The 54,896-nt window shown below is 66.3% G+C and carries 51 protein-coding genes, 2 tRNA genes and 4 pseudogenes (1 of these 57 cut by a window edge); 23 read left to right on the forward strand and 34 right to left on the reverse strand.

Annotated features, from left to right (window positions below):
• Both OKW52_RS00285 and ybaK read left to right on the forward strand, forming a co-directional pair.
• Positions 1 to 81 carry the 3' end of an acyl-CoA dehydrogenase gene (locus OKW52_RS00285; protein ID WP_264503927.1) on the forward strand. 2,178 nt of this gene lie to the left of the window's left edge, so the window shows 81 of its 2,259 coding nt (coding positions 2,179-2,259); its start codon lies beyond the left edge, outside the window; the stop codon is at positions 79 to 81.
• A gap of 61 nt (positions 82 to 142) precedes the next feature.
• Complete coding sequence (gene ybaK / locus OKW52_RS00290) at positions 143 to 616, forward strand: Cys-tRNA(Pro) deacylase (RefSeq protein WP_264503928.1); 474 nt, start codon at positions 143 to 145, stop codon at positions 614 to 616.
• Here the strand turns inward: ybaK and OKW52_RS00295 are convergent.
• From OKW52_RS00295 to OKW52_RS00310, 4 genes are read right to left on the reverse strand one after another with little or no spacing between them, the layout of a single operon-like run.
• Positions 613 to 1,980: an FAD-binding oxidoreductase gene (locus OKW52_RS00295; protein ID WP_264503929.1), complete on the reverse strand. Its 1,368-nt coding sequence runs from the start codon at positions 1,978 to 1,980 to the stop codon at positions 613 to 615. The two genes, ybaK and OKW52_RS00295, sit on opposite strands and share 4 nt — an antisense overlap.
• The gene (locus OKW52_RS00300; protein WP_264503930.1) at positions 1,977 to 3,161 is read right to left on the reverse strand and encodes an alpha-hydroxy acid oxidase; all 1,185 of its coding nucleotides are present in this window, start codon (positions 3,159 to 3,161) and stop codon (positions 1,977 to 1,979) included. The genes OKW52_RS00295 and OKW52_RS00300 overlap by 4 nt, the downstream gene beginning before the upstream one ends.
• On the reverse strand, positions 3,161 to 4,861 hold the full coding sequence (locus OKW52_RS00305) for a thiamine pyrophosphate-requiring protein (RefSeq protein WP_264503931.1): 1,701 nt from the start codon (positions 4,859 to 4,861) through the stop codon (positions 3,161 to 3,163). Before OKW52_RS00305 ends, OKW52_RS00300 begins: the two co-directional genes overlap by 1 nt.
• 9 nt (positions 4,862 to 4,870) lie before the next feature.
• Positions 4,871 to 6,340, reverse strand: coding sequence for an NAD-dependent succinate-semialdehyde dehydrogenase (locus tag OKW52_RS00310; RefSeq protein WP_264503932.1), 1,470 nt, complete (start codon positions 6,338 to 6,340; stop codon positions 4,871 to 4,873).
• 171 nt (positions 6,341 to 6,511) lie between these two features.
• On the opposite strand from OKW52_RS00310, the gene OKW52_RS00315 reads away from it, so the two are divergent.
• Together OKW52_RS00315 and OKW52_RS00320 are read left to right on the forward strand one after the other, a co-directional pair.
• Positions 6,512 to 8,863, forward strand: coding sequence for a xanthine dehydrogenase family protein molybdopterin-binding subunit (locus OKW52_RS00315; protein WP_264503933.1), 2,352 nt, complete (start codon positions 6,512 to 6,514; stop codon positions 8,861 to 8,863).
• Positions 8,856 to 9,572, forward strand: coding sequence for an enoyl-CoA hydratase/isomerase family protein (locus OKW52_RS00320; protein ID WP_264503934.1), 717 nt, complete (start codon positions 8,856 to 8,858; stop codon positions 9,570 to 9,572). The genes OKW52_RS00315 and OKW52_RS00320 overlap by 8 nt, the downstream gene beginning before the upstream one ends.
• Here OKW52_RS00320 and OKW52_RS00325 read toward each other — a convergent pair.
• The gene (locus tag OKW52_RS00325) at positions 9,569 to 10,498 is read right to left on the reverse strand and encodes a thioesterase family protein (RefSeq protein WP_264503935.1); all 930 of its coding nucleotides are present in this window, start codon (positions 10,496 to 10,498) and stop codon (positions 9,569 to 9,571) included. The two genes, OKW52_RS00320 and OKW52_RS00325, sit on opposite strands and share 4 nt — an antisense overlap.
• Before the next feature lie 172 nt (positions 10,499 to 10,670).
• Between OKW52_RS00325 and OKW52_RS00330 the strand changes: the two genes are divergently transcribed.
• From OKW52_RS00330 to OKW52_RS00345, 4 genes are all read left to right on the forward strand, one after another.
• A complete protein-coding gene (locus OKW52_RS00330; protein WP_264503936.1) occupies positions 10,671 to 11,036 on the forward strand; it encodes a Rieske (2Fe-2S) protein in 366 nt (121 codons plus the stop codon).
• Positions 11,023 to 11,355, forward strand: a complete 333-nt coding sequence (locus tag OKW52_RS00335) for a hypothetical protein (protein WP_264503937.1) — start codon at positions 11,023 to 11,025, stop codon at positions 11,353 to 11,355. Before OKW52_RS00330 ends, OKW52_RS00335 begins: the two co-directional genes overlap by 14 nt.
• Complete coding sequence (locus OKW52_RS00340) at positions 11,352 to 12,572, forward strand: amidohydrolase family protein (protein ID WP_264503938.1); 1,221 nt, start codon at positions 11,352 to 11,354, stop codon at positions 12,570 to 12,572. The genes OKW52_RS00335 and OKW52_RS00340 overlap by 4 nt, the downstream gene beginning before the upstream one ends.
• A gap of 63 nt (positions 12,573 to 12,635) precedes the next feature.
• On the forward strand, positions 12,636 to 13,466 hold the full coding sequence (locus tag OKW52_RS00345) for an IclR family transcriptional regulator (protein ID WP_264503939.1): 831 nt from the start codon (positions 12,636 to 12,638) through the stop codon (positions 13,464 to 13,466).
• On the opposite strand, the gene OKW52_RS00350 is transcribed toward OKW52_RS00345, so the two are convergent.
• The 4 genes from OKW52_RS00350 to OKW52_RS00365 form a co-directional block, all read right to left on the reverse strand.
• On the reverse strand, positions 13,463 to 14,479 hold the full coding sequence (locus tag OKW52_RS00350) for an amidohydrolase family protein (protein ID WP_127107016.1): 1,017 nt from the start codon (positions 14,477 to 14,479) through the stop codon (positions 13,463 to 13,465). The two genes, OKW52_RS00345 and OKW52_RS00350, sit on opposite strands and share 4 nt — an antisense overlap.
• Positions 14,480 to 14,602: 123 nt before the next feature.
• Positions 14,603 to 15,847, reverse strand: a complete 1,245-nt coding sequence (locus tag OKW52_RS00355) for a hypothetical protein (protein ID WP_264503940.1) — start codon at positions 15,845 to 15,847, stop codon at positions 14,603 to 14,605.
• A gap of 300 nt (positions 15,848 to 16,147) precedes the next feature.
• Positions 16,148 to 16,223: transfer RNA gene (locus OKW52_RS00360), tRNA-Ala, on the reverse strand.
• 189 nt (positions 16,224 to 16,412) lie between these two features.
• Positions 16,413 to 16,745, reverse strand: coding sequence for a TIGR02300 family protein (locus OKW52_RS00365; protein WP_264503941.1), 333 nt, complete (start codon positions 16,743 to 16,745; stop codon positions 16,413 to 16,415).
• A 116-nt stretch (positions 16,746 to 16,861) separates the two neighbouring features.
• Here OKW52_RS00365 and OKW52_RS00370 point away from each other — a divergent pair, with 116 nt between their 5' ends.
• A complete protein-coding gene (locus OKW52_RS00370) occupies positions 16,862 to 17,563 on the forward strand; it encodes a M48 family metallopeptidase (RefSeq protein WP_264503942.1) in 702 nt (233 codons plus the stop codon).
• Positions 17,564 to 17,594: 31 nt separating this feature from the next.
• A pseudogene (locus tag OKW52_RS00375) lies at positions 17,595 to 18,251 on the forward strand (GntR family transcriptional regulator).
• 256 nt (positions 18,252 to 18,507) lie between these two features.
• Here OKW52_RS00375 and OKW52_RS00380 read toward each other — a convergent pair.
• Positions 18,508 to 19,440 (reverse strand): BKACE family enzyme, encoded by a 933-nt coding sequence (locus OKW52_RS00380; protein ID WP_264503943.1) that lies wholly within the window; start codon positions 19,438 to 19,440, stop codon positions 18,508 to 18,510.
• A 37-nt stretch (positions 19,441 to 19,477) separates the two neighbouring features.
• Positions 19,478 to 20,813 (reverse strand): annotated as a pseudogene (locus OKW52_RS00385) (amidase).
• A gap of 83 nt (positions 20,814 to 20,896) precedes the next feature.
• Between OKW52_RS00385 and OKW52_RS00390 the strand changes: the two are divergent.
• Positions 20,897 to 22,123, forward strand: coding sequence for an FAD-dependent monooxygenase (locus tag OKW52_RS00390; RefSeq protein WP_264503944.1), 1,227 nt, complete (start codon positions 20,897 to 20,899; stop codon positions 22,121 to 22,123).
• Positions 22,124 to 22,353: 230 nt separating this feature from the next.
• Here OKW52_RS00390 and hrpB read toward each other — a convergent pair whose 3' ends face one another.
• The gene (hrpB, locus tag OKW52_RS00395) at positions 22,354 to 24,804 is read right to left on the reverse strand and encodes an ATP-dependent helicase HrpB (protein ID WP_264503945.1); all 2,451 of its coding nucleotides are present in this window, start codon (positions 24,802 to 24,804) and stop codon (positions 22,354 to 22,356) included.
• A gap of 385 nt (positions 24,805 to 25,189) precedes the next feature.
• Between hrpB and aroC the strand changes: the two genes are divergently transcribed.
• Complete coding sequence (gene aroC / locus OKW52_RS00400) at positions 25,190 to 26,293, forward strand: chorismate synthase (RefSeq protein WP_264503946.1); 1,104 nt, start codon at positions 25,190 to 25,192, stop codon at positions 26,291 to 26,293.
• A complete protein-coding gene (locus OKW52_RS00405; protein WP_264503947.1) occupies positions 26,290 to 27,093 on the forward strand; it encodes an FAS1-like dehydratase domain-containing protein in 804 nt (267 codons plus the stop codon). Before aroC ends, OKW52_RS00405 begins: the two co-directional genes overlap by 4 nt.
• On the opposite strand, the gene OKW52_RS00410 is transcribed toward OKW52_RS00405, so the two are convergent.
• The 5 genes from OKW52_RS00410 to OKW52_RS00430 all read right to left on the reverse strand — a co-directional run bounded on the left by OKW52_RS00410 (position 27,090) and on the right by OKW52_RS00430 (position 29,932).
• Positions 27,090 to 27,467, reverse strand: a complete 378-nt coding sequence (locus OKW52_RS00410) for a GNAT family N-acetyltransferase (RefSeq protein ID WP_264503948.1) — start codon at positions 27,465 to 27,467, stop codon at positions 27,090 to 27,092. The two genes, OKW52_RS00405 and OKW52_RS00410, sit on opposite strands and share 4 nt — an antisense overlap.
• 140 nt (positions 27,468 to 27,607) lie before the next feature.
• On the reverse strand, positions 27,608 to 27,889 hold the full coding sequence (gene rpmB / locus OKW52_RS00415) for a 50S ribosomal protein L28 (RefSeq protein WP_127106994.1): 282 nt from the start codon (positions 27,887 to 27,889) through the stop codon (positions 27,608 to 27,610).
• A gap of 104 nt (positions 27,890 to 27,993) precedes the next feature.
• Complete coding sequence (gene meaB, locus OKW52_RS00420) at positions 27,994 to 28,998, reverse strand: methylmalonyl Co-A mutase-associated GTPase MeaB (RefSeq protein WP_406622179.1); 1,005 nt, start codon at positions 28,996 to 28,998, stop codon at positions 27,994 to 27,996.
• A 285-nt stretch (positions 28,999 to 29,283) separates the two neighbouring features.
• The gene (locus OKW52_RS00425) at positions 29,284 to 29,505 is read right to left on the reverse strand and encodes a DUF1150 family protein (protein ID WP_127106990.1); all 222 of its coding nucleotides are present in this window, start codon (positions 29,503 to 29,505) and stop codon (positions 29,284 to 29,286) included.
• 13 nt (positions 29,506 to 29,518) lie between these two features.
• Positions 29,519 to 29,932 carry an Hsp20 family protein gene (locus OKW52_RS00430; protein WP_264503949.1) on the reverse strand — a complete coding sequence of 138 codons (414 nt, stop codon included), beginning with the start codon at positions 29,930 to 29,932 and terminating at the stop codon, positions 29,519 to 29,521.
• Positions 29,933 to 30,103: 171 nt separating this feature from the next.
• Between OKW52_RS00430 and OKW52_RS00435 the strand changes: the two are divergent.
• Together OKW52_RS00435 and OKW52_RS00440 are read left to right on the forward strand one after the other, a co-directional pair.
• A pseudogene (locus OKW52_RS00435) lies at positions 30,104 to 30,323 on the forward strand (YdcH family protein).
• A 138-nt stretch (positions 30,324 to 30,461) separates the two neighbouring features.
• Positions 30,462 to 30,998 carry a hypothetical protein gene (locus OKW52_RS00440; protein WP_264503950.1) on the forward strand — a complete coding sequence of 179 codons (537 nt, stop codon included), beginning with the start codon at positions 30,462 to 30,464 and terminating at the stop codon, positions 30,996 to 30,998.
• Positions 30,999 to 31,004: 6 nt separating this feature from the next.
• Here the strand turns inward: OKW52_RS00440 and OKW52_RS00445 are convergent, their stop codons facing one another.
• A complete protein-coding gene (locus tag OKW52_RS00445) occupies positions 31,005 to 32,120 on the reverse strand; it encodes a THUMP domain-containing class I SAM-dependent RNA methyltransferase (protein WP_264503951.1) in 1,116 nt (371 codons plus the stop codon).
• Positions 32,121 to 32,217: 97 nt separating this feature from the next.
• Between OKW52_RS00445 and purE the strand changes: the two genes are divergently transcribed.
• Complete coding sequence (gene purE / locus OKW52_RS00450) at positions 32,218 to 32,697, forward strand: 5-(carboxyamino)imidazole ribonucleotide mutase (RefSeq protein ID WP_264503952.1); 480 nt, start codon at positions 32,218 to 32,220, stop codon at positions 32,695 to 32,697.
• Positions 32,690 to 33,760 (forward strand): 5-(carboxyamino)imidazole ribonucleotide synthase, encoded by a 1,071-nt coding sequence (locus tag OKW52_RS00455; protein WP_264503953.1) that lies wholly within the window; start codon positions 32,690 to 32,692, stop codon positions 33,758 to 33,760. The genes purE and OKW52_RS00455 overlap by 8 nt, the downstream gene beginning before the upstream one ends.
• A 160-nt stretch (positions 33,761 to 33,920) precedes the next feature.
• Here the strand turns inward: OKW52_RS00455 and OKW52_RS00460 are convergent, their stop codons facing one another.
• Positions 33,921 to 35,399: an NAD-dependent succinate-semialdehyde dehydrogenase gene (locus OKW52_RS00460; protein WP_264503954.1), complete on the reverse strand. Its 1,479-nt coding sequence runs from the start codon at positions 35,397 to 35,399 to the stop codon at positions 33,921 to 33,923.
• A gap of 86 nt (positions 35,400 to 35,485) precedes the next feature.
• On the opposite strand from OKW52_RS00460, the gene OKW52_RS00465 reads away from it, so the two are divergent.
• The gene (locus OKW52_RS00465) at positions 35,486 to 36,274 is read left to right on the forward strand and encodes an alpha/beta hydrolase (protein WP_264503955.1); all 789 of its coding nucleotides are present in this window, start codon (positions 35,486 to 35,488) and stop codon (positions 36,272 to 36,274) included.
• A gap of 3 nt (positions 36,275 to 36,277) precedes the next feature.
• Here the strand turns inward: OKW52_RS00465 and OKW52_RS00470 are convergent, their stop codons facing one another.
• On the reverse strand, positions 36,278 to 36,706 hold the full coding sequence (locus OKW52_RS00470; protein WP_264503956.1) for an organic hydroperoxide resistance protein: 429 nt from the start codon (positions 36,704 to 36,706) through the stop codon (positions 36,278 to 36,280).
• Positions 36,707 to 36,813: 107 nt separating this feature from the next.
• On the opposite strand from OKW52_RS00470, the gene OKW52_RS00475 reads away from it, so the two are divergent.
• Positions 36,814 to 37,251 carry a MarR family winged helix-turn-helix transcriptional regulator gene (locus OKW52_RS00475; RefSeq protein ID WP_264503957.1) on the forward strand — a complete coding sequence of 146 codons (438 nt, stop codon included), beginning with the start codon at positions 36,814 to 36,816 and terminating at the stop codon, positions 37,249 to 37,251.
• On the opposite strand, the gene OKW52_RS00480 is transcribed toward OKW52_RS00475, so the two are convergent.
• Both OKW52_RS00480 and rlmB read right to left on the reverse strand, forming a co-directional pair.
• Positions 37,240 to 37,755: a CoA-binding protein gene (locus OKW52_RS00480; protein ID WP_264503958.1), complete on the reverse strand. Its 516-nt coding sequence runs from the start codon at positions 37,753 to 37,755 to the stop codon at positions 37,240 to 37,242. The genes OKW52_RS00475 and OKW52_RS00480 overlap by 12 nt on opposite strands.
• A 212-nt stretch (positions 37,756 to 37,967) precedes the next feature.
• Positions 37,968 to 38,747, reverse strand: coding sequence for a 23S rRNA (guanosine(2251)-2'-O)-methyltransferase RlmB (rlmB, locus tag OKW52_RS00485; RefSeq protein WP_264503959.1), 780 nt, complete (start codon positions 38,745 to 38,747; stop codon positions 37,968 to 37,970).
• A 248-nt stretch (positions 38,748 to 38,995) separates the two neighbouring features.
• Here rlmB and OKW52_RS00490 point away from each other — a divergent pair.
• Together OKW52_RS00490 and OKW52_RS00495 are read left to right on the forward strand one after the other, a co-directional pair.
• A tRNA-Tyr gene (locus OKW52_RS00490) sits at positions 38,996 to 39,079 on the forward strand.
• Between the two features lie 336 nt (positions 39,080 to 39,415).
• Entirely contained in the window at positions 39,416 to 40,642 is a 1,227-nt protein-coding gene (locus OKW52_RS00495) for a hypothetical protein (RefSeq protein WP_264503960.1), read from the forward strand.
• 454 nt (positions 40,643 to 41,096) lie between these two features.
• On the opposite strand, the gene OKW52_RS00500 is transcribed toward OKW52_RS00495, so the two are convergent.
• Together OKW52_RS00500 and OKW52_RS00505 are read right to left on the reverse strand one after the other, a co-directional pair.
• Positions 41,097 to 41,777, reverse strand: coding sequence for a DUF1190 domain-containing protein (locus OKW52_RS00500; protein WP_319800439.1), 681 nt, complete (start codon positions 41,775 to 41,777; stop codon positions 41,097 to 41,099).
• A 31-nt stretch (positions 41,778 to 41,808) separates the two neighbouring features.
• Positions 41,809 to 43,001, reverse strand: a pseudogene (locus OKW52_RS00505) (glutathionylspermidine synthase family protein).
• Positions 43,002 to 43,498: 497 nt separating this feature from the next.
• Between OKW52_RS00505 and OKW52_RS00510 the strand changes: the two are divergent.
• Positions 43,499 to 44,485, forward strand: a complete 987-nt coding sequence (locus tag OKW52_RS00510; RefSeq protein WP_264503961.1) for a DegT/DnrJ/EryC1/StrS family aminotransferase — start codon at positions 43,499 to 43,501, stop codon at positions 44,483 to 44,485.
• On the opposite strand, the gene OKW52_RS00515 is transcribed toward OKW52_RS00510, so the two are convergent.
• Together OKW52_RS00515 and OKW52_RS00520 are read right to left on the reverse strand one after the other, a co-directional pair.
• Positions 44,480 to 45,130, reverse strand: coding sequence for an acetyltransferase (locus OKW52_RS00515; protein WP_264503962.1), 651 nt, complete (start codon positions 45,128 to 45,130; stop codon positions 44,480 to 44,482). The two genes, OKW52_RS00510 and OKW52_RS00515, sit on opposite strands and share 6 nt — an antisense overlap.
• 31 nt (positions 45,131 to 45,161) lie before the next feature.
• Positions 45,162 to 45,542: a hypothetical protein gene (locus tag OKW52_RS00520; protein ID WP_264503963.1), complete on the reverse strand. Its 381-nt coding sequence runs from the start codon at positions 45,540 to 45,542 to the stop codon at positions 45,162 to 45,164.
• Positions 45,543 to 45,575: 33 nt separating this feature from the next.
• Between OKW52_RS00520 and OKW52_RS00525 the strand changes: the two genes are divergently transcribed.
• A complete protein-coding gene (locus tag OKW52_RS00525; protein WP_264503964.1) occupies positions 45,576 to 46,127 on the forward strand; it encodes a hypothetical protein in 552 nt (183 codons plus the stop codon).
• 133 nt (positions 46,128 to 46,260) lie between these two features.
• On the opposite strand, the gene OKW52_RS00530 is transcribed toward OKW52_RS00525, so the two are convergent.
• The 8 genes from OKW52_RS00530 to OKW52_RS00565 all read right to left on the reverse strand — a co-directional run bounded on the left by OKW52_RS00530 (position 46,261) and on the right by OKW52_RS00565 (position 54,865).
• A complete protein-coding gene (locus tag OKW52_RS00530; protein ID WP_264503965.1) occupies positions 46,261 to 47,433 on the reverse strand; it encodes an ABC transporter substrate-binding protein in 1,173 nt (390 codons plus the stop codon).
• Positions 47,434 to 47,502: 69 nt separating this feature from the next.
• Positions 47,503 to 49,338, reverse strand: a complete 1,836-nt coding sequence (locus OKW52_RS00535; protein ID WP_264503966.1) for an AMP-dependent synthetase/ligase — start codon at positions 49,336 to 49,338, stop codon at positions 47,503 to 47,505.
• Entirely contained in the window at positions 49,335 to 50,105 is a 771-nt protein-coding gene (locus tag OKW52_RS00540) for an ABC transporter ATP-binding protein (protein WP_319800440.1), read from the reverse strand. Before OKW52_RS00540 ends, OKW52_RS00535 begins: the two co-directional genes overlap by 4 nt.
• A gap of 2 nt (positions 50,106 to 50,107) precedes the next feature.
• Complete coding sequence (locus tag OKW52_RS00545) at positions 50,108 to 50,872, reverse strand: ABC transporter ATP-binding protein (RefSeq protein WP_264503968.1); 765 nt, start codon at positions 50,870 to 50,872, stop codon at positions 50,108 to 50,110.
• Positions 50,869 to 51,945 (reverse strand): branched-chain amino acid ABC transporter permease, encoded by a 1,077-nt coding sequence (locus tag OKW52_RS00550; protein ID WP_264503969.1) that lies wholly within the window; start codon positions 51,943 to 51,945, stop codon positions 50,869 to 50,871. The genes OKW52_RS00545 and OKW52_RS00550 overlap by 4 nt, the downstream gene beginning before the upstream one ends.
• A 3-nt stretch (positions 51,946 to 51,948) precedes the next feature.
• Positions 51,949 to 52,833 carry a branched-chain amino acid ABC transporter permease gene (locus OKW52_RS00555; RefSeq protein WP_264503970.1) on the reverse strand — a complete coding sequence of 295 codons (885 nt, stop codon included), beginning with the start codon at positions 52,831 to 52,833 and terminating at the stop codon, positions 51,949 to 51,951.
• A complete protein-coding gene (locus tag OKW52_RS00560; RefSeq protein ID WP_264503971.1) occupies positions 52,830 to 53,765 on the reverse strand; it encodes a winged helix-turn-helix transcriptional regulator in 936 nt (311 codons plus the stop codon). Before OKW52_RS00560 ends, OKW52_RS00555 begins: the two co-directional genes overlap by 4 nt.
• Complete coding sequence (locus OKW52_RS00565) at positions 53,762 to 54,865, reverse strand: acetyl-CoA C-acyltransferase (RefSeq protein ID WP_264503972.1); 1,104 nt, start codon at positions 54,863 to 54,865, stop codon at positions 53,762 to 53,764. The genes OKW52_RS00560 and OKW52_RS00565 overlap by 4 nt, the downstream gene beginning before the upstream one ends.
• Positions 54,866 to 54,896: the final 31 nt, after the last annotated feature.

The raw sequence follows: 54,896 nt of genomic DNA on the forward strand, positions 1-54,896 counted from the left end.
ATCAATGCGCGCTCGCAGAGCATCTTTGGCGGTTCGAACGAGATCCAGCTGGAGATCATCGCGCGGGTGCTGTTGGGCTGAGGGGCTTGTCCCCCGCGCGCCCTCGCGGCACAACGGAGCACCCACAACGCAGCCCGGACCCATGGCCAAGACCACCCCCGCCACCCAAGCCTTGCTGCGCGCGAAACTGGCGTTCGAGCTGGTGCCCTATGACTATGACCCCGGTGCCGAACGCGTCGGTCTGCAGGCCGCCGCAGCGATGGGCGCGGACCCGGCGCAGGTGTTCAAGACGCTGATGGTCGATCTGGACGGCAACGCAGTCTGCGCGGTGCTGCCGTCCGATGCCGAGCTGAACATGAAGAAGCTGGCGGCAGCGCTGGGGGGCAAATCGGCGAAGATGATGCAGCCAGCGGATGCCGAGCGGCGCACGGGCTACAAGGTCGGCGGGGTCAGTCCGCTGGGACAGAAGCGCGCGGTGCCGACTGTGCTGGACGCCAGCGCCCATGATTGGCCGCAGATCTACGTGAACGGCGGGCAGCGCGGGTTGCAGATCCGCCTCGCGCCCGGTGATCTGGTAGCCGCCCTTCGCTGCACCGTCATCGACCTGCTGCGCTAACCTTCCTGCCCCAGCTTGCCGGGGTTCATGATGCCCTGCGGGTCCAGCGCGGCCTTGAGCGCCTTCATCAGATCGACCCCCGCCCCATGCTCGCGCCGCAGGTATTTCAGCTTGGAAATCCCCACGCCATGCTCGCCTGAAAACGTGCCTTCCATGTCCATCGTGCGCTGATAAAGGCGTTCGGCCAGACGCTCGGCCTCGGCCAGTTCCTCGGGGATTTCGGGCTTGATCAGATAACCGACGTGGAAATTCCCGTCGCCCACATGGCCGATGATCTTGACCGGAAAGGGGGCCGTATCGGCATCGGCGCGGGCGGCCAGAACCGCCTCGGCCAGCCGCGAGATCGGGACGCAGACATCGGTGGTATAGGTCTTGCAACCGGGGCGCAGGGACTGGTTGGAATAGATCGTTTCGTGCCGCGCCTTCCACAGCCGCGCGCGGTCTTCGGTCCGCGTGGACCAGTCGAAATCGGACCCGCCATTGCCCCGCGCCAGGTCGCGGACGGTTTCGGATTGCTCCTGCACCCAGCGCTCAGACCCGTGGAACTCCAGAAACAGCGTCGGCGCGCGTTTCAATCCCAGACCGGCATGAGCGTTGGCGGCATCGACCGCGACCTCGTCCAGAAACTCGATCCGCGCGACGGGCAGCGCGGATTGCATCGTCTCGACCACGGTCTGCACGGCCCCGGCCATGGTAGCGAAGCTGCAGATGGCCGAGGCGATGACTTCAGGGATCGGGTGCAACTTGACGGTAACTTCGGTGATCACGCCCAGCGTACCCTCGGCCCCGACAAAGAGCTTGGTCAGGTCATACCCGGTCGAGGATTTCTTGACCCGCCGCCCGGTGCTAACCACCTCGCCACTGGCGGTGACGACTTTCAGCGCGATGACCGTCTCGCGCATGGTGCCATAGCGCACGGCGGTGGTGCCCGACGCGCGGGTCGAGGCCATGCCGCCCAGCGACGCATCGGCACCGGGATCGACGGTGAACATCAGCCCGCTGTCGCGCAGATGCTCGTTCAGCTGTTTGCGGGTGACACCGGCCTGCACGACCGCGTCGAAATCTTCGGCATGGACGGCGAGGATCTTGTTCATCCGCGTCATGTCCAGACTGACGCCGCCGCGCAGCGGGATGGTGTGGCCCTCCATCGACGAGCCGGCACCGAAGGGCACGACGGGCGTGCCATGCGCCGCGCAGATTTTCACCGCCGTGACCACATCCGCCTCGGACTCGACAAATACCACGCCGTCGGGGCGGTGCAGGGGCTGGCGGCTCATGTCGTGGCCGTGGTGGTCGCGGACGGCGGGGTTGGTCGAGACCTTCTCGCCCAGCGCGGCGATCAGGTCGGTGACGGCAGCGCTCATGCGTCAAACCTCCAAGCGCCGGGATGATGCGTGGCGAGGGTGGCGATCTGATCGGTCGTGGTGACGCCCGATTGCGCCATCGCCAGCGTCAGCTCTTCGATCAGCGCGCCCGCCATATGCTGCGCACCCAGATCGCCGATGCCGCCCAGACCCAGCATGAACGCCCGTCCGGCAAAGACGCCCTTTGCCCCAAGCGCCAGCGCGCGCAGCACGTCAACGCCTGCGGTCACACCGCTGTCCAGCATCACCGTGGCGCGGCTGCCAACCGCCGCAGCAATGGCGGGCAGCATGTCGACGCTGGCGGGGGACGCGTCAAACTGGCGACCGCCGTGGTTCGACACCACGATCCCGTCGATGCCCAGCGAGACCGCCTTTTCGGCGTCCTTGGGATGCAGGATCCCCTTGACCATCATCGGCCCTTTCCAGCGGTCGCGCAGGCGGGCCAGCACCTCCCAATCAAAGCCGCCGCCGACGTGCTGGCCGACATAGCGGGCTGAAACGTCGCGACCGGGGCCTGAATACCGCTCGATATTGGCAAAGGTCGGGATGCCGCGCTTGGCGATGGCCAGCGCCCAGGGCCAGGCGATCCCGGCTTGCCAGAGCATCCCCGCCGTCAGCTTGAATGGCATGCCGAACCCGTTGCGCATGTCGCGCGGGCGCTTGGTGCGGGCAGGCACGTCCAGCGTCGCGGCCAGCACCTTGGCCCCGGCTGCATCGGCGCGCGCGGCCAGATCGAAGGTCACGCGGTGGTCATCGGCCGCCAGCGGATAAAGCTGGAACCACGTCACATCAGGGGCCAGCGCGCAAACGGTTTCAATCGTTTCGGTCGCCAGTGTGCCGACCATATAGGGGATGTTGCGCGCCTGCGCGGCCTGCGCGAAAAGGCGGGTCGCGCCGGGCCACATGATACCGTCAAAGCCGATCGGTGCGATGCCGATGGGGGCGGCGTAGCGGTGGCCGAACAGCTCGGTCTCGGGACTGGCAGCGCCGACGCTCACGCCATAGCGCGGCACCACCTGCACCGATTGCAGTGCCGCACGGTTGCGCGGCATGCCGGTTTCGTCCCCCGCCCCGCCTTGCAGGAACTCAAACGCAAAGCGCGGCATGCGCCAGCGCGCGCGGCGCTCCAGATCCGAGACCATCGGGTATTGGCGGCGCAGCTGGGCGAGGGTCGGGTCCATCAGTAACTCACAATAACCTCAAGCAGCGCCTGCTGCCCGGCTTTGGTGGCGGCCAGCGCGCGCTGGATCGCGGCGGGCAGATCGGCGCCATCTTCGACCCGCTCGGCATGCGCGCCATGCGCGCGGGCAATGGCGGCGTGGTCGGGCATCGCGTTCAGCGCGGTGATCGGCATGGTGTTGGCCTGCGCCGCCTTGCCTTCGGGGTACATGTACAGGGTCGAGCGGCGCACGGCGTTCCAGATGCCGTTGTTGAACACCACGGTCAGCAGCGGCAGACCCAGCGACGCGGCGGTCTGATGGCAGGCCACGGGGTTGGCAAACAGGTACGAGCCATCGCCGACACAGGCGATCACCTGCCGGTCCGGCGCGCCCAGTTGCACGCCCAGCGCCGCGGCCATGCCCCAGCCGAGGCCACCCGACAGGGGCGAGCCGAACAGCGTGTTGGGCGCGCGGAACTCCATGACCGAGGGATCGACGCCCAGCTCATTGACGAAGGTGGTCTTGTCGTCGGCGGCATCCGACAGGCATTTCGACACATAGGCCGGGTTCATCGGCCTGCCCTGACCCGCCGCGACGCGCTTGGCGACGCCTTCGGCGGCAGCCTGCCGAAAGGAGGCGACGCGGGCGCGGCGCTCGGTATGGGCGGTGTCGGTGGCGACCTCATCCAGCGCGGCGCTGAGTGCGTGCAGCGTGGGGGTGATCCCCCCGGCCAGCGAGATGTCGATGGGGAAGCCGCGCGCGGGCACCGCCTGATGCAGCGGGTCCGGCCCCAGCGCGATGATCACGCAATCCTCGGGCGGCTGCACGGCTTCGGGGATCCACGGCACCATGGCATTCAGCGCGACGATGACATCGGCGTCCTTGATCCAAGGCGTCGGCTCACGGCCTGCGTGCATCGGATGCGTCGTCGGCAGGGCCTGCCGGATCGACCAGTATTCCACCACCGGGATCGCGTGTTTCTCGGCCAGCGCCGCCAGCGGCTCGAACCCTGCCAGATGGTCGGGGCTTTGCGAGATGATCACCGGGCGCTTGGCCCCGGCCAGTGCCTTGGCGGCGGCGCGGACGGCGTCAGGATGCGCGGCGCCATACGAGGTCGGCGCGACATTCGAACCGGGGCGGTGCGGCGGCAGCGGCTTGGCTTCGGCCAGAACCTCACGCGGCAGGCTCAGGTATACCGGCCCACGCGGCTCGCTCATGGCGATGGACACAGCGCGGTCGACGATCGCCCCGCCCTGCTCGGGATAGCGCAGCTCATAGTCCCACTTGACCACCTCGCGGATCATCGCCGCCTGATCGCGCATCTCCTGCCCCCAGTGGATCGGCGACGAGCGCGACCCAAAGCGGTTGCCCTCGGTCAAGGGCGTGCGGCCCGAGCACATCACCACCGGGATATTCTCGGACTTGGCGTTGATCAGGCCCATGACCGCATTCGCCAGCCCGACGTTCACATGCACCATCACCCCCGCCGGTTTCCCGGTGGCAAGGTAATAGCCATGCGCCATGCCCAGCGCGACGTTTTCATGGGTGATCGTGTGCACCACCGGCAGGTCCAGCCCGCTTTCGGCGGTGTTGGCATAGGCCTCGATGATCGACGGGAAATCGGTGCCGCCATTGGCCAGCAGCACGTCAACCCCGGCGGATTTCAACCGGCTGAGAACGTCTTCGGCAGCGGTGGTGCCGGTGGGGGGCGTATAGGTCATGCGGGCCTCTTACGTGACGCTGATGGTGCGCGAGACGAGATAGGCATCAAGCCCCTCGGTCCCGACTTCGGAGCCAAGCCCGCTTTCCTTGATCCCGCCGAACGGGGTCTCGGGCATCGAGATGTTGAACGAGTTGATCGCGAACATGCCCGCCTCGATCTCATCCGACAAGCGGTGGATGTTGGAAAGCGACTGGGTGAAGGCATAGGCGGCCAGACCGAAGGGCAGGCTGTTGGCCTTGGCGATGCCGTCATCAAGGCCGCTGAAACGGTTCAGCACGGCGACCGGGCCAAAGGGTTCCTCGGTCATGATGCGCGCGTCGCCGGGGACATCGGCCAGCACGGTGGGGGCATAGAAGAACCCGTCGTTGCCGATCCGCTCACCGCCTGCCAGCAGCTTTGCGCCCTTGGCGACGGCGTCCTGCACCAGCGCCTCGATCCCGTCGCGGCGCCGCGCATGGACCATCGGCCCCATGACGGTGGCCGGGTCCATCCCGTCGCCAACCGTGAGCGCCTTGGCCCGCGCGGCGAAACCGGCGCAGAAGGCGTCATAGCTGGCGTCCTGAATATAAAAGCGCGTGGGCGAGACGCAGACCTGCCCGGCATTGCGGTATTTGCGCTGCACCGACTGGTCGAGCACCGCCTCTTGCGGCGCATCGTCAAACACCAGTACGGGCGCATGGCCGCCCAGCTCCATCGTCGTGCGCTTGACGGTATCGGCGGCCAGCTTGATCAGGTGTTTGCCCACCGGGATCGAGCCGGTGAAACTGATCTTGCGGATGATGGGCGAGGCGATCAGGTGGCGCGAAATGGTATCGGGCACGCCGAACACCACGGCGATCACCCCGGCAGGCACACCCGCATCGACCAGACAGCGCGCCACGGCGAGGGCCGAGGCGGGCGCTTCCTCACCCGGTTTGTAGATCATCGGACAGCCAGCGGCGAGGGCGGTGCCCAGCTTGCGCGTGGCGTTGCCGATGGGGAAGTTCCACGCCGAGAACCCGGCGGCGGGACCGACCGGCTGCTTGATCACGCTGAAGCGGGTATCACCGAACCGGCCCGGCGGGATACGGCCCCAGCTGCGCCGGGCTTCTTCGGCGAACCATTCGAGTTCCTCGCAGGCGACATGCACCTCGATCTTGCTCTCGAACAGCGGCTTGCCCATTTCCAGCGTCGCCAGCTGCGCGATGGCATCGCCGCGCTCGTGCAACAGATCGGCGGCGCGCTTCAGGATGCGCCCGCGCTCGCGCGGGTTCACTTTGCGCCACTTCGGGAACTCACGCTCGGCGGCGGCCAATGCGCGGTCCAGATCCTGCGCGGTGGCGTGAGGCACGCGGCCAATCGCGCGGCCGGTCGCCGGATTGACGATGGGTTCAGCGTGGCGGGCATCGGCCCCGATCCAGTCGCCGTCGATCAGCAGCTGCGGCTCGACATAGCCCGCAGGCGTGACACTCTCGGCCCCGTCTTGGAACGTGGTCATGAAAACTTCCCTCCCCGAACCGTAGAATTTTCGGCCCTTGCGTGCCGCCTCCGGTTTCGCTTTGATATAAGAAAGCCTGATATTGTCAACAACTCAGCCCTCGGTTAGCGTGGCGAAGTTTTGCTGATAGTGAATGGCATTCAAAATAGACAATCGACCGGGAAGCCCGACATGAGCACCGAATCATCCGCAACGCGTCAAGGACTGATCGGCGCGCCCCTGCCCCGGCGCGAGGATGTCGCGCTGCTGCAAGGACGCGGCCAATACGCCGACGATCTGCCCTTTGACGGCGCAGTTTTCGCCGTCTTCGCCCGCTCGCCCTATGGTCATGCGCGGCTGGACGCGGTGCAGGTCGAGGACGCGCGCGCCATGCCCGGCGTGCTGGCGGTGCTGACCGGCGCGGATCTGGCCGCGGCGGGGATCGGGCCCATTCCGCACGCCATCGGCTCGTCAAAGCGCGGCTCGGACAGGCCGCTCAGCCAGCGCGACGGCAGCGAGCGGCTGCGCACCCTGCACCACCCGTTGCCGCTGGACCGCGTGCGCTTTGCCGGTGAGGCCTATGCCGCCGTGATCGCCGAGACGATGGAGCAAGCCAAGGACGCCGCCGAGCTGATCGAGGCCGAGTTCGACGAACTCCCCGCCGTCACCAACGCGCTGGCCGCGCTGGCCGACGACGCGCCGCAGCTGTGGGACACCGTCCCCGGCAACCTGACGCTGGAGGCCGAACTGGGCGATGCGGCGGCGGTCGAGGCCGCCTTTGCTACAGCCACCCACCGCGTCCGCTTCACCAGCCAGATAAACCGCGTCACCGGCGTGCATATGGAACCGCGCACGGCGGCGGCGGCCTATGTCGACGGGCGCTATGTGATGCATTGCTCGGCCGGGATCGGCGTGGTGCAGGTGCGCGAGCAGATGGCGGCATCGCTGGGTGTGGGGCTTGAAGCGGTGCGCATCGTCGCCCCCGGCGATGTCGGCGGCAATTTCGGCACGCGCAACGCCACCTATCCAGAATGGGTGGTCATCGCCCATGCCGCCAAGCTGCTGGGTCGTCCGGTCAAGCACCGGGTCGAGCGGCTGGAGGCGTTTGTGTCTGACTATCAGGCGCGCGATCTGCATGTGGATGTGGAACTGGCGCTGGATGATGTCGGCACTTTCCTTGCCCTTCGCTGCGTGAACACCTCGAACCAGGGCGCGCACACGGTCAGCTACACACCGCTGAACAAGGGCGTGCAGCTGATGACCGGCGTGTACCGCGTGCCGGTCGCGCATGCGGTGGCGCGGGCGGTGGTGACGAACACGCCCTCGACCATCCCCTACCGCAGCGCCGGACGACCCGAGGCGATGTATGCCATCGAGCGCCTGGTCGATCTGGCCGCGCAGCAATGCGGCTTTGACCGGATCGCGCTGCGCCAGCGCAACATGATCCCCGTCGATGCCTTCCCCTACACCAACCCTTTCGGCGTCACCTATGACAGCGGCGACCATCTGGCGACGCTGGCCACGGCGATGCAGATCGGCGATGTTGCGGGGTTCGAGGCGCGGCGGGCCGAGGCGCGGACGCGCGGGATGTATCGCGGCATCGGTATTTCGAATTACATCGAAGGAGCGGGCGGCTATCCGCAAGAGCGCGCGGTGGTGAGCGTGCTTGAGGACCGGATTGAGGTCACGCTGGGCACGCAGGACACCGGACAGGGCCACCGCACCGCCTTTACCCAGTTGGTCGCGGAATGGTTCGGCCTGCCGTATGAGCAGGTCGTGCTGCGCACCGGCGACAGTGATTTCGTCACGCAAGGCGGCGGCTCGCATTCGGGGCGGTCCTTGCGCTTTGGCAGCATCGTCATGGACAAGGCGACCCGTGCGGTGATCGCCCGTGCCAAGGCGGTTTACGCCGCGTTGACCGGCGCGGCAGAAGTGGACTACGCCGAGGGATTGCTACGGGTGCCGGGCACCAATGAGGCGATGAGCCTGTTCGAGCTGAGCGCGCACACGCTGGACCCGCGCGTGCCGCTGGACCTGCAAGGCCCGCTGGCGGCGGAGTGTAACGAGGTCATCCCCGGCCTCGCCTTCCCCTATGGTGCGGCGGTGTGCGAGGTGGAAATCGACCCCGAAACCGGCGCGCTGACCATCCCGCGCTATGCCTCGGTCGATGATGTGGGCCGCGCGCTGAACCCGTTGATCCTGCACGGCCAGACCCATGGCGGCATCGTGCAGGGTGTGGGGCAAGCCTGGCATGAGGCGATCCGCTGGGACGGCGACGGGCAGGCGCTGACGGCCAGCCTGATGGACTATCAGATGCCGCGCGCGACCGACTTCCCGTCCTTTGACACCGCGCTCAGCGAGGTTCCGGCGACCAGCCACCCGATGGGCTTCCGCCCCGGCGGCGAGGGCGGCACGACCCCGGCACTGGGGGTTTTCATCAACGCGATTGCCAATGCGCTGGGCGATCTGGGCGTGCATCATGTCGAGATGCCGGCCACGCCCTTGCGGATCTGGGAAGCGATCAGGAGAGCACAGAATGACTGAGTTGAAGATCGAGCAAACCGGCGCGGTGCTGGAAATCACCCTGACCCGCGGCGACGCGGGCAACGCGCTGACCCCGGCGATGGCCGACGGCATCGCGGCGGCGGTGAGCGACCCCGCGCCCGAGGTCAGCGTGATATTGCTGCGCGCCGAAGGGCCGGATTTCTGCACCGGCCGCGCGCCGGTGATGCCGCCCAAGGGCGCGCGGATGACCGCGAACGACCTGCGCGCGCTGATCTCGGACCCGGTGCTGGCGTTTTACGACGCGCTGCGCTCGGCCCCGGTGCCGGTGGTCGCACGGGTGCAGGGGCGCGCGGCGGGGGTGGGTTGCGCTTTGGCGGCGCTGGCCGATGTGGCGATTGCGGCGGAGGACGCGGTGTTTTCGGTGCCCGAGATGAACCACGACATCGCCCCGACGCTGGTGATGGATGCGCTGGTCGACCGGCTGCCGCGCGCGGTGCTGGCGCGGCTGGTGCTGACGCGGCAGCCGGTCAGCGCGGCTGAGGCGCAGACGCTGGGGCTGATCGGCGTGGTGAGCGATGATCTGGACGGGGTGGTCGCGCAGGTGGTCGAGGCGCTGGCGAAAAACTCCCCGGCCGTGACGCGCGCGGTCAAGGCGTTCCTGCTGCGCGCGCCGGAATCGTCGGGGGCGACCCGCCGCGAACTGGCCGCGCTGCTCAACGCCAGCGCGACCGCCGAGCGGTTTCGTTAAAGGTCCAGCCCCGGGGTGGTCAGCGGTTCCAGCAGCGCGCGGGCGCGGTCGGAAACGCGGATCACCTTGCGCTTGTCGAGGTCAAAGTTGACCGCGATGGAATGCATCGTGCCATAGACCCGCCCGGTGATCGGATCGAGCATCCAGAACACCAGCTTCTGCACCTGCCCCTCAATCCCGGCCAGCCCGCCGCGCACCTCATAAGCGTCGCCAAGGCGCGGCCAGTCCAGATGCAGGATGCGGAACTCCACCACCGCGCCGCCAACGCGCTGCGGCACCTCGTCGGCGTTCTGGCTGATGATGTCGCGGAACGGACCGGTGAGCGAGCGGATGCCATCGGACACCGCACCGATAAAGCCCCACGCACCCATCAGCCCGAAGGCATCGGCACGATCCGGCCCGACAACGCCCATCGCCATCCGCTTGAGCCCCTGCGCGCGCTCAAGCGTAGCGGTCGTCTCCACCGGCCCGGTGCCGGTCGAGCGCGGCTGCGCAAGGTCGGGCAGATCAACCTTGCGGGCACTCGCCCGCTGCGCAAACTCCGCAGGCCATGCAACCGGCGTCTGAGAGCCGGGGACGACATGGCGCAGGCGGGTGCGGAAGGTCGCCTTGCATTCCAGCGTGTTCAGATCCTCAAGGATCAGCAGCGCCTCAAGCCCCGTCGCGTCCTGTGACAGCACCCCGCCGGTCATGCGCAGGGACGCCGAAGCGTGGGCTTCACGGTGAAAGCGGATGTGCATCTCTTCGACGCTGAACGTGCTGGCAGCGCGGGGGCTGGTCATGCCGGGCAGGCCAAGCTGCGCCAGCAGTGCCGCCAGCCCCTCGACCGCGCGGGCCACGTAGAACCGCGTGTTCATGTGCCCCATTTCGTCACATTCCCAAGTGTTTACGCCACCGCGCCACACTTCGGTTGTCAGATCGTCCATTCCCGTCTCCCGGCTTCCTGCCCGCAAGGTCTGAGGCAAGGTACGGGTCAGGGCAATGTAAGGCAAGTTGATACATGCCGCGCGCGCTGCTCAGGTTTTCCTTTACGAATACGGCGGCCTGACATTACGATATCATAACCGATTCAACATTATTGAACGCCAAGAGGCCGACATGACTGAATACCGCATCGGCCCCGCCGACCAGATCCCCGAGGGCGGCAGGCTTGTTGTCGACTGCGACGGCCAGGAGATCGGCGTGTTTTGCCTGCACGGCACGCTGCACGCCTGGCACAACCTCTGCCCGCATCGTCAGGGCCCGGTGTGTCAGGGCCGGATTTACGCGCGGGTGATCGAGCCGGTGGCGGCAGACGGCACCACCCGGCTGCTGGCCTATGACGAGGACGCGCAGCAGATCGTCTGCCCGTGGCATGGCTACGAATTCGATCTGCAGACCGGTCGGTGTCAGGGCCGCCCCACCCAGCGCCTGCGCCCGGCGCAGCTGCGTGTCGAGGCGGGGATCGTCTATGTCCGCCCCTGATCCCCTGCGCAATGACCACTACGGCTGGATCGACGAGGCCGCGCGCCAGCTCGACGCCGACGCCAGCGCCATGGTCGCCGAGGGGCTGGCGGCCCGCGTCTCGGATGAGGCCGTCGCGCAGCTGATGACCGCCGCGATCCGCCTCTATGCCGCCAAGACCGATGGCGAGGAACGCAGCTTTTGCCCACTGACCGGGGGCGGCGACGGCATCGCGCCGACCGAGCTGCTCACCGCCGTGTCCGAGTTGCTGCGCGCCCAACATCTCAGCCCGATGGAACTGGCTCTCTGGTTCCGCCACCGCCCGGAGTCCTTTGAATGACCCATGACGCCCGCCCCCTGAACGTGCAGGAAATCGACGTCTTCACCGACACGCGCGAGGTGCTGGCCCATGCCAACAAGGGCGCCAAGCAGCGCGGGTTTCAGGACTGGCTGATCTGCGATGTCGATGCGCATCACGTCGAAACCGTCAGCTGGCACGAGCTGGTGGAATACATCGAAGACCCGGTAATCCGGCATCAGGCGGTGATGTACCAGAAAGAAAAGATCGGCGGCGCACCCTATGGCCTGAACGGCGACAGCGGGTTGAAGTATCAGGACGTCGGCGGCCGCATCCCGCATCAGGCCGGGGTGCGCGAGCCGGTCGATGACACCTCGGTCCACCGCGACGTGACGCTGACCCGGCGCGCGATGCAGTCGCTGGGCGTGGACTATATGGTCCTGTTCCCCACGCCGATGCTGACCCTCGGCCTGCACCCGCAGCCGGAGATGGAGGTGCATCTGAGCCGCGCCTATAACCGCTGGCTGGTGGACAAGGTGCTGAAAGCCGACAACCGGATCAAGACGCTGGCCTATCTGCCCTTCAACACGCCCAAGGAAGCCGAGGCGATGATCGAGGAATTCGCCGATGAGCCCGGCGTCATCGGGTTCTGCGTGCCCTCAGTCCGGCACAAGGCCTTGCACCACAACGACTATATGCGCTGCTACGCGCGGCTGCAGGAGCTGGGCAAACCGATTGCGTTTCATGCCGCCTATCACTGGCAAGACCCCTCGCTGGCGACGGTGAACCGCTTTCTGGGCATGCACGCGCTGGGGTTCGCGTGGTGCAATATGGTCCACATGACCAACTGGATCCTGAACGGCATTCCGGAGCGCTTTCCGGGGCTAAGGAGCATCTGGGTGGAGAGTGGCCTGGCGTGGATACCCTTCCTGATGCAGCGGCTGGATGATCAGTACCTGATGCGCCCTTCGGAAGCGCCGCAGCTGAAGAAACTGCCCAGCGAATACATGCGCGAAAACTGCTGGTACACGACGCAACCGATGGAAACGACCAACATGAAGGCGCTGCAGGTCACGCTGGAGATGATCAACGCCGAGACGCAGCTGCTGTTCGCCTCGGACTGGCCGCATTTCGACTTTGACCTGCCGCAGGAAATCTACGACCTGCCCTTCCTGTCCGAACAGGCCAAGCGCAACATTCTGGGTCTGAACGCCGCCAAGCTGTTCGGGCTGGACCCAACCCCCGTCAAGACGCTGTGAGGCCGCGATGGACCGGGCCGGTAAACCCGTCTAGAACGTTTAAAAGCAGGCACGGGATCCCGCATGAAGCGCAGTGAGAAAGACGAAGACTGGTCGCAACGGCGCATCCAGTCGATCGAGGTGGGGTTCAAGGTGATCCGCGCAATGGAAAGCGCCGATGGCCCGTTGCCCCTGCGCGACATTGCTGCCGCTGCAGGCATGCCGCCGTCCAAGGCGCATCTCTATCTGGTCAGCTTCATCCGCGAGGGGCTGGTGCGTCAGGACCCGCACAGCGGTCACTACGGCTTGGGCAGCTTCGCCATCCAGCTGGGACATTCGGCGATCCGGCAGGTCGATATCGTCGATCTGGCGCGCGAAGAGCTGAGCGCCTTGCAGCAGGAAACCGGCTTTGCCGCCTACCTGTCACTGTGGGGCAATCGCGGGCCGGGGATCGTGTCCAAGGTCGACGGCTACAAGCAGGGCTCGCTGGCGGTGCGGCTGGGCTATGTACTACCTCTGTCGGCCTCGGCCACGGGGCAGGTGTTTCTGGCCTATCTCGACCGCAGCGAGACGAAACCGATCCTTGAGGACGAAATCCAGATCGCCCGCCACAGCGAGGAAAACTGGACCATCGCGCCCGAGCTGGCCAAAGACCCCGCCCGGCTGGACGCGCTGACCGACGAGATCCGCACGCGCGGCTACGCCACGTCCAAGAACAACATCAACGCCAATTTCGCCGCGATGGCGGCGCCGGTGTTTGATCATTCGGGGCGGATCACCGCGACGGTGACGGTGCTGGGGTCGGACAAGTCGATGACCGGCACCCGGGCAAAAGGGGTGACCAGCGCGTTGCTGGACACCACCGAAAGGTTGTCGCGCAGGCTGGGATACAGCCCGCGCGCACCCAAGGCTTAAAGCTTCAGGCCCATCAGCTTGACGGCGTTGTCCTGGAAGATCTTGCGGCGCAGCTCGTCCGACAGGTCCATCCGCTCGATCAGGTTGATCGTCTCACGGATGTAAAGCGGGCCGCCTTCGGGATCGAAGGGCGCGTCAGAGGCGAACATCACGCGGTCTTCGCCAAAGAACTCAATCGCATGCTCGATCGCCTTGCGCGAGCCGAACGACGCGGTATCGGCGTAGAATTCCTTGAAATACTCAAGGTGCGGACGCTTCAGCGACGTGCGCACCGTGGACAGGTCACGGTCCGAGGTCCGCTTGCCCATCTGGTCCCAACCCGGCCCAACCCGGCCCTCAAAGAACGGGATCATGCCGCCCGCGTGGTGGGTGATGACCTTGAGGTTCGGCCATTTGTCGAAGAACTGCGAGAACACCATGCGGGCCATCGCCGCCGAGGTCTCGTAGGGCCAGCCGAAGGTCCAGAAGATCTCGTATTCCGAGCGCGACTCGCTCTTGTAGTCCGAGAAATCCTGCCCGCGCGCCGGGTGCAGCCAGATCGGCTTGCCGACGCTGTCCATGTATTCAAAGAACGGCGCATAGGCTGGCAGATCCAGCGGCGTGCCGTTCACGTTGGTGAAGATCTGCATGCCCAGCGCACCCAGCTCTTCAATCGCGCGCTTGGATTCGGTCACCATCCCTTCGGGATGCGAGATCGGCACGGTGCCGACGAAACCGGGGAACCGCTCGGGGTATTTCTGGCACAGCTCGGCCATCGAATCCGACCCGATGCGCGACAGCTCCAGCGCAATCGCCGGATCGCCGAATTTCTCCAGCGGCGGCGAGGCCAGCGACAGGATCTGGCAATAATCCTCGCCGAACATGTCCATCACCTCGAACCGGCGGTCGAGATTGGTCATCATCGGCACATCGCCCGACCGCTTGGTCATATCGCTCATCGAGCCGATCTGCTTGATCAGCGCGTTGAAGAAGGGCTCAGGCCATATGTGGTTGAAAACGTCGATCTTTTTCATGGTTCCTCCGGTCGCGGTCCGCCCTGGCCGCGCAAATCTTCCCCGTCGTGCCCCCCGTGTGAGAGCGGCACGACAAGCGAGCGCTATTCAACATTGTATTTCCAAAATACACAATATCGAATATCAGGATTCCTGTCTTTGCTCGTCCCGAGGACGGCAGACAGCCACCAGAACCGCCGCACAGAGCGCCAGCATGACAGAACCCGCGCTGATTGCCGGCGCGCCCGGCGAAACCGCAGCGATCGCGACGTAAACGGCCATCACCGGCAGAACCGCCATGCGGTAGCGGCTGCGCGTCTGCACCGCCGATTGCACGAAAACCACGCAGGCAACCAACGCCAAGATCTCGCGCGGGATGGCCGGGGAGAAGAGGACAAAGGCTATGAAAACGATGGAAAACCACAGCCGCGTGCTGGCAAGAACCAGCGTTGCCACCCGGGGTGAGAAACGGCCAGCGTAGACAGGCGACAGGGCCACCAACAGCTTTTGCAGCACGAAGGTTTCTTTACCGACCAGCGTCACCAGCCGCCGAAAGCCCAGACGCGCCGTCGCCAAAGGCAAAGGCCTCGCGACCGTGTCCCGTTGCTCGTCACCCTCTGCACGAACGCGTCTGGTCGTGCGCAGCATCAATTCCTGAGTCGGTGCCCGGGGGAATGCCGCCTCGGTCGACGCAACCGCAAGGTTGAACTGAAAGGTCGTGTCCGGCGACCAGATCCCATGCTTGCGCTTGTTGTGCAAAGCCATGGCTGCCGCCGCCAGCATTGTCGGCAGAACCGCTGCCGCGAGCGCGCCCGGCGACCCGGGAAACGCCACCAGAGCATGGACCACGGCAAACACGGCCAGCACCGTAAAATCGACCCGAATCAGGAACCCGACCGCCGCCAGGGCGCCGATCCACAGCATGCCGTCCGGCGCGGCGATCGCCATTGCGAAGGCCAGCAGACACAGGCCCATCAGCGTGTCAGGCCACAGATGGATCGCCAACACCGCGCGCTCGGCTGACGCCAGCAGGATCAGCCCGGCGGCCAGCCCCGCCGCAAGGCCCGCCTGCTCACACGCAAACCAGCCGCCAATCCCCACCGTTGCCGAGGCAATGAGCGACACGATCAGCCGCGCCCGCCGCGCGACATCTGCCGCGTTCGTCTGCCGCGCAATCCAGACCGGCAGCGCCCCCAGGGGCACCCGCACCCAGACACTGCGAACCGGCGCGCCGGTGGCAATGGCCAGATAATCGCGCTCGTCCCCGATAAGGGTTTGCGGATCCAGCCGCGCCAGAACCGCGCGCTGCACCATGAAGGCGAGCAAAAACAGGCCGAGCCCCACCGCAGGCCCAAGCAATCCCTGCGCCGATACAATGCCGGTTTCCATGAGCGTCTCCCAACGGTCCAGCGCGCCTTTCGCAGCAAAGGCACGGATCGAATCGCCTGTCGGCGCCGCAACTGTCGTCAGATTTTCTTGCCCGCCCGCGCGACATCGCGCAACCGGCCAATGCAACAGCGCCAAACCGACGGGGCGTTGCCCGTCGCGCAAACAGTCCGGCAAAACAGCCCCCTGGACCGCAATGCGCCGCCTTGCAACAAGCCTGCCGCATCGCATCGGCACTACCGATACGCGACCGAAACGCTTGCCCAAAAGGCAATGGCATCTCTCAGCAATCAAAAGGAAACTTGGTGGAGCCTAGGGGGATCGAACCCCTGACCTCTTGCATGCCATGCAAGCGCTCTCCCAGCTGAGCTAAGGCCCCAAGTGCACCGTATGCCGTCACCGGCAGCGTCGTTGCGAGTGGCGGTTTAGGGCCTGCGCGGGGGAGATCAAGCGAAAACTTTGCCCCCGCGCGCAGGTTTTTTCGCCATGCTTGCGCATAAAGAAAACACGCGGACATCAGGGATGCCCGCGTGCTCACATGTCTCGATCGGCCCGGATTCGGGCGCGCTCAGCTGTCGTCGTCGCTGTCGGCGACATCGCCCAGCTCGTCGAACGAGACGGTATCGTCATCTTCGTCCTCGAGCAGATCGTCGTCGGCCTCGACCGTGACGTCGTCATCATCGTCCAGCAGCACGTCATCATCCGTTTCCAGATCCTTGACGACTTTCGGCTTGGCCTTGACGGCCTCGGCAGGAGCCGCGGACGACCCCTTGCGACCCGGAACGTCGATCGGAACGATCTCGCCGGTATAAGGGCTGATCACGGGCGACTTGTTCAGGTCAAAAAAGCGCTTGCCGGTGGTCGGGCAAATGCGCTTAACACCCCATTCTTCCTTGGGCATAGACGGTCCTTCCCATGCTTGGATCGACGCCGGTTGCCATAGTTGGATAGGGTTGTCAAAGCCTTTCCGCCGTTGTTTTGTCCCCCGGCAGGGGCCCTTCGCCCCGGAGCTCCCCGATGTTCAGCGACCCCGACCAGATCGAGCTTCCCGGCGACCCGCCTCTTGCGGTCCGCCTGCGGCGCTCGGGCCGCGCGCGTCGGGTGGCGCTGAGCGTCTCGCGACTGGATGGCACGGTGACGCTCACCCTGCCCACCCGTGCCTCCCTGCGCAGCGCGATGCGCTTTCTGGACGAACGGCGCGACTGGCTGGCGAACGCGGTCGCGGGGTTGGAAGGCCCGGTCATGGTCGGGCCCGGCACGGCGCTGCCGGTCGAGGGTACGCTGCTGACGCTGACCGCGGCACCGCTGAGCAGCGCCCGCATCGACGGCACGACCCTGCTCGTGCCCGCGGCCCGCCCGGTCGCGGGGGCGCTGGCCTATCTGCGGCTGCGCGCGCGCGATCGTCTGGCCGAGAGGGTGAACATCCACGCACAGACGCTGGGGTACAGCATCGGCAAGCTGACCCTGCGCGACACCCGTTCGCGCTGGGGGTCGTGCACGTCCACCGGCGATCTGATGTTTTGCTGGCGGCTGATCATGGCCCCGCCCCGCGTGCTGGACTATGTGGCGGCGCATGAGGTGGCGCACCGCGCGCAGATGAACCACTCTGCGGCCTTCTGGGCCGAAGTCGCTCACCTTTTCCCCGCACATGTCGAGGCCCGCCGCTGGCTCAAGCAACACGGACCAGCGTTGCATCGCTACCGCTTCAGCGCGTCTTGACGCTTTGGGATGCGTGTGATCACGCTGGGCGATGCAACGCCCGCTTCGCCCTGTCCTTGATCCTTCCGCCCTCTCGGCCCATGACCGCGTCTACCGTGCCCTGCGCACGCAGGTCATGCACGGCGAGCTTGCGCCGGGCCATGCCCTGACCCTGCGCGGCATCGCGCGGGATTTCGGTGTGTCGATGACCCCGGCGCGCGAATCGATCCAACGGCTGGTGGCCGAGGGGGCGCTGACCATGTCGGCCAGCGGACGCGTCTCGACGCCCGAGCTGGGCACTGAACGGATCGAAGAGCTGGCCTCCATCCGCGCGCTTCTGGAGCCCGAGCTTGGCAGCCGGGCCCTGCCCCGCGCGCATTCGGCACTGATCGACCGGATGGAGGCGATCAACGCCGCGAACACGGACGCCGTGCTGCGGCAAGACGCGGTGACCTATGTCCGCACCAATCTGGAATTCCACCGCACGCTCTATCTGCGCGCGCAAAGCCCGGCGATGCTGGCCATGGTGGAAACCATCTGGCTGCAACTCGGCCCCACCATGCGCGCCCTATACGGCCGCCTGCGCCGCAACACCCCCCTCCGCACCACCGCCTGATCCTCGCGGCCCTTCAGGCCGGGGACGAACCCGGACTGCGTCTGGCGATCTCGCACCGATGTGACCCAAGGCCTGCGCCACCTGACGCAGTAAGCGCCCGATCCCGGCACCCGGGGGACGCACGCGTCCCCCGGACCCCTTTGTGGATATTTGAAGAGCAAAGAAAGCTCGGTTAACAAAGCGTTAACGCCCTCTTTGCTCTTCAAATATCCCCAGGGGGTGAATTCGGCGTCAGCCGAAGAGGGGGCAGGAAGCCCCCTTCTTGCGCGCCGCGCCAGCGGCGCGCCGGGTCGCGCGAGGGCGCGGCGGCGTCAGCCGTCTCGGCCGAGGGCGAAACCCGCCCCTGCCCTCAGAACGCGACTTGATCGCCGCCTTTAAGCGCCAGAATCTCGCGGGCCTCGTCCGGCGTGGCCACGGCGTTGCCCAGATCCTCGATGATCCGCCGGATCTTGGCCACCTGTTGCGCGTTCGACGTGGCCAGTTCACCGCGCGCGATGAACAGGCTGTCTTCCAGCCCGACGCGCACATGCCCGCCCATCTGCGAGGCTGTTACCGCCATGGGGATCTGTGCTGCGCCGGCAGCCAGCACCGACCAGTGGTATTGATCGCCAAACAGCTTGTCCGCCGTGCGCTTCAGAAACACCAGATTCTCAACATCCGCGCCGATACCGCCCTGAATGCCCAGCACGAACTGCAGGAAGATCGGGGCCTGAAACAGCCCCTGATCCAGCATGCTCTTCAGGTTGTACAGATGCCCGACATCGTAGATCTCGTGCTCGAACTTGATGCCGTGCGGGGCCAACGTCTGCGCCGCCTCCTTGATATCCTTGAAGGTATTGCGGAAAATATTGCCTTCCGACCCTTCGACATAGGCCTTCTCCCAGTCGAACTTCCACGCCGTGTAGCGCGCCGCCAGCCCGTGGAAGCTGAAGTTCAGCGAGCCCATGTTCATCGAGCACATCTCGGGCGAGAAGGTCTTCGCCGGGGTGATCCGCTCTTGAATCGTTGCGGTCAGCGACCCGCCGGTCGAGATGTTCACCACCGCATCCGTCGCCTGCTTGATGCGAGCAAGGAAGGGCGAGAAATCCTTGGGGTCAATCGACGGAAAGCCGGTGTCATTGTTGCGCGCGTGCAGATGCAGGATCGCCGCCCCGGCCTCGGCCGCCGCAATCGCCTGTTCCGCGATCTGGTCATAGGTATAGGGCAGCGCATCCGACATCGTCGGCGTGTGGATCGCGCCGGTCAGCGCGCAGGTGATGATGGTCTTTGGCTTGCGTGCCATGGTATTTTCCTCCCGGAACGTCTGAAATTTTCGGGCGTCAGACGCCCAGTGCCGCCTCGGCCGCAGCGCCCAGCCGCAACAGACGGGCCTCGTGCCCCGCCCCCGCCATCAGCGAAATCCCGGTCGAGGGCACGCCCGTCGGCAGTGTCAGCGCGCAGAGGCCCATCAGGTTGCCGATTCTGCGTGTTGCGCAGGGTCATCAGGTTTTCGGCCGCAAAGAACGCGAGATCTGCCAGCAGATCATCGATCTTCTGCGGCACCGTCGCCACCGACGGAACCAGCACCGCGTCATAGCCCGCAACCGCCGTTTGCCACTGGACCCGCAACTCCTCAAGCCGTCGCCAGGCCTTGATGTACTCATGCGCCGGATACGCCGCACCCGACCGGAAGCGGTCACGCACCGGCGCGAACATCACATCGGGCTGGGCCTCGATCGCCGCGCCCCAGACGCCGTAGCATTCGGCGGCAAAGACGATCCCGGCCAGATCCATCGCCTCGGCCACGGCGGGAACCGCCGCATGGTCGATCCGCGCGCCCGCCTTGGCAAACCGCGCAACCGCGCTCTCGAAGCCCTTGGCCGGGGCCGGATGCACACCGTCCAGCGCCACGGTCTCCAGCACCAGCAGGCGCGTCCCGCCCAGCGTCGCGCCGCGCAGATCGGGCGCGGGTGAGGCGTCGAGCAAGCCGAAGGCCAGCGCCGCGTCCTCAACCGTGCGCGCCAGCGGGCCGACCGTGTCAAACCGCGGCGCCAGGGGCACCGCGCCGCGCAGAGACACGCGCCCGGCGGTGGTTTTCAGCCCCACGAGGTCATTCCACGCCGCCGGCACCCGCACCGAACCGCCGGTATCCGAGCCGATCGCCAGCGGCGCCAGCCCCCAGGCCACCGACGCCGCCGCACCCGAGGACGAGCCGCCCGGCACCGCCTCAGGATCATGAATATTCGGCGGTGTCTGCGTGACCGGGTTCAGGCCCAGCCCGGAAAACGCCAGCTCGGTCAGATGCGTCTTGCCCAGCGGCGGCAGGCCCGCGCCGGTCAGGCGGCTGACTACCTCGGCGTCATGCAGGGGCGTGCGGCCCTTGAGCAGCAGGCTGCCCGATTCGGTTGCCACCCCGGCGGTGTCGAACAGATCCTTCCACGAAACCGGCACCCCATCCAACACCCCGCGCCGCAGGCCCAGCTTGGCCCGGCCCCGCGCGGCGGCGGCAGTGTCCAGCGCCTGCTGTTTCATGGTGCGCGCATAAATACGGTCGCGGTAGGGATGCGCCGCGATGGCGTCCAGAAAGGCTTCGGTCAGGTCCACCGGGCAAATCTCGCCCGCCCCGATGCCGCGCCCCAGCGCCGCTGCGCTCATGCTGCGCCACTTCTCGCTCATACCTGCCCCCGTGTGATGCTGCGCGAACGCTAGCGCGCGCGCGTCGCATGGACAATCCCGCGCGCGTGGCTAGTTTGTCGGGCATGAAACATGACGCAGATATCCTGATTGTGGGCGGCGGGCTGAACGGCCCCGCTTTGGCGCTGGCGCTGGCGCAAGGGGGGCAGTCGGTTGCGGTAATCGACGCGCGCCCGGCCGGGTCGCGCGCCGAGCATGCCTTTGACGGGCGTGCCTATGCGCTGGCGCTGGCCTCGGTCCGGGTGCTGCAGGCGCTGGGGATCTGGCGGGGGCTGAAGGACAAGGCACAGCCGATCCTGGGGATCAAAGCCAGTCAGGGCCATGCCGGGCAAGGCCCGTCGCCGCTGTTTCTGGGCTTTGACGCCGCCGAAATCGAAGAAGGCGTCATGGGCCAGATGGTCGAAGACCGGCACCTCTATGCCGCGTTTCTCGATGGGATGGCGGCCGCCCCGGGCGTCACACTGCACTCGGGCGCACGGGTTGTCGCGCAAGAGACCAGCCCGCAGGGCGTGGCGGTGACGCTGGACGACGGGCGCGTGCTGCGCGGGCGGGTGCTGGTCGGCTGCGACGGGCGCGACAGCGCCGTGGCCCAGCGCGCCGGGATCAAGCGCTGGGGCTGGGATTATGGCCAGACGGGGCTGGTCTGCGCGATTGCGCATGAGCGCCCGCATGAGGGCGTGGCGCATCAGTTTTTCATGCCGCCGGGACCGCTGGCGATCCTGCCGCTGCCGGGAAACCGGTCGTCGATTGTCTGGAGCGAGCGGACAGAAACGGCTGCGGCGATTCAGGCACTGAGTGACGCGGACTATCTGGAAGTCCTGCGCCCCCGGTTCGGGGATTTTCTGGGCCAGATCACGTTGGCAGGCAAACGCTTTGCCTACCCCCTACGGCTGACCATCGCCGAGCGCTTCGTCGCGCAGCGGCTGGCACTGGTCGGCGATGCGGCGCATGGCGTGCATCCGATCGCCGGACAGGGCCTGAACCTGGGGCTGCGCGATGTGGCCGCGCTGGCCGAAGTGCTGATCGAGGCCGCGCGGCGCGGTGAAGATATCGGCGCACCGGATGTGCTGGACCGGTATCAGGCGTGGCGCCGGTTCGACGTGACGCGGATGGCGCTGGGGATGGATGCGGTGAACCGGCTCTTCTCGAACGCCAACCCCTTGCTCGAAGCGGTCCGGGGGCTGGGACTGGGCGCCGTCAACGCCCTGCCCGGCCTGCGCCGTCACTTCATCCGCGAAGCTGCCGGGCTGAATGCCGCCGAGCCGCGGTTGATGCAGGGTGAACCGGTCTAAGGGTTCGCGGCTCGGGGGGCATCGAGCCCCCTCTCGCCGCGGCGCGCGTACCGCGCGCAGGGGGCCAGCCCCCTCGGCCTTGCGGCCTCACCCCCGGCGCATTTAGGGCAAGATGAAAGCGCTTGGATGCGCGAACAATTTATCTAAAATTCGCGATACTCATGAGCACCGGCCTACGACATCGCATTTCATCTTGCTTTAAATACGCCCTTTGCAACACCTCCCCCCGCTCACGTCCCCCGGGGCTTGGCCCTGAGCGTCGGATCGGCCTCGCGCGGGTTCTCCGGCCAGGGGTGGCGCGGATACTGCCCGCGCATGTCCTTGCGGACATCGGCGTATGATGTGTCCCAGAAGCGCGGCAAGTCGGTGGTCACCTGTACCGGCCGCTGTCCGGGGCTGAGCAGTGTCACCTTCAGCGGCAACCGGCGCGGGCCGATGCTGGGGTGTTCGGTGGTGCCGAACATTTCCTGCAGCCGCACGCTGATCTCGGGCTGGCCATGCGCATAGTCGATGGGCACCTTGCGCTGCATCGGTGTGATGTAATGCGCAGGCGCGAGTCGGTCGAGCAGTTGCTGTTGCTCCCAGTCCAGTGCGTGTTTCAACGCTTCGGTCAGGTCCAGCGCCTTGAGGTCATCCGCTGTGCGGATCCTGGTGAGATACGGCAGCAACCAGTCTTCGGCGCGGGCGGTCAGGGCATCGTCGGTGAAATCCGGAAGGTCTGTGCCTTCTGCGCGCAGCAGCGCCACGCGCGACTGCAGGCGGCGGGCGGCGGGGGTCATGCCGCACAGGGCCAGCCCCAGCGCGCGCACCCCGTCGAGCGCGGCCTTGGCCCGCGCCTCAGGCGGCGCGGCCCAGGTGCGGTCGGCCAGAACCAGAGCCCCCAGCGTTTCGCGCGATTTTGCGGTGATGCGGCTTTCGCGCTGATTCCATTCGCACAGGTCGTGCCAGTCGATCCGCTCGGCGAACAGGTCGCGCAGCGCGGCTTCGCTGATCGGCAGTGCCTGCCGGATCCGGGCCTCGCGCGGGTCGCCGTCCAGATCGGTTGCCACGATCAGGCGGCTGTTGGCCAGCGGGTCGGCGGCATCGAACACCGCCCCCTTGCCGCCCGACAAAAGGTAGCGCGGCTGGTCGCCCTTGCGCCGCTGACCGATCCGGTCGGGATAGGCCAGCGCGGCCATCTCGGCCGGATCCAGCCCCTGATCGGCCGGGGCGAGGCGGGCGAGGCGTTTGGCCTCTTGCCGGATCCGCTCGAGCGTCTCGCGCCGCAGTGGCCAGGGGTGGTCGGCGGCATAGGCGCGCGGGTTTTCCAGCGCCTTCAGCCGCAGGGACAGGTCGGCGGGCGCACCGTTCAGCGGGTCACGGTCGGCGATCAGGGCAGCAAGGGTCGCCGCCGGTTTGCCCGCGCGCAAGAGCATATGCGCCAGACGCGGGTGCAAAGGCAGCGCCGCCATCGCCTTGCCATGGGGCGTGATTCGGTCCGCGGACAACGCGCCGAGATCGTGCAGCAGCACGCGTGCTTCGGCCAGCGGGCCGGGCGGTGGCGGCGTGAGAAAGGCGAGGTCGGACGAGCCCCAGAGCGCCAGATCCAGCGCCAGCCCGGTAAGGTCGGCGGTCTCGATCTCGGCCGGTGCAAAGGCGGGCAGCGCCCCCTCTTGCCCCTTGGTCCACAGCCGGTAGCAGATCCCCTCGGCCACGCGCCCGCCCCGGCCCCGGCGCTGTTCGGCCTCGGCCAGACTGACGCGTTCGGTCACCAGCCGCGACATGCCCGAAGTCGGATCGAACCGTGCCCGCCGCGCCTGCCCGCCGTCAACCACGACACGGATGTCGGGGATGGTGAGCGAGGTCTCGGCAATTGCCGTCGCCAGCACCAGCTTGCGCCCGCTCTGCGCCGGGGCCAGCGCCGCACGCTGGGCCGCGAAATCCATCGCGCCAAAGAGGGGGTGCAGCTGCACCTCGGCGGGCAAGCGTGACGCCAGAAGCGCGGCGGTGCGGCGGATCTCGCCTTCGCCGGGCAAGAACACCAGGATGCCGCCTTCGGTTTCGGCCAGCGCCTTGAGGGTCAGCGCGGCCACCGCCTGCGGCAAGCGGGTCTCGCGCGGCACCGGGGCATCGAGCCATCGGGTCTCGACCGGATACGCGCGCCCCTCGGCCGTGAGCAGGGGCGCGCCGCCCAACAGCGCCGCCACGGGGGCTGCGTCAAGCGTCGCCGACATCACCACCAGATGCAGATCCGGGCGCAGTGCCGAGCGGGCCTCCAACACCAGCGCCAACCCCAGATCGGCGTTCAGGGAGCGCTCGTGGAATTCGTCAAAGATCACCGCGCCGATGCCTTCCAGCGACGGGTCCGATTGCAGCATCCGGGTCAGAATACCCTCGGTCACCACCTCGATGCGGGTCGCCTTGGAGACCTGCGCCTCGCCCCGGATGCGGTAGCCGACGGTCTGGCCGACGGATTCGCCCAGCGTCTCGGCCATGCGCTCGGCGGCAGCGCGGGCGGCAAGACGGCGAGGTTCGAGCAGAACGATGCGGCCCTTGGTACCCGCCAGCAGCGCCAGCGGCACGCGCGTGGTCTTGCCGGCACCGGGCGGCGCTTGCAGCACCGCCTGCCCCTGCTCTGACAATGCCGCAACCAGCGCGGGCAGCAGCGGATCGATAGGGAGGGGCGCGCCGGGAAATTGCATGATGGTTTTATGCGGGGCCGGACAGGTGAAGGGAAGGGCCCGCGCTCGGTTCGGGTTGCGAGCGCCGGGGGCCAGCCCCCGGACCCCCGGGATATTTAATGAGCAAAGAGGCGCAAATTTGAGTAAAATTATCCGCAACCAGTGTGACCCGCGCATTTTCTGTCCGAAAATATCCTTGGGGGGTGAATTCGGCGTCAGCCGAAGAGGGGGCTGACAGCCCCCTTCTTGCGCGCCGCGACAGCGGCGCGCCGGGTCGCCCAAGGGCGGGACGGCGTCAGCCGTTCTGGCCGAGGGCGAAACCCCGCCCCGCACTTGGCCCCCCGCACTTGGGGCTTGAGCGGGAACCGGCCCAAGGCTAGACCGGGCGGCGAAAAAGGGGGCGCGCATGTCGTTCAACAGTTTTGGCCATCTGTTCCGCGTGATGACCTGGGGCGAAAGCCATGGACCAGCGCTTGGCGCAACCGTGGACGGCTGCCCGCCGGGTGTCCCGCTGTCCGAGGCGGACATACAGCCGTGGATGGACGCCCGCAAACCCGGCCAGAACCGGTTTACAACCCAGCGGCGCGAGGCTGACGCGGTCGAGATCCTGTCGGGCGTCTATGAAGGCCGCACCACCGGCACGCCGATCCAGCTGATGATCCGCAACACCGACCAGCGGTCCAAGGATTATGGCGAGATCGCCAAGACCTTCCGGCCCGGCCATGCCGACATCACCTATTGGCAGAAATACGGCATCCGCGATCCGCGCGGCGGAGGCCGCTCCAGCGCGCGCGAAACCGCCGCGCGGGTGGCAGCGGGCGGCGTGGCGCGGCAGGTGCTGGCGGCGCTGGCCCCGGGCCTCAGCGTTACCGGCTACATGGTGCAGATGGGCCCGCGCCTGATCGACCGCGCGCGCTTCGACTGGGACGCCATCGCCGCCAACCCCTTCTGGTGCCCCGATGCCGAGACGGCACAGCTCTGGGCCGATGACCTCGACGCCCTGCGCAAGACCGGCAACTCGGTCGGTGCCGTGGTCGAGGTCGTCGCGCGCGGCGTTCCCGCCGGTCTGGGTGCGCCGATCTATGCCAAGCTCGACAGCGAACTGGCCAGCGCGATGATGAGCATCAACGCCGTCAAGGGCGTCGAGATTGGCGCCGGCATGGCCTCGGCCGCGCTCACCGGCGTTGAGAATGCCGATGAGATCCGCATGGGCCCGAACGGCCCCGAGTATGGCTCGAACCACGCGGGTGGCGTGCTGGGTGGGATCTCGACCGGACAGGATGTCGTCGTGCGCTTTGCCGTCAAGCCGACCTCGTCGATCCTGACCCCGCGCCAGTCCGTCACCATCGACGGGCAGGACACTGACGTCGCCACCAAGGGCCGCCACGACCCCTGCGTCGGCATCCGCGCCGTGCCGGTGGGAGAAGCGATGATGGCCTGTGTGCTGCTCGACCAGCTGCTGTTGCACCGCGCCCAGATGGGCGAGGGCCTGCGCGGCTCCATCGGGTGAGCTGGCAGCCGACGCCCGCGCGCGTCAGCGAGGTTTTGCGCCCGTTCCCGGCGCAAGCGATGGCCGCAACGCTGAACCGGGGCGAGAGCTTCGCGCCCGGTGATCCGCTGCCGCCGCTGTGGCACTGGTTCCACGCGCTGCCTGTCTATCCTTTGGATCAGGCCGGGCCGGACGGGCATCAGGCGCTGGGGCATTTCCTGCCGCCCCTCCCCTTGCCGCGTCGGATGTGGGCCGGCGGGCAATTCACCTTTCACCGGCCCCTGCGCATCGGGGCCGAGGTCACGCGCACATCGGTCGTGACCTCGGTCGTCGAGAAAGCAGGCCGCAGTGGCCCCATCGCCTTTGTCACCGTCGCCCACCGCTGGCGCGATGCCGACGGCCCGCTGATCACCGAGGCTCAGGACATCGTCTACCGCCGCGCCGATGCTCCGCCGGGTGCCGTCGAACGCGCCCCTGCGGGCGAGACCCTCAGCCGGGAGATGACCGCCGATCCGGTGCTGTTGTTTCGCTATTCGGCGCTTACCTTCAACGGTCACCGCATCCACTATGACCGGGCGTTCTGCGCGACCGAAGGGTATGACGGCCTCGTCGTGCACGGCCCGCTGCTGGCGACGCTCCTGCTGGATCTGCTTCGCGTCGACGGCGGCGCCCTGCCCCAGAGCTTCCGCTTTCGCGCCAAAGCGCCGATCACCGATGGCACGCCCTTCACACTTTGCGGGCGGATCGACGGGGCCGAGGCGCATCTGTGGGTGCGGCGCGCCGATGGGGTGCTGGCGATGGAAGGCTGGGCGGGACTTTAGAGCCGCTTTTCGAAATACACCCGGTCAAACCCGTCGGTGACCCGGCGACCGGTCTGGGTGAAGCCGAGATAGGGATAAAGCGTCAGGTTTTCGGTCATCGCGGCATTGGTGTAGAGCCGGATCGCGCCCAGCCCCTGCGCCCGCGCCTCCGCCTCGGCATGGTCCATCAGCGCGCGGCCCAGTCCCTGACCTGCGGCCTCGGGCAGCACGGCGATCGCATCGAGATAGAGGTGATCGCCCAGCGGCCAGAACGCCGCATAGGCAAGGGCAGCGCCGTCACCGGCAACCCAGACGCACCCGTCAGCGATCAGCGTGGCATAATCGGCATCCATCGGCGCAGGGCGGCGACCGATCTCGCGGGATGTAGCGGGCATAGGCGGCCTCGGCGCAGGCGCGAATCGCACCAAGGTCAGCGGGGGTGGCAAGACGGATCATGCCCCTGTTGAACACCAAAGCCCCTGAATGGAAAAGCCCCGCCGAAGCGGGGCCTTCCGAAGAACAGGCTTGGAAAGGATCAGGCAGCAGCCTTGGCGATCTCTTTCTTGATGGCCAGAGCGCGGGTCGACAGTTCGACATCCTTCGCCTTGGCAAGGAACGAGTCGAGGCCACCGCGGTGGTCGACCGAGCGCAGGGCAGCGGCCGAGATACGCAGTTTGTAGGCACGGCCCGTGGCATCCGACGCCAGCGTGACATCCACCAAGTTCGGCAGGAAGCGCCGCTTGGAACGGTTGTTGGCGTGGCTTACGTTGTTGCCCGACATCGGGCCTTTACCGGTCAATTCGCAGCGGCGCGACATGGTGTCATCCTCGTCTGGTTCAGTCGGGCACCGGGTCCACGAAGCGGGGGCGCCGTCAAAGCTTAGAGCACTGGCAAGCAGTGCCCGGAATATCGAACGGGGTCTTAGGGTGAATTCGCACCCTCGTCAAGGGATTCGCCACACTTCGTGAGCGAAGATACCATCGCCCGGGCCGCAGCCCCTGCTGCGGTCTCGCCCCGGGCGACGGCAGCGGCGAAATCGGCCATGCGGGCGCGCGCGGCGGGGGTCTGCAGCTGCGACAGCAGCGCCTGCCGTACCTCCTCGGTAAACCAGTGCCGCGCCTGCTCGGCACGGCGGCGGTCCCAGTGGCCCTGCGCCTTGCGCCAGCCCGACAGCGCCGTGATTTCGGCCCAGACGGCATCCAGCCCGCGCTCTTCCAGCGCCGAGGCCGTCATCGCCTTGGGAAAGCCCGGTGCATCCTGCGGACGCGGGCGCAGCAGATGCAGGGCCCCGGCATAATCGGCGCGCGTGCGCTGTGCGGCGGCTTTCAGATCGCCATCGGCCTTGTTCACCACGATCATGTCGGCGGCTTCCATGATACCGCGCTTGACCCCCTGCAACTCGTCGCCACCTGCCGGGGCGAGCAGCAGCACAAAAACATCCGACAACTCGGCCACCACAGTCTCGGATTGCCCGACGCCGACCGTCTCGATGAGCACCACATCGAATCCCGCCGCCTCGCACAGCGCCACCGCCTCACGCGTACGGCGCGCCACGCCGCCCAGATGGGTCTGGCTGGGTGAGGGCCGGATGAAGGCGCCGGGCAGGCGCGACAGCCGCTCCATGCGCGTCTTGTCACCCAGGATAGAGCCGCCGGTGCGCGCCGAGGATGGGTCAACCGCCAAGACGGCAACCTTGAGGCCTTGCTCGACCAACAAGGTCCCGAAACTCTCGATGAAGGTCGACTTGCCAACCCCCGGCGTGCCACTCAACCCGATCCTGAGCGCCTGCCGCCCGTGCCCGGCCAATTCCTCGAGCAACGCGGTCGCCTGTACCCGATGGTCAGCGCGGGTCGATTCCACCAGGGTAATCGCGCGCGCCAAGGCGCGGCGGTCGGCGGACAGGATGCGGGTGGCGAGTTCACTCATGGCAGGCCTCTCAGTTGACACCCTGATGCCCAACCGGCGACGGGCTGTCCAGTGGAAGGCCGGGAAAGGGGGCTGTCAGCCCCCTCTTTGGCTGACGCCAAATTCACCCCCGAGGATATTTTCAGACAGAAAATGCGGCGTTAAGATCGCGTTAACTGCATTTTCTGTCTGAAAATATCCTCCAGGAGGGTCCGGGAGGATGGAAAATCCTCCCGGGCGGGTCTGGGCGGCAGCCCAGAGCGGCGCGAGGCCCCTCGATGGGGCCGAGCGCCGCCTCCCCGTTGCTCAGTGCGTGCTGAACGGCTCGAGGTCGTTCTCACGCGCCACAAAGAACGCCGATCGGCGGTCCTGCGTCAGGGCGAGGCATTCACCATCGACCCGGTGCACGCCCCAGACCTGCGTTCCGCCCGGGATCTGCGCGCGGATGTCGTCTGGCAGGGTGTCGGGATCGATTTGCCGGATATAGGCGATCTTGCCTTCCGGGGTGTAGGCATAGGGAGTTTGCATGTCTCGCGTCCTTTCAGCCACGGGTGATGGGGATCGTACGAACAACGGTCTCGGGCTCGCAGCGTTCCAGGGTGATTTGCAGCAGGCCGTTGTCCATATGCGCGCCGCTGACCTCAACCCCCTCGGCCAGGGCAAAGACCCGGCGGAACTGGCGCGTCGCAATGCCGCGGTGCAAGAAGACCCGCTCAGGCTCGGGGTCGTCCTGCTGGCCGTGGATCACCAATTGCCGGTCTTCCAGTGTCACGGCGATATCGGCCAGCGCAAAGCCCGCCACTGCCAGGGTGATCACAAACCGGTTGGGCTCGGCGAGTTCGATATTGAAGGGCGGATACCCCTCCGCCCCGGCGCGCGCCGTGCGTTCCACGAGCCGTTCGAGCGGCTCAAACCCCAACAGCAACGGATGCGAGGGAAAAACGAATTTTGTCATGGCCTTGTCCTGATCACAGCGACGCGGGTCCCGGCCCCCATAGAGTGCGGCTGACCGGGGTATGGAAAGAATATGTGCATCCTGCGCCGACCCTGCAAGGGGGCGCGAAGGCTTTGCCAGAGCAGCGAAAACACGCTAGAGTGCGAAAAAATAAGATCGAGTCGAACCGCGATGAACGCTCCCACCGAGTTGAACCACGAAGAGGTGCTGCGCGTTAAACTTGAGGTTCTGCGCCGCGAGCACCGTGATCTGGATGAGGCCATCGCCGCCATGCACGACCGGGGCACGGGCGATGAACTGGCGATGAAGCGGCTGAAAAAGCGCAAACTGTCGCTGAAAGATCTCGATCTCTCGGATCGAAGACGAACTGACCCCCGACATTATCGCCTGAACTTTTTTACCTCACAACCGGGTGTTGCGCTGTTGAAAGACTCGCGCTGAAGCTGTCGTTGCGTTTACCGTTTGCGCATCAATTTGACTTAAATTTTCCAGCCCCCCCTTCGCCCCCCTCCCTTTCCAAGGAGCGCCTATGACCCGTCCAGTTCTCGCGCTGATCGCAGCCCTTTTCACCGCCACCTCCCTGCCCGCCGCCGCGCAGGACGGGATGGTCTGGGCCTACAACCGCTATATCGAGGCCTCGCCTCTGGATACTTTTCTGGGACTGACCTACGGCATCCCCGAAACGGACGCCGTTCAGGCGTCGATCACCTGCGCGATTGGTGCGAACTGGATCTACGGCGATGTGACCGTCGGCGCTGATGTCGAAGGACTGGCTGACGGTGCCGATGTTGCCCTTGCCTTTCAGTCGCCGGGTTATTCCGCGACCCATCAGGGGACTGTGATCCGTCAGGAAGAGGGGATGTGGGGCGTCAGCTTCGCGGTCGATCTGACCGATCCGTTCTGGAACGCCCTGATGACGCAGCCCGCGCTGACCTATGGCGTGCCCGGTCGCCCGACACTGACCCTGCCGCTGGCCGGGGCGGATATTCCGACGCATGATTTTCTGGGCGACTGCACCCAGATCGGCGATCTGCAGCCCGAGGCCGCGCCTTCCGCCAGCAAATAACCGCCTTCAGCGCTGCGGGATCGTGCCCTCCCAGAGCACAACCTTGGTGCCGCCCATGTCGATGGGCGCGCCCAGCGGCTTCAGCGGCAGTCCCGTCGCCTTGACCAGCCCGGCATCCGGCGACACCAGCCCCAGCCGCCAACCGGCGAATCCTTCGCCCAGCACGCGGCCCAACGAGCCATAGAGCGCGAACAGGAGCTTGCGCTCGCCAATCCGCGCGCCCCAGGGCGGGTTCACCAGCACCAGCCCCGGCACCGCGCCTTCGGGCGGCGTCAGGTCGCTGATCGGCTTGCGGTCGAACTGGCACCAGTCGCTGACCCCGGCCCGCACGGCATTGGCGCGCGCGCCGCCCACCGCCCCCTGATCGCGGTCCGAGCCGAAGAAGCGCAGCACCGGCGGCACGGCAGGCGTGCCCTTGAGCGCGGCAAACGCCGCCGGCTCATAGCCCGCCAAGTCCTGAAAGGCGAAAGCGCGGTCGCGCCCCGGCTGCAGCCCAGCCGCGATTTCGGCCGCCTCGATCGCGAAGGTGCCGGAGCCGCACATCGGATCGACCAGTGTCTGGCTGCCGTCAAAGCCCATCTGCCGCAGGATCAGCGCCGCCAGCGTTTCACGCATCGGGGCCTTGCCGACGGCCTCCTTGTGGCCGCGCTTGTGCAGGCTCTCGCCCGAGGTATCCAGACTGATCGTCACCAGATCATCCTCGATCCGCGCCTTGACCACGATGGCAGCTTCGGCAGCAGCGGTGACGATGGGCGCGCCCAGTTCCTCGCGAATCGCGGTCTCGATGCGCTGGGTGGCGGCCTTGGCGTGGTAGATCTTGGACTGACGGCAGGTCGTCTCGACCCGCACGGGCAGATCAGCGCGCAACACGCCCGCCCAGTCCACCTTGCGCGACCGCTTGTCCAGTTGCGCCAGATGCATCGCCCGGAACGAGGCGATGCGCACCAGCACCCGCGTGGTCCCGCGCAGCACCAGATTGGCGCGCCAGACCTCGGGCCAGCCGCCCTGCGCTTCGACCCCGCCGGGCACCACGGTGACGCCCTTGAACCCGGCGGCGCGCGCCTCGTCGGCAAGCGTGGCTTCAAGGCCGGGAACGGCGGTAAGGAACAGCGTGTCAATCATGCCGCGAGCCATAGCGTCAAACGCCCGCATCCGCGAGTGTCTTTGCATCCGCGCCGCAAAATGCTAGGGCGCGCGAACGCAACATCCGGAGGGCGCGATGACCGTGGACGTGGGACTCATCATGGGCAGCCAATCGGACTGGCCGACGATGCGCGAGGCTGCGGCGATTCTGGACGAGCTGGGCATCGGCTATGAAGCGCGGATCGTCTCGGCCCACCGCACGCCGGACCGGCTGTGGGACTATGGCAAGACGGCGGCGGGGCGCGGGTTGAAGGTGATCATCGCCGGGGCCGGGGGTGCCGCGCATCTGCCGGGGATGATGGCGTCCAAGACGCGGGTGCCGGTGATCGGCGTACCGATCCAGACGCGGGCGCTGTCGGGCGTGGACAGCCTGTATTCCATCCTGCAGATGCCGCGCGGCTATCCGGTGGCGACCATGGCCATCGGGGGGGCTGCCAATGCCGGGCTGATGGCCGCGCAGATGCTGGCCGTGAGCGACGCGGCGCTGGCCGAACGGGTCGATGCCTGGCGTCAGGCGCTGTCCGACTCCATCCCGCAGGAGCCGCGCGATGAGTGAGCCCCTCGCCCCCGGCGCCTGCATCGGTATCCTTGGCGGTGGCCAGTTGGGCCGGATGCTGTCCGTGGCGGCGTCCCGGCTGGGGCTGCGCACCCACGTCTACGATCCGGGCGCGAACCCGCCCGCCGGGCATGTGGCGGAACGGGTGACGACGGCGGACTGGGAGGACGAGGCCGCCCTGCGCGCCTTCGCCGCCTCGGTGGATGTGATCACCTATGAATTCGAGAACATCCCGACCGCCACGCTGGACCTGCTGGAAAGTTTGCGCCCCGTCCGCCCCAACCGGCGCGCATTGGCGATCAGTCAGGACCGGCTGACGGAAAAGGACTTCCTCACCGGTCTGGGCCTCACCACAGCGCCCTACCGCGATGTGCCGGACAGGGCAGCACTGGCGGCGGCACTGGCCGAACACGGCGCCCCCGCCATCCTGAAAACCCGCCGTCTGGGCTATGACGGCAAGGGACAGGCGCGGATCATGGCGCCCGGGCAGGCCGAGGCTGCGCTGGCCGAGATGGGCGGGGCGGACGCGATCTTCGAGGGTTTCGTGCGTTTCACGCATGAGGTCTCGGTCATCGCCGCGCGCGGGCTGAACGGCGAAGTCTCGTGCTACGATCCGGGTGAGAACGTCCATGAAGACGGCATCCTGCGCACGACAACCGTGCCCGCACGGCTGGCCCCCGGCCAACACATGGACGCCGTGTTGCTGGCTGGCAAGATCCTGAACGCGCTGGACTATGTCGGCGTGATGGGGGTCGAGCTGTTCGTGACACCCAAGGGCCTCGTGGTCAACGAAATCGCCCCGCGCGTCCATAACTCGGGCCACTGGACGCAAGCGGGCTGCGCGGTGGACCAGTTCGAACAGCATATCCGCGCGGTGGCCGGGTGGCCGCTGGGCAATGGCCAGCGCTACGCGGATGTGGTGATGGAGAACCTGATCGGCGATGATGTCGACCGCGTGCCCGCGCTGTCGCGCGAGGCTGACACGCAGATCCACCTCTACGGCAAGGGCGCTGCACGACCGGGCCGCAAGATGGGCCACGTCAACCGGGTGTCACGCGGGTAACGGGGGCGCTGCCCCCGCGCGCTTCGCGCTCCCCCGAGATATTTAAGGAGCAAAGAAGCGCAGTTAACAAAAGGTTAACGCCCCTCTTTGCTCTTCAAATATCCTCGGGGGTGAATTCGCTGCAAGCGAAGAGGGGGGCAGAAGGCCCCCTTGCCCGATCTCAGACGCTCAGACAGATGTATTTCAGCTCGAGGAAATCCTCGATTCCGTGGCGCGAGCCTTCACGGCCCAGCCCGGATTGCTTGACGCCGCCAAAGGGTGCGACCTCGGTTGAGATCAGGCCGGTGTTCACCCCGACGATGCCGTATTCCAGCGCCTCTTGCACCCGCGTGACGCGGCTGATGTCGCGGGAATAGAAATAGCAGGCCAGCCCGAAGATCGTGTCATTGGCGTAGTGGATCGCTTCTTCCTCGGTCTCGAACCTGAACAGCGGGGCGAGCGGGCCGAAGGTTTCTTCCTGCGCAACTTTCATCGCTTGCGTGACCCCGGTGACCACCGTCGGCTGAAAGAAAGTGCCGCCCAGCGCATGCGGTTTGCCGCCGGTCATCAGCGCACCGCCGTGGTCGAGCACGTCCTTGATGTGGTCCTGCACCTTTTCAACCGCCTTGGCGTTGATCAGCGGGCCAGTCGTCACGCCGGACTCCAGCCCGTCGCCGACGTTCAGCTTTTCGACCGCCACCCGTAGCTTTTCGGCGAAGGCGTCATAGACCCCGGCCTGCACGTAGATCCGGTTGGCGCAGACGCAGGTCTGGCCGTTGTTGCGGAACTTGGACATCATCGCGCCCTCGACCGCCGCATCCAGATCGGCGTCGTCGAACACGATGAAGGGCGCGTTGCCGCCCAGTTCCATCGAGCATTTCATCACCTGATCGGCGGCCTGTTTCAGCAGGATACGCCCCACCTCGGTCGAGCCGGTGAAGGTCAGCTTGCGCACGATCGGGTTCTCGCAGAACTCCTTGCCGATGTCGGACGAGCGCGACGAGGTGACGACGGACAAGATCCCCTTGGGCAGCCCGGCACGTTCCGCCAGCACCGCCATCGCCAGCGCCGACAGCGGGGTTTCCGCCGCCGGGCGGGCGACAAAGCCGCAGCCGGCGGCCAGCGCCGGGGCGACCTTGCGCGCGATCATCGCGTTGGGAAAGTTCCACGGCGTGATCGAGGCGCAGACACCGATCGGCTGTTTCAGCACCGTGATCCGCTTGTCGCGCATATGGCCCGGGATCGTCTCGCCATAGATGCGCTTGGCCTCTTCGCCGAACCATTCGACGAAAGACGCGCCATAGAGGATCTCGCCCTTGGCCTCGGCCAGCGGCTTGCCCATTTCGGCGGTCAGGATGGTGCCCAGATCGTCGGCATTCGCCACCATCAGGTCGTACCATGTGCGCAGCACCGCCGCGCGTTCCTTGCCGGTGCGCGCCGCCCAGTCCTTCATCGCGCTATTCGCCGCCGCGATGGCGCGCGCGGTTTCGGCGCGGCCCAGGTCGGCCACCCGTGCGATCACGTCCCCCCGCGCCGGGTTGATCACGTCGAAGGTCGCGCCGTCATCGGCATCAATCCACGCGCCCGCGACAAAAGCGCGGGTTTCGAGCAGTGAGGGGTCCTTGAGAAGGCCGCGAAGATCGGTAGGTTGGTCCAGCATGGAATCCTCATCATCGATTGGCCGCCAGAACGGCGTTTGGATATCCAGAGCACATAATACTTAACAACGCAAGTAATGACCCCGGTATGACCAAAGACCTGAGCCGCGACTACGCGAACGGCGACTTCATCGCCGACGCCGCCACCTATCCGCCACGGTGGGCTGACGAGGCAGCCGCGCTGCGCCTCAGACTGGGCGACCGGGCCCGGACCGGCCTGCGCTATGGCACAGAACCGCGTCAAACCTTCGATCTGTTCCTGCCTGAGACGACACCCGTCGGGCTCATGGTCTTCATCCATGGGGGATACTGGATGGCGTTCGATCCGGCAAGCTGGTCCCATCTGGCCGAGGGCGCGCTGGCGCGCGACTGGGCCGTGGCCATACCGGGCTATACGCTGGCACCCCAAGCGCGGATCGCGTCAATGACGGATGAGGTGGAAGCGGCGATCACCATGGCCGCCGAGATGATCGACGGCCCCATCGTCATCACAGGCCATTCCGCAGGCGGGCACCTGTCGGCGCGCATGGCCTGCGCGGATCGCACGCCGGTCTGGGCGGACCGACTGGTGCGCGTGGTGCCGATCTCGCCTTTGGCGGATCTGCGTCCGCTGATGGAGACCGACATGAACGCCACGCTGCACCTCGACGCGGCCGAGGCGGCGGCGGAAAGCCCCGCCCTGCTGGCCAAACGGTCGCAGGTCGACTGCACCGTCTGGGTGGGCGCGCAAGAGCGCCCCGCCTTCCTGTGGCAGGCGCGCCTGCTGTCCGAGGACTGGGACTGCCCCTGGCACGCCGCGCCGGGCCTGCACCATTTCAACGTGATCGACGATCTGGCCGATCCCGAAAGCGTGCTGGTGCAGACCCTGCTCGACTAGGCGTCAGACGCGCTCGAGCGTGACGTCGATATTGCCGCGCGTGGCGTTCGAATACGGGCACACGGCATGCGCGGCCTCGATCATCGTCTGGGCCAGTTCATCCTCGACCCCCGGCAGCGACACTTTCAGCGCCACTTCCAGACCGAAGCCGCCTTCGCTGCGCGCGCCGATACCGACCTGCGCCGAAACGGTCGCGTCCTCGGGAACGGTGCCCAGCTTCTGCATGCGCGCTGCGGCGCGCAGGGCGCTGAGGAAGCACCCGGCATAGCCCATCGCAAACAGTTCTTCGGGGTTATGGCCTTTGCCGTTGCCGCCCATTTCGGTCGGCGTGGCCATCGTTACGGTCAGCGAGCCCGAATCGAGGCTGGTGATCCCGGTGCGGCCGCCGCCATTGGCGGTGGCAGAAGTACGGTATTTGACGTCGACGCTCATGAAAAGCTCCTGTCGCTTGTGATTATGTCGTGCACGATACAAATAGCGCCGTGAGATGCGCATGTCAATCGCTTGCGCCTTTATCGTGCGCGATATATTGTGACACGATGACCCTCGCCCCCGCCGACATGCTCTGTTTCTCGCTCTACTCCGCCCAGCAGGCCATGCAGGCGGCGTATAAGCCCCTGCTCGACCCGCTGGGCCTGACCTATCCGCAGTATCTGGTGCTGACGGCGCTCTGGACGCAGGACGCCCCTCAGACCGTGGGCGCGCTGGGGGCAGCGCTGGGGTTGGAAACGAACACGCTCACCCCCTTGCTCAAACGCATGGAAACCGCAGGCCTGATCGCGCGCCGCCGCGACGCGGTGGATGAGCGTCAGGTGCGCATCTCGCTGACGGAAAAGGGACAGGCCCTGCAACCGCAGGCGCTTGACGTGCAGCGTTGCTTCTTCGAAGCCACAGGCCTGTCACTGACCGAGGCCAAGCAATTGCGCGACCAGATCACTGCCCTGCGCGACCGCCTGAACCCGCGCTCACAGCTTTGAGCTGATGACGCCGGTGTTGAAACCGCCCATGCGCAGCTCACCGAACAGGCGCTGATATTCGATCTTGGGACAGCGGTTCTGGATGAAATCCACCCCGCGCTCGGCGCACATCGCGCGCGCCTCGTCGCTGGTGACGCCGATCTGCAACCAGACGGTTTTCAGCCCCGGCAGATGGTCCAGCGCCGCGCGCACGATGGGCGCGACATGTTCCGAGCGGCGAAACACATCCAGCGTATCCACGGTTTGCGGCAGATCGGTCACATCGGCGACAACGGTAGCCCCGAACAACTGTTCGCCCGCATGGCCCGGGTTGACCGGGACCACCGCCTTGCCCTTGAGCTTGAGATAGCGCGCCACGAAATAGCTGGGCCGCACCGGGTTCGGCGACACGCCGACCACGGCAACGGTCTTGATGCGCTGCAGGATCTTGCGCAGCACCGCATCATCGGGGGCATCGGGGAAGGACGGCGCGGCGCCGCCCTTCGGGGGAAGAGTATCGGTCATATCAGGCTCCGGTCTGGCGACACCCTCACCCGGCATCGCCTTGGGAACAAGAAGAAATAAAAAGCGCCCGGTGAAAACCGGGCGCGAGTTGGGAACGAGGGACAGTGGAGGAAACGCGAGAGTTCCTGCTCAACGCTTCATGTGACAATATGAGCGCTCTTTGCGAAAATAAAAGGGCGGTCGCGATTTCGTGATTAACCCGCCCTTAAGCCTCAGCGCCCCACCGTCGCCGCGTACAAAGACACCGCCGCCGCGTTCGACACGTTGAGCGAGCCGAACCCGCCCGCATAAGGCACCCGCACCAGCGCATCGCAGGTCTCGCGGGTCTTTTCGCGCAGCCCCGGCCCTTCGGCCCCCAGCACCAGCGCCACGGGCCGGTCGCCCACAGCCGCAAGGCCTTCGGCCAGCGTCTGCTCGGCCTCGCCATCCAGCCCCAGCAGGGTAAATCCCATCTTCTTGAGCGACAGCATGGCATCCGCCAGATTGGTCACCCGCAGATACGGCTGGCGCTCCAGCGCGCCCGAGGCGGTCTTGGCCAGCGCCCCGGTCTCGGGTGCGGAATGGTGGCGCGGGGCCACCACGGCGCGCGCACCGAACACCTCGGCCGAGCGCAGGATCGCGCCGACGTTATGCGGATCGGTCACCCGGTCGAGCAACACCACCACCGGCGCGCCGGCCCCCGAGGCGCAGACATCCTCGAAACTGCCCCAGTCCAGCGCCTTGACCTCAAGCGCCGCGCCCTGATGAACCGAATCGGGGGCAAGCGGGGCCGAGAATTTGCGCGGATCCTCGATCTCGGGCTCCATACCCGATTCGGCGATCGCGTCGGCCAGCTTGTCGGCGGCGTTCTTGGTGACGAGCAGCCGCAACCGCTCGCGCTGCGGATTGACCAGTGCATCGCGCACGGCATGCAGGCCGAACAGCCAGACGGTTTCTGCCGCCGAGGCGCGTTTGGCGCGTTCCTTGTCAATCACCCAGGCCGGTTTTTTCATCGCTTTGCCCCCGGAAAAACGCCTTATTGCGCTGCGCAGGCCGCGCGCGCAAGTCGGTCGTAATATTCCCGCCCGGGTGCGCGCCGCCAGCTGCCCGAATAAGCGCCCCCTGCGCCCTCTCACCTTGCCGCAAATACGCCTCTGCCCTCAAAACCAACCCCGCACCCAAACCATGCGCAAACCCCGCTTTTCCCCCGCTTTCGACCCTTGACGCCCCCTGCCCCCTTCGGTATTCCCCGCGCAGCGTCGGGCGACGTGCTGCAAGGTGCGGCAGCGGACTGTAACTCCGCCGGGGAGACCCACGCCTGGTTCGATTCCAGGGTCGCCCACCATAACACTTTCAACAGGTTATGGTGACAGTCAGCGGATGCGGCACCTCAATGCCCGCATGTTGCGACAAAACCTATCTCACACAGCGCTTCACCAGCCCCCTTCGCGCGGCCTGCAGACCTGAATCATGCCGTCTTGGCGATGATCAGGAAGCTCAGCGGCATCCGCCAACGCGTTCGCCGCGTGCCCTGCTGGCCGCTTTGCCATCGCCAACAGACGGGACAGCGCGCTGGACGCTGTTCGGATGTCTGCTGGCAGCGGATGGGCGCAGACGGGCTGTTTACATTATGTTATGTTATATCATACCAATCGACTCACCTTAGATTGAGGAGATGCGGATGAACCGTTCCAGATACCTTGCAACCCTGCTGATGGCCTCTGCCGCCGCGACGGCGCTCGCCGCCGGTGGCTCGGTCGCTCAGGATCACGACCCTGAGTCTGCGGAGACGCACTACCGGCTCTTTATCGGCGATCACGCCGAAGGCGTGGTCCGTGCCATCGACCTGGAAGACAGCGCCGACGCCGGCACCTTCCGGATCGACTTGACCCCCGCACTGACCCGCAGCACCAGCGGGCGCACGATCTTTGCCGTGCAGGGAGAGGCGGGCGCGGTTGCCGTCATCGCCACGGGCATCGACGTCGAGGACCACGGCGACCACCGCGACTTGCACGTGACCGACGCGCGCCTGCTGGAAACCGCGATCACCGGCACCCGCCCTGCGCATGTGATCGAAGGCTCGGGGACGATTGCGCTTTTCGACGATGGCACCGGAAGCGTGTCGCTGTTCGCGGAAAACGCCGTGCTGGAAGGCGCGTTTGATCCGGTGGTTCTGGAACCCGGCGCCGCGCATCACGGCCTTGCCGCGCCGATGGGCGATTACATCGTCGTGTCGGTCCCGCACGAGTCGCCGGACGCGCCGCGCGTCGGCCTCAGGGTGATCGACCGTCAGGGCGCACCCGTGGGCGCGGTGGTCCCCTGCCCGGGTGTCCACGGGCAGGCGCAATCGGCACGGGTCTTTGCGTTCGGCTGCCGCGATGGCGTGGTCATCGCGACCCCTTCGGCCGGAAGCGAGCCGCCGGTGCTGGAACACATTTCCACCGCCGGTCTTGGCGAGGGCAATGTCTCGACCCTTAAAGGCGGAACGGCTCTGCAGTTCTTCCTTGGCAACTTCGGCCCTGCGGCGGTCGTGCTCATCGAACCGGGCAGCGACGCGCCCTTCCGCCGGATCGACCTGCCCACCCGCCGGGTGGACTTCGCCCTCGACCCGATCAACCCGCGCAACGCCTATGTGCTGACCGAGGACGGCCAGCTTCACCTGCTGGACGTCATCGCTGGCGCAATCACGCAGAGCCTGCAGCTGACAGACCCGTACTCGATGGATGGCCACTGGCGTGACGCGCGCCCGCGTCTGGCCGTGGCAGGCGACCACATCGCCGTGACGGATCCGCGCGCGGGTCTGGTCCGGCTGCTCAGCATCGACCGCTTTGCGCAGGAGCGCACAATCCCCGTCGACGGCACGCCCTACACCATCGTCGCCGTGGGTGGGTCAGGCGCGGACCACTGATCCGGGCTTAGCACAAGAACAGCATCCGGCCTGAGATCGCGGGCCGGATGCGCAAAGACGGGACGGATCGGCGCGAATGTTCCCGTCAGGGCGATCTCGCCGGGGCAGGAGGATAGCCCCGCATCAGAAGGGTCAAAGTCTCACGTCCTAAGCCGCGTCATGTGCCGCTTTCCACACGTCGTTGTGTGATTGGCCCATCGTCTCTTGTGCGTCATGGCGGGTATCAGTCGGCAGGGATGGACGCCGTCCAGAAACCGGGATTGGCCGCACACCCTCTACGGCACTGCCCCGCCAGAAGGGGAGAGTTGCCACGTCGTTCAGCACGGCCACGCGGGCTTTGCCCCCGGACCTGCCGCAAGAAAGCACGCCGCAAGAGGTTGTGACGGTCCCGGATGATGGGGGCAAACCGGTGCCCGGAAGCGGTGAGGCTTTCGAGCATATCAGCGACGGCGGATCATCCCCCGAAGCTGGCGCCTCCGCCCGTGCGTCCCGCGCCAAATCCACCGGTTGCGCGGACCGAGGCACGCGTCATGGGGGCGGCACCCGTCGCCGTGGGCGCGGCGCGGAAGTTTGACGGGGCAAGACTGACCGCACCGCGGTTGCCGTTGAGACTGGTCGCCCCGGATGCCGTGGAAAATCCGCCGGTCGGGTTGCGATAGAGCGGTTGCGCGCCCATCGTCGCCCTGCCGTTGTTCATCATGCTGCCCATCATGTACCCCATCATCAGCGGCATGAAGATGCTGCCCCCTCCCGACGCGGCGGCACCGGGATCGGCGACGCATTCGCCGCCATGCTGTTCTTCACAAAGGGCGCGTTCGTTATAGCGCGGCGCGGTCTCGGCATGGGCGACCTCGGCCAAGGCAAAGGCTTCACTGCATTCACGCGATGAATAGCCGCTGTCGCCGGTCGCAGAGGCCGTACATTCCTCAAGCGTCGGAAACACATGCGTTTCGACAGTCTCGGGCGTGCAGCCAACCATACCGAATGCAGCGGCCCCCAGAAGGGTGAGGCGAATTGCGGAGGACCGCTTGGGGCGGGGCAATACTGGTTTCAACGTAAGGGTCCTTGTCATGAGAGACTGATATGGGGCGGAACGCCTGATTTTCCATATCGCGCCGTCTGGTTTGGCCGACATTGCTGTCGGGGCAATCGACGTTGCCGGGATCTCAGGCGCGAATGAAGTGAGGCTTGAAGCGGCTGAGATCCTGCGTAATGCGCGCGCGGTCTTCGCGCAGCCCCATTCCGACGCATTTTTCGCCGACGATCCACGAACCGACCACCGGATGATAGCCCCCGAAGTCGGTGATTTCATGGTAGGCCTGCACAACCATCGGATGCGCCCCGTAGCGGTTATCCTCGGCGGCGGCGATCGTATCGCCCCCCGTGCAATCGTGATGCTGGAGCCCTCGCGCGAGAAGATCGGCTTGCGGACGGTGCCAAGGCTCAGGAGGTCTGCCGCGCGATCAACACGCGGGCCACCCTTCTCGATGTCCTCGGCGAAGAAGGCGGGCAACAGGTTCGGATGCCCCTCAAACATTTCCCACAGTACCGCCAGGATCCCCTTGTTGGAAACGACGGCCTTCCACGCCGGTTCCAGAAAGCGACAGTGTGCGCCCGCAATGTGGGTGGCGAAATCGTCGCGCAGCATATCTTCCCAAGGATAGAGCTTGAAAAGCGCCCCGATGACTTGAGCATCGGCGTCACAGAACTGCCCCTGATCGGTAAGGCCGATCTTGTCGATGGGAACATAATGCGCGCCAAGCCCTGCCTCGCGCGCGGCCCAGGCCATGCTTTCGGTCGTGGCATAATCCTCGGGCGCGTTGGCGAACGAGGTGAAATGCACATGCTCGCCTTCGTCGAAAATCTCGGCAAAGCGCGCGACCAGCGCCTCGTGAATGCCGTTGAACTGGTCGCTGCCATCGGGCAGCACCCCGGCGGCGATCTGGTCTTCCAGCCACTGCCACTGAAACGCAGCACTCTCATAGAGCGAGGTGGGCGTGTCTGCGTTGTATTCGATCATCTTTGCCGGCCCCGTGCCGTCATAGATCAGATCGAACCGACCATAGAGCTCCGGGTCACCCGTCGCCCAGGACATCGCGACGAGATCGCGGTGTTCCAGCGGGATCGCCAGACGCTCCATCAGCTCTTGCGAGCCGACAATCCGCTCGACGGCCTCGCGGCACAGCGCGTGCAATTCGGTGGAAGGATCCTCGATGTCGCGTTCGACCTGCTCCAAGGTGAAGGCATAGACCGACTCCTCCGACCAATAGGGCTCGCCGTGCATCTCGGCAAAGCTGAAGCCAGCGTCTTGGGCTTTCTCTTTCCAGTCCGGGCGGGCACCGAGTTCGATACGGTCCATCAGAAAATCCTCATCTGTAAGCGGTGCCTCGGATTCGTCGGGCCGAGCCCGGGATGGAGGGGCCCGGGATGAAGGGGCGTTGTCGAGGACATCGTCTATCGCGTCAACCCCGGGCGCGTTCACCGCCAAAGCCTGAACAGGACGCCTTTGACAAGGGCGACGGCTGTTGTTGAGCCTGAAAAGGAGACCCTCGGCGCGGCCCCCTGCGGACAGTCAACGCCCCGGCGGCCACCCGCGTCAGTGTCAGGGACGCCGGGCCATCGCTTGATCGCGCTAGGATTCTCTGAGCGCGCAAATTATGATCACGCTTGCGCTGGCTGACCCTGATCAACCGGCGAGCGGAAACAGGCTGAGGTTAGCTTCAGTCGTCGATGACAACCACTTGTGACGTTCAAGCCGCTTTTCGACACCCTCGGGACCGCCGTACTGACCCTTTGTGCCCTTAACAGCGAAACCGCTCCTCAATGATAAAATTCGTTAATCAAAAAGCACCGGATATGGCGCGCATCGCAAGCCTGCTCGAGCACTGCGCCGCGCAGAACACCTGGGCGAACCGCGGTCCTTTGTACACGATGCTCGCGCAGAACTACGCGGCCCATTTCGGTCTGGACAGCACCTGCGCGGTGACGCCCTGCGCCAACGCGGGCATCGCGCTTGAGGGCATGGCGAAGCTCTTGTCCCTGCGTCAGGGGCGCAGGCTCAAATGGGTGGGCTCGGCGTTCAGCTTTCAGAACCTCGGGCGCGGCTATTTCGCGGAGATGGGGCTTGTCGATTGCACCCGTCAGGGGCTGCTGGATCTCGATGCGGTGCGAGCGCTGCCGCAAGACAGCTTTGACGGCATCATCGTCGTTAACCCCTTCGGGCTGTTCGAGGATTTCAGCGACTATATCGCCTTTGCCCGCGAAACCGGGAAGTTTCTGCTCATCGACAACGCAGCAGGCATCAGCCGCACCATGCCGGACTGGCCGTGGCAGGCGCTGAGCCTGCACCACACCAAGCCCTACGGCATGGGCGAGGGCGGGCTGGCGATCACCCCCGCAGACAGCGCCGAGGAGTTCTACAGCCTGCTCAATTACGGACCCGCACCCCAAGACCCCAGCTGTTGGCTCAACAATGGCAAGATCTCGGATATTGCCTGTGCGTTCCTGATCGACCGGCTCGAGACGGTGTCGCAATGGGAGCCGCAGTACCGTGAGCAGGCCGAGCGTGTGCACCGGATCGCCAGCGGTCTGGGCCTTGCGCCGCTCCGGCCGTTTGGCCCGACGGCCCCGGCGATGAGCTGGGGCTACCTTGCGCCCAAAGAGATCCCGCTGGAACGGATCAGCGCGCCCGGGGAGCTGACGTTTGGTAAATATTACAAGCCTCTCGCCAACCTGCCCCAGACCTTGGCCCTGTATGCGCATCTGGTGAACATCCCGACGCACCCGGATGTCGCGGGCCTGTCCGACAGCGTCCTGGAAGCCGAAATCGCGCGGTTGCTATAGCGCAGCCACGCCGGTCTTGATGATCTTGGCAGGCACGCCGACGGCTGTGCAGTGGGGCGGTATCGCGCGGACAACCGCAGCGCCCGCCCCGATCACAGCGCCTTCTCCGATGGCGACGCCCTGAATGACCGTCGCGCCGGTGCCGATATCGACGCCAGCGCCCAAGGTGACATTGCCCGAAATATTCGCGCCGGGGCTGATGGTTGAATAAGCACCCAGCACGGCGTCATGACCGACCGTCGCGCACAGATTGATGTGAACATGGGCTTCAACGGTGATGTCCGTCGTCAGGCAAGCCCCTGCGCAGATCAGAACCCCCTCGCCCAGCGAGACGTTTTCGCCGATCCACGCACGCGGGTGAACCAGTGCGGGAAAGGCGTGGCCGTTGGCCGCCATCCGCTCGGCCACGCGGCGGCGGACCAGCGGCGCGCCGATACCAATGGCCAGATCGGCCCGAGTGCCCCGTTCCAGCGTCGCGATATCCTCGACCACCGGCAGGCCGTGCACCGTGTCAGGATGCGGGATGCCCGGGTCAACCACAAAGCCCAGACACGTCCACTGCGGCTCTTGTGCATTCAGCGCATGGAGGATCTGCAACACCTCGCGCCCGAACCCGCCGCAGCCGTAAATCGCAATGTCGCGCACCGTCGTCTCCCTGTCCGCTCTTGGCCGCACCCTAACCGAAACGCGCCTGCAGCACCGCCAGAAATTGCACGACCGTTTCGGTTTCCGAGGCCTTCGCCGCCGCCATGTCCGCGATCAGTTGCCCGCGTGTCGCCTTCGCCCACGCGATCTCGTCCACGCCATAAGCGACCCCGTTCTTCAGCTCAAACCCGGCCCGCCACTCTTGCGCGCTGAGTCCGGGCTTGGGGATGACAACGGGGGTACAGCCGCAAAGCGCGGCGTAATAGGCGTACATCGTATAAGGATCGTGGCAGTAGAAGACCGTTGTCTTGTTGAAGACCTCGGCGATTTCGGCGTGGCTTTTCCCATCCAGAGGGATGGCGTCATCAGGGTGCGGGATTTGATCCAGCGTGTCGGTGCCTTTGCGGATCATCCGGCAGGCTCCCGATCTTGGACCCCCGCGATCTTGGTAAATATCATCGCGCAGCCAGCGCAATTGCAGCAACCTGTCGGCAGGAATGCCCGGAACGTCCTGCGCAAACGCCTGCTGGTAGAAGAACACCTCTTCCCCTGCCGCGATCTCTGCATCCCCGCCCAACAGGCCGGGCCGGTTCAGCAACCAGCGCACCACACGGGGGGCGCGCAGAGGGTTTCCTGTAACCGTCTCAGGGTAAACAACGATCGCCGCCTCAACGTGCCCGCGCGGGGCAAGCGGAACATCCATCGACGGGTGCGTTTTGAAGCGCGGCTGCTTGCGGCGTCTGTTCCACCGCCGCAGGGCGCGGACCAAAGGCGATCTGACCGCGGCATAGTCTTTCTCGATCTGGACAGCATAGGCCTCGACTCCCAGCGCGCGCAGGCGATCAACAAGCGCGTGCAGCACAATCACACCGCCGCTGTTTTCGTCAAACGACGGGCAGTTTACCAAGATGGGCCGCTGGGGCCGGACAAGGGCGGGGTCTGGAGCCATGGCGTCATCTTTCAGGGCGGGGCCAAGCCGGGCATCGGCAGGGAGTGATCGACGTTAAGTCACTCTGACGACAGGGGCAATCTTGCCCTGCCCGATAGCGGCCTGAGCGATGGCCCTTGCGCACCCCTGAAAAACCCCGCGCCGGGCGGACCGGGCGCGGGGTAGCTTTGGTGAGCGTGGATCAGAACGGTTCGGTCTGCGGCACCCAGACGCCGTTTTCGATCCGGTCGACCGAGACCATTTCGGGCATCGCGTGGTTCTCGACGAAGCTTTGCTCGCTGTAGGTCGTGAAGTCGTTGTGCGCCGTGGCGCGCGCGCCCTCGACAAAGCTGTCGGTGGTCAGATCTTCACCCGCTGCACGCAGCGAATTCAGGAACCAGTTGGTGTAGGAATACGCATTCGCCGCGTTCTCGTCCGGCACGGCGTCATAGGCCTCACGGTAGGCCGCGATGAAGGCCTGCGCGTCGGTGTCGGTGGTGTCTTCACCGTGCAGACGCCAGCCGCCGACGCCGTAAAGCCCCTCGGTATCCGCCCCGCCCAGACGCGCCACCACGGTAGAGCGGCCCGGAATCGCGGTCAGAACCTTGACGCCGTCCCAGCCCAGCCGCTTGATTTCGGCCATGACACCGACCGTTTCGCGGGTGATCGTGGCGGCGATGATCGTGTCGACATTGGCCGCGCGCATCCGCGCCACCTGACTGGAGAAGTCGATGTCGCCGGGGCGATACGCGGCTTCTTCGGTCACGCTCAGCCCTGCGGCGGCCAGCGCCGGGGTGACGCCCGCGCGGATCAGGTCACCGAACGGACCCTCCATGTAGATCACGCCGACGCGCTGCGAGCCCCATTCCGGCAGCGCCCAGTTCAGCGCGCGCTCGGTCGTGGTGTTGTAGTTCTGCACGGTGGTGAACAATAGCGGCGAGCCGCCCGCCACCTGATGCATGATCGCCGACGCGGCCCAAGGCCCGAAGACCACGGTGCCCGCCTCGACCGCCGCGCCGATGGTCGCGGCGTTGGTGCCCGAGCCGAACGGGTTGAGCAGCGCGAAGACCTCATCCGAGCGGATCAGTTTCTGCACGGCGCGCACGGCCAGCTGGGGCTGGCTGCCGTTATCCTCGACGATCAGGCGGACCTGACGGCCATGGATGCCGCCCTGTGCATTGGCCTGCGCCAGCGCCAGTTCGGTGGCGTTGCGCAGCGCGGGCATGCCCGCAGCGGCGGGGCCGGACAGGTCGAGATGGGTGCCGACGACGATCTCACCGGCCGAAACACCGGCGGCGCGCGCCGGGCGCAGGCTGCCGCCCAAGGCCAGCGCAGCGGCGCTGGTGGCAAGCATCTGACGACGATTCATAGACATGGCGTCCTCCCTTGATGGACATGGCGGGTTGCTGTGATCACGAACATGCTCCTCCTTCCCCCTGCCGCCTCAGGACGGGTACATGCCGTTGATAAGCGTCGCGTATTTCTGCGCGATGACTTTGCGTTTCAGCTTCATCGTCGGGGTCAGCTCTTCGTCTTCGGCTGTGAGAAGCTGGTCGATGATGCGGAAATTCTTGATCTGCTCGACGCGGGCGAGACGCGGGTTCACCGCCTCGATCTCGCCGCGGATCAGCTCGACCACGGCGGGCGCGCGGGTCAGGCTGGCGAAATCGGTATAGGGGATCGCCTGATCCTGCGCGAAACGCGCGACGTGTTCGAGGTCGATCATCACCAACGCGGTGATAAAGCGCTTGCCCTCACCGATGACCACCGCATCGGTGATATAGGGGCTGAACTTGAGCTGGCTTTCGATCTGCGTCGGCGTGATGTTCTTGCCGCCGGCGGTGATGATGATGTCCTTGATCCGGTCGCGGATCGCCAGATAGCCCGCCTCGCTGATCTCGCCGCAATCGCCGGTGTGCAGCCAGCCGTCGGCTGTGACGGTCTCGGCGGTTTTTTCCGGGTTGCGCCAGTAGCCGGCAAAGACGTTGTCGCCCCGGATCAGGATTTCGCCCGCGTCACCGATGCGGATCTCGGTGCCGCCAGCGGGGGTGCCTGCCCAGCCCAGCCGGATCGCGCCCTTGGGGGTCGAGGCGGCGAAGCCCGCGGTTTCGGTCATCCCGAAAGCCTCGCGCAGCTCGATGCCGATGGACAGGAACCAGCGGATCAGATCGGGCGGCACCGGGGCCGCGCCGGTCAGCGCGCTGCGGCAGTTCTGCAGGCCCAGAAAGATGCGGATGTTGCGGAACGCCAGCCGGGTCAGCAGCCGCGTGACCGGCCCCTGCGACGGCGGTTTGCGCCCCTCCAGCTGCGCCTCGACGCTGGCAGCGCCGCGCGCCAGCGCATGAGCGTAGACCCAGCGTGCGGGGGCGATGGCGTCGCGCAGGAACAGCTCGATCTGGCTGTGCATCTTTTCCCAAAAGCGCGGCGGGGCGAAGACGACATGCGGCGCGACCTCGCGGATGTCATTGCTGACGGTGCCCGCGTTTTCCGGGAAATGCACGATCAGCCCCAGCGCAATCGCGTTGAAGACCGAGGCCATGCGCTCGGCGATATGGCACAAAGGCAGAAAGCTCAGCGACTTGTCGCCCGGCTTGGCATCCAGATATTCGGGTGCCTTGCTCATCTGGAACACGACGTTGCGGTTCGAGATCATCGCCCCCTTGGGCGCGCCCGTGGTGCCCGAGGTATAGACCAGAAACGCCAGATCCTGCGGGCGGCTGGCGTCGATCGCCTGCTCGAATAGCCCAGCCTGCGTCGCCGCCAACCCCTCACCGCGCTTGACGAAATCGTCGAAGAATTCGACCGCCGGGTCATCCAGCTTGCGCAGGCCTTCGCGCTCGATCACCAGAATGCGCAGCAGTTGGGGGCAGTCGGCGCGGACCGACAGCGCCTTTTCCAGCTGCTCTTGATTTTCCACCACCAGCACCCGGCAGTCCGAGTCCGTCAGGATATAGCGCAGCTGTTCCGGTGCGGCGGTGGGATAGACGCCGTTGCCGACAATCCCCATGCATTGCGCGCCCAGATCGGCGAACAGCCATTCCGGGCGGTTCTCGGCCAGCACGGCGATGCACTCGCCCCGCGCCACACCCAGCGCGTTCAGCGCTAGCCCGAAGGCGCGGGCGCGGGCGTAATACTCGGTCCAGCTGTAACTCTGCCACAGCCCGCGCAGCTTGTGGCGCAGGGCAGGCTGGTCGCCCCATTCGGCAACGCGGGCGCGGAACACGCGGGCGGGGGTGTCATGGCCGACAAAGCTGACGGGCAGCGGGGTCATCGCGTTCATCTCCAGGTCTTCCTCCGCTTCCAGCGTTGCGCGGTGCCTGACAGGCCCTCGCCCCCGCCGCCGCCCAGATAGGCCTCGCGCACGTCTTCCTTCTGGCTCAGCGCGGCGCAGGTATCGGCGGCGACGATGCGCCCCAGCTCCATGATATAGCCGTCATCGCCATGCTTGAGCGCGACGGCGGCGTTCTGTTCGACCACCAGCACGGCGGTGCCGGTCTCATCCCGGATGCGGCGGATGATGGTGAAGATTTCCTGCGTCAGCATCGGCGACAGGCCGAGGCTGGGTTCATCCAGCATCAACAGCTTGGGCGCGGACAGATAGGCTCGGCCAATCGCCACCATCTGCTGCTCGCCGCCCGACAACAGGCCCGCGTGCTGCGCGTCACGCTCTTTCAGGCGCGGAAACCACTGATGGACCCGCTCGATATCGCGGGCAATCGCGTCGCGGTCGCGGCGGGCGAAAGCGCCCATCATCAGGTTGTCGCGCACCGACAGGAACGGGTAGACCTGCCGCCCCTCAGGAACCAGTACCAGCCCGCGCCGGGCGACGGCGTCGGCGTCCAGCCCCTGAACCTCACCCCCCTCAAACAGCACCTTGCCCTTGAACGGATCGACCACCCCGGCCAGCGTATTGAGCAACGTTGTCTTGCCCGCGCCATTCGCGCCCAGCACGGCGGTGATGCGCCCCTCGGCCACGGTCAGATTGACGCCCTTCATCGCGGCAATCGGCCCGTACCATGTTTCCAGATTTTGTACGTCCAAGAGCATGGTCATGTCCCCAGATAGGCGCTGATGACATCGGGATGCGCCTGCACCTCGGCCGAGGTGCCCTGCGCCAGCACCCGCCCCTGCGCCATGCAGACCACGCGGTCGGCAACGGCGCTCACCAGCGACATGTCGTGTTCGATCATCACCACGGTGATGCCCAGATCGGTGCGGATATCGTCGATCCAGAAGGCCAGATCGCGCGTTTCCTCAGGGTTCAGGCCCGAGGCGGGCTCGTCCAGAAACAGGATCTCGGGCTCGGAACACAGCGCGCGGCCCAGTTCGACCACCTTGCGCACGCCGTAGGGCAGGCTGGCCACCCGCGCGTTGCGCCATGCCGACAGATCCAGAAATTCGATCACCGTTTCGACCTTGGCGCGGTGGTCTTCTTCACGCCGCGTCAGGCCCGGCGTGCGCAGCACCTGCTGCCACCACGCACCGGCCCCAAAGCGGTGACGGCCCAGCAGCAGGTTGTCCAGAACGCTGGCGGCATCGAACAGCTCGATGTTCTGGAACGTCCGCGCAATGCCCAGATGCGCGATCTTCGAGCGCGGCGCGCGGGCAATGTCCTGCCCCTTGAACAGGATGCGGCCTTTGGTGGCCTCGAACACCCGCGTGACCAGATTGAGCATCGAGGTCTTGCCCGCCCCGTTCGGCCCGATCACCGCCAGCACCTCACCGGCGTTGACGCTGATCGACAGATCCGAGATCGCCGCCAACCCGCCGAAATGCAGCGCCACCTTGTCGAGTTCCAGCAAGGGTCCGGTCATCGGCTGCGCTCCGATTTCATATAGGTTTTCTGACGGCGGAAGGTGTCGCGGCGGTAGAGCGGAAAGCTTTCAAACAGTGCGCGCAGCTTGAGCCAGCGACCGTTCAGCCCCATCGGTTCGAACAGCACGAACAGCGCCAGCACCAGACCGGCGACAAAGATCTCCAGCCCCGATTGCCGCGCCATCGCGTCGGGCAGCGCGGATTTCAGCAGCGCGACGCCCTTGGGCAGGAAGCTGATCAGCACCGCGCCAAGGATTGCCCCGCGCAGGCTGCCCATGCCGCCGATGACCACCATCAGCACCAGATCCAGCGACAACAGCAGGGTGAAAGCGTCGGGCGTGAGGTAGCCGATGTGATGCGCCATCAGCGCGCCCGCCAGCCCGGTGATCCCGGCAGACAGGCCAAAGGCCCCGACCTTGACGCGCTTGACCTCGATGCCCAGCGCATAGGCCGCTGCCTCGGAATCGCGCACGCCGGTAAAGGCGCGACCAATGCCTGAGCGCATCAGATTGGCCAGTGCCAGCAGCACCAGAACGGCGATGAACAGGCAGACATAGTAGAAGTATTTCGGCGCCCCGACCGACACGCCAAGGATACGCGGCGTTTCCACCAGCATCCCCATGAACCCGCCGGTCACCCCGCGCCACAGGCCGATGACCTGCTCGACCACGATGGAAAACGCCAGCGTCACCATCGCCAGATACAGGCCCGACACCCGGATCGCGGGAATGCCCACCACCAGCCCAGCCCCGGCCGAGATCACCCCGGCCAGCGGCAGCGCCAGCACAAACGGCACCCCCTGCGCCAGCAGCCACGCATGGGCATAGGCCCCGATGGCGACAAAGCTGGCATGGCCCAGACTGACCTGCCCGGTAAAGCCGGTCAGCGCCATCAGCCCCATCGCGGCGATGCACAGGATCAGTACATAGCCCAGCTCACCGATCAGATAGGTCGACGCAAACAGCGGCAGCGCCAGCAGAACCACGGCCAGCAACCCGTAAGCCAGCCAGTCGGACGGGTGCCGCAGCAGCGCAAAGCCCTGCCGATAGCGTGTATGATAATCGAACCGCATCGCTCAGACCCTCCGCCCATGTGCATCGCCCAACAGCCCGTTGGGCTTGAGGATCAACACCGCGATCAGCACCAGATAGGCCGCGATGTCCTTGAAACCGTCGGGCAGATAGACGCCCGCGTATTGCTCGATCAGGCCGATCAGCACGCCGCCCAGCACCGCGCCCGGCAGGCTGCCGAAACCGCCCAGCACGATTGCCGCCAGCGCCTTCAATGTGATCAGCCACAGCGCGGTGTCGACCAGCGTGACCGGAGCCAGAAACATCCCGGCAATCGCCGCCGTCACCCCGGCCAGCGCCCAGACCAGCGAATTCAGCCGCTTGACCCGCACGCCGTTCAGATGCGCGGCCAACTGGTTCTGGCTGGAGGCCTGCATCGCCACGCCCAGCCGGGTCTTGCGAAAGAACACCCACAGCAGCGCGGCGATGACAAAGACCACACCCATGATCACCAGCGACAGGTCGGCGATGGTGACGCCCAGCACCGTGGTCGATTGCCCCGACCACGGCGTGTCATAGCTTTGCGAATCCGTGCCAAAGCCCATCATCACCAGCCCGCGCAGCATGAAGGCCAGCGCGATGGTCAGCATGACCCCGGCGAATTGCGGCTGCCCGGCGATGCGGCGCACGATCACGGCGTCGATGCCGTAAGACACCACGCCGATGCCCAGCGCGACGATGGGCAGCACCAGCCAGAAAGGCAGGCCCGCGCCTTCGATCAGCGCCCAGGCCGAAAAGGCCGACAGCACCAGCAGGTCGCCATGGGCGAAGTTCAGCACCTCGGTTGCCTTGTGGATCAGCACGATCCCCAAGGCAACCAGCGCATAGATCGCGCCCACGGCGATGCCGTTGACGGTCAGCTGCGCAAAGAGTTCCAGCGCGCTGCTCATGCGGTCTCTCCTGTCTCGAAACGCACGTCCCAGGCCTTGAGCCGGTCGTGGCAATGGCCGCAGGTCGCGCGGGGGATAAAGGCCTTGCCGCAGGCCTTGTGGCGCGGACGGATCGAGCTTTGCTCGTTGAAAAGATGCTCGGACGACCACGTGCTGAGCAGCACGATATAGGGGAACAACCCCCGGCTGGCGGCGGTCAGCAGATAGACGCGGCGGCGACCATCCTCGCGGTCGGGTTCCACCGTCATCAGCCCCGCGTCGATCATCGCGGTCAGGCGGCGGCTGAGCAGCGGCGGGCTGATGCGCAGCACGTGGGCGATCTGGTCGAAGTGCCGACAGCCAAGGATCAGCGCCGAAATGATCATCAGCGTCCAGCGGTCCATGCGCAGCGCCAGATTGGCCATCGCGCCGTCATTCACCGTCACCTTGGGCGTGCGCATCGGCGCTGCCGGGTCATGCGGCAGATGCGGGTTGGGTTTCAGGCCCAGATCCAGATCGCGCAGCGTGACCACTTCGCCGCAGGCCTCGCAGGTCATTTGCGGCATGAAGCCATGGCCGCAGGTCTTGTGGACCAGCCGGGTCGGCAGCTCGATGCGGTTTTCCCCGAAACGCTGCTCCCAGTCCCAGGTCATCAACGTCGCCTCGTAGATCGCCATGCCCTTGTGGGTCAGGTGATAGGCGAAACGCTCGGGCCGTTCCTGATACAGACGCGGGCGCAGCAGATCCATCTGGACCATGGCTTTCAGCCGTTCCGACAGCGTGCGCCGGGGGATGCCCAGCTTGGTCTGGAAATCGTCGAAGCGTTTGACGCCCATGAAGGCGCCCATCAGGATCTGCATCGTCCAGCGGTCGCCGATCAGCTTGAGCGCATGGCTCAGCGTCGAAGTCAACAGCGCGTCGCGGATCAGATCGAGATCGGGCTGTTGGCTCATGCGATGCGCTCGATGATCAGGGCCGAGGCGAGGCCTGCCGCGCCACAGGCCGCGATCAGCGCGCGCTTTTCGCCTCGGCGTTCCAGCGCGTCCAGCGCGGTGCCGATCAGCGCGGCCCCGGTCGAGCCCATCGCATGCCCCAGCGCAATCGCGCCGCCGTTAACGTTGAGCCGGTCCAGCGGCACGTCCATATGGCGGGCGAAATGCAGGGCGAGGGCGGCGAAGCTTTCGTTGACCTCAAAAAGATCGATGTCGTCAGCGGTGAGACCCGCTTTCGCCAGTGCCGCCTGCGCGGCCTCGACCGAGCCGGTCAGCGCCAGCACCCGGTCCACCGACAACTCAGCCACCGCGAGAATGCGCGCGCGGGGTTTCAGCCCGGCGCGCTCAGCCGCCGCCGCAGTTCCCAGCAGCACCGCCGACGCCCCGTCGGCCATCGCCGGCGAGTTGCCCGCGTGGTGAACATGCTCGATCCGGACCAGCCCGGTATGCGCCATGATCGCCGCATCCAGCCCGTATTTTTCGCCCATCTCGGCAAAGGCAGGGGCCAGCGCGGCCAGCCCCTCGGCGCTGGTTCCGGCGCGCGGGGTTTCGTCGGCGGTCACCTCGCCAACCGGCACCAGCGAGGCAAAGGCCCCGCTCTCACGCGCCGCCACCGCCCGGCGCTGGCTTTCCGCCGCGAAGGCGTCGCAGTCGGCGCGGGAAAACCCCTCGGCCGTCGCCACAGCATCGGCACTGATGCCAATCGGGATCAGCCCGGCAGCCTTCTGGAAGTCGAAATCATGGGTCAGCGCGCCCTTGTCCGAGGCCATCGGCACCCGCGACATGCTCTCGACCCCGCCGCCAATCGCCAGCCCGTCCGCCGCCTGCGCGCGCAGCGCGGCCAGCCCGACAGCGGTAATCCCGCTGGCGCAATAACGGTTGATGGTCAGGCCCGGCACCGCGTCAGGATAGCCCGCCGCGATCAGCCCCAGCTTGCCGATGTTGGCCCCCTGCTCGGCGGTCTGCGTGACGCAGCCAAAGATCGCATCGGCCAGCGGGTGATGCCCGTGCCGATCAGCCAGCGCCCGCAAGGGCGCGGCCAGCAGATCCACCGGCTTCACGCTATGCAGAGCGCCCTTTGCATTCCCCGCC

This window comes from Pararhodobacter zhoushanensis, from assembly GCF_025949695.1.
Classification (GTDB): Bacteria; Pseudomonadota; Alphaproteobacteria; order Rhodobacterales; family Rhodobacteraceae; genus Pararhodobacter; species Pararhodobacter zhoushanensis_A.

What these genes read in the sequence shown, in the direction of transcription:
- OKW52_RS00330 (WP_264503936.1), top strand. Translation starts at nt 10,671, where the DNA reads ATGACTGAATACCGCATCGGCCCCGCCGACCAGATCCCCGAGGGCGGC.
- OKW52_RS00365 (WP_264503941.1), bottom strand. Translation starts at nt 16,745, where the DNA reads ATGCCCAAGGAAGAATGGGGTGTTAAGCGCATTTGCCCGACCACCGGC.
- meaB (WP_406622179.1), bottom strand. Translation starts at nt 28,998, where the DNA reads ATGAGTGAACTCGCCACCCGCATCCTGTCCGCCGACCGCCGCGCCTTG.
- OKW52_RS00545 (WP_264503968.1), bottom strand. Translation starts at nt 50,872, where the DNA reads ATGACCGGACCCTTGCTGGAACTCGACAAGGTGGCGCTGCATTTCGGC.
- OKW52_RS00465 (WP_264503955.1), top strand. Translation starts at nt 35,486, where the DNA reads ATGACCAAAGACCTGAGCCGCGACTACGCGAACGGCGACTTCATCGCC.
- rpmB (WP_127106994.1), bottom strand. Translation starts at nt 27,889, where the DNA reads ATGTCGCGCCGCTGCGAATTGACCGGTAAAGGCCCGATGTCGGGCAAC.
- aroC (WP_264503946.1), top strand. Translation starts at nt 25,190, where the DNA reads ATGTCGTTCAACAGTTTTGGCCATCTGTTCCGCGTGATGACCTGGGGC.
- OKW52_RS00460 (WP_264503954.1), bottom strand. Translation starts at nt 35,399, where the DNA reads ATGCTGGACCAACCTACCGATCTTCGCGGCCTTCTCAAGGACCCCTCA.
- OKW52_RS00425 (WP_127106990.1), bottom strand. Translation starts at nt 29,505, where the DNA reads ATGCAAACTCCCTATGCCTACACCCCGGAAGGCAAGATCGCCTATATC.
- OKW52_RS00520 (WP_264503963.1), bottom strand. Translation starts at nt 45,542, where the DNA reads ATGATCCGCAAAGGCACCGACACGCTGGATCAAATCCCGCACCCTGAT.
- OKW52_RS00340 (WP_264503938.1), top strand. Translation starts at nt 11,352, where the DNA reads ATGACCCATGACGCCCGCCCCCTGAACGTGCAGGAAATCGACGTCTTC.
- OKW52_RS00495 (WP_264503960.1), top strand. Translation starts at nt 39,416, where the DNA reads ATGAACCGTTCCAGATACCTTGCAACCCTGCTGATGGCCTCTGCCGCC.
- OKW52_RS00295 (WP_264503929.1), bottom strand. Translation starts at nt 1,980, where the DNA reads ATGAGCGCTGCCGTCACCGACCTGATCGCCGCGCTGGGCGAGAAGGTC.
- OKW52_RS00315 (WP_264503933.1), top strand. Translation starts at nt 6,512, where the DNA reads ATGAGCACCGAATCATCCGCAACGCGTCAAGGACTGATCGGCGCGCCC.
- OKW52_RS00440 (WP_264503950.1), top strand. Translation starts at nt 30,462, where the DNA reads ATGACCCGTCCAGTTCTCGCGCTGATCGCAGCCCTTTTCACCGCCACC.
- OKW52_RS00550 (WP_264503969.1), bottom strand. Translation starts at nt 51,945, where the DNA reads ATGCGGTTCGATTATCATACACGCTATCGGCAGGGCTTTGCGCTGCTG.
- OKW52_RS00455 (WP_264503953.1), top strand. Translation starts at nt 32,690, where the DNA reads ATGAGTGAGCCCCTCGCCCCCGGCGCCTGCATCGGTATCCTTGGCGGT.
- OKW52_RS00355 (WP_264503940.1), bottom strand. Translation starts at nt 15,847, where the DNA reads ATGGAAACCGGCATTGTATCGGCGCAGGGATTGCTTGGGCCTGCGGTG.
- OKW52_RS00470 (WP_264503956.1), bottom strand. Translation starts at nt 36,706, where the DNA reads ATGAGCGTCGACGTCAAATACCGTACTTCTGCCACCGCCAATGGCGGC.
- OKW52_RS00445 (WP_264503951.1), bottom strand. Translation starts at nt 32,120, where the DNA reads ATGATTGACACGCTGTTCCTTACCGCCGTTCCCGGCCTTGAAGCCACG.
- hrpB (WP_264503945.1), bottom strand. Translation starts at nt 24,804, where the DNA reads ATGCAATTTCCCGGCGCGCCCCTCCCTATCGATCCGCTGCTGCCCGCG.
- OKW52_RS00320 (WP_264503934.1), top strand. Translation starts at nt 8,856, where the DNA reads ATGACTGAGTTGAAGATCGAGCAAACCGGCGCGGTGCTGGAAATCACC.
- OKW52_RS00390 (WP_264503944.1), top strand. Translation starts at nt 20,897, where the DNA reads ATGAAACATGACGCAGATATCCTGATTGTGGGCGGCGGGCTGAACGGC.
- purE (WP_264503952.1), top strand. Translation starts at nt 32,218, where the DNA reads ATGACCGTGGACGTGGGACTCATCATGGGCAGCCAATCGGACTGGCCG.
- rlmB (WP_264503959.1), bottom strand. Translation starts at nt 38,747, where the DNA reads ATGAAAAAACCGGCCTGGGTGATTGACAAGGAACGCGCCAAACGCGCC.
- OKW52_RS00300 (WP_264503930.1), bottom strand. Translation starts at nt 3,161, where the DNA reads ATGGACCCGACCCTCGCCCAGCTGCGCCGCCAATACCCGATGGTCTCG.
- OKW52_RS00560 (WP_264503971.1), bottom strand. Translation starts at nt 53,765, where the DNA reads ATGAGCCAACAGCCCGATCTCGATCTGATCCGCGACGCGCTGTTGACT.
- OKW52_RS00305 (WP_264503931.1), bottom strand. Translation starts at nt 4,861, where the DNA reads ATGACCTATACGCCCCCCACCGGCACCACCGCTGCCGAAGACGTTCTC.
- OKW52_RS00475 (WP_264503957.1), top strand. Translation starts at nt 36,814, where the DNA reads ATGACCCTCGCCCCCGCCGACATGCTCTGTTTCTCGCTCTACTCCGCC.
- OKW52_RS00480 (WP_264503958.1), bottom strand. Translation starts at nt 37,755, where the DNA reads ATGACCGATACTCTTCCCCCGAAGGGCGGCGCCGCGCCGTCCTTCCCC.
- OKW52_RS00380 (WP_264503943.1), bottom strand. Translation starts at nt 19,440, where the DNA reads ATGGCACGCAAGCCAAAGACCATCATCACCTGCGCGCTGACCGGCGCG.
- OKW52_RS00555 (WP_264503970.1), bottom strand. Translation starts at nt 52,833, where the DNA reads ATGAGCAGCGCGCTGGAACTCTTTGCGCAGCTGACCGTCAACGGCATC.
- OKW52_RS00510 (WP_264503961.1), top strand. Translation starts at nt 43,499, where the DNA reads ATGGCGCGCATCGCAAGCCTGCTCGAGCACTGCGCCGCGCAGAACACC.
- OKW52_RS00325 (WP_264503935.1), bottom strand. Translation starts at nt 10,498, where the DNA reads ATGGACGATCTGACAACCGAAGTGTGGCGCGGTGGCGTAAACACTTGG.
- OKW52_RS00350 (WP_127107016.1), bottom strand. Translation starts at nt 14,479, where the DNA reads ATGAAAAAGATCGACGTTTTCAACCACATATGGCCTGAGCCCTTCTTC.
- OKW52_RS00345 (WP_264503939.1), top strand. Translation starts at nt 12,636, where the DNA reads ATGAAGCGCAGTGAGAAAGACGAAGACTGGTCGCAACGGCGCATCCAG.
- OKW52_RS00540 (WP_319800440.1), bottom strand. Translation starts at nt 50,105, where the DNA reads ATGCTCTTGGACGTACAAAATCTGGAAACATGGTACGGGCCGATTGCC.
- OKW52_RS00410 (WP_264503948.1), bottom strand. Translation starts at nt 27,467, where the DNA reads ATGCCCGCTACATCCCGCGAGATCGGTCGCCGCCCTGCGCCGATGGAT.
- ybaK (WP_264503928.1), top strand. Translation starts at nt 143, where the DNA reads ATGGCCAAGACCACCCCCGCCACCCAAGCCTTGCTGCGCGCGAAACTG.
- OKW52_RS00535 (WP_264503966.1), bottom strand. Translation starts at nt 49,338, where the DNA reads ATGAACGCGATGACCCCGCTGCCCGTCAGCTTTGTCGGCCATGACACC.
- OKW52_RS00530 (WP_264503965.1), bottom strand. Translation starts at nt 47,433, where the DNA reads ATGTCTATGAATCGTCGTCAGATGCTTGCCACCAGCGCCGCTGCGCTG.
- OKW52_RS00430 (WP_264503949.1), bottom strand. Translation starts at nt 29,932, where the DNA reads ATGACAAAATTCGTTTTTCCCTCGCATCCGTTGCTGTTGGGGTTTGAG.
- OKW52_RS00310 (WP_264503932.1), bottom strand. Translation starts at nt 6,340, where the DNA reads ATGACCACGTTCCAAGACGGGGCCGAGAGTGTCACGCCTGCGGGCTAT.
- OKW52_RS00335 (WP_264503937.1), top strand. Translation starts at nt 11,023, where the DNA reads ATGTCCGCCCCTGATCCCCTGCGCAATGACCACTACGGCTGGATCGAC.
- OKW52_RS00500 (WP_319800439.1), bottom strand. Translation starts at nt 41,777, where the DNA reads ATGTCGGCCAAACCAGACGGCGCGATATGGAAAATCAGGCGTTCCGCC.
- OKW52_RS00370 (WP_264503942.1), top strand. Translation starts at nt 16,862, where the DNA reads ATGTTCAGCGACCCCGACCAGATCGAGCTTCCCGGCGACCCGCCTCTT.